The 55,904-nt window shown below is 69.2% G+C and carries 50 protein-coding genes and 11 pseudogenes (1 of these 61 only partly in view); 21 read left to right on the top strand and 40 right to left on the bottom strand.

The window, feature by feature from the left end:
• Window positions 1-617: 617 nt before the first annotated feature.
• The 3 genes from IE136_RS26860 to IE136_RS26850 all read left to right on the top strand — a co-directional run bounded on the left by IE136_RS26860 (window position 618) and on the right by IE136_RS26850 (window position 2,663).
• A complete protein-coding gene (locus IE136_RS26860) occupies window positions 618-839 on the top strand; it encodes a hypothetical protein (RefSeq protein ID WP_158983628.1) in 222 nt (73 codons plus the stop codon).
• Between the two features lie 87 nt (window positions 840-926).
• Complete coding sequence (locus tag IE136_RS26855; RefSeq protein ID WP_189601634.1) at window positions 927-1,439, top strand: hypothetical protein; 513 nt, start codon at window positions 927-929, stop codon at window positions 1,437-1,439.
• A 240-nt stretch (window positions 1,440-1,679) separates the two neighbouring features.
• Entirely contained in the window at window positions 1,680-2,663 is a 984-nt protein-coding gene (locus tag IE136_RS26850; protein ID WP_189601633.1) for a phosphotransferase family protein, read from the top strand.
• Between the two features lie 127 nt (window positions 2,664-2,790).
• Here IE136_RS26850 and IE136_RS36835 read toward each other — a convergent pair.
• A pseudogene (locus IE136_RS36835) lies at window positions 2,791-3,326 on the bottom strand (transposase).
• Here IE136_RS36835 and IE136_RS26840 point away from each other — a divergent pair.
• Both IE136_RS26840 and IE136_RS26835 read left to right on the top strand, forming a co-directional pair.
• Window positions 3,271-3,414 (top strand): hypothetical protein, encoded by a 144-nt coding sequence (locus tag IE136_RS26840; RefSeq protein WP_189601631.1) that lies wholly within the window; start codon window positions 3,271-3,273, stop codon window positions 3,412-3,414. The pseudogene IE136_RS36835 and the gene IE136_RS26840 overlap by 56 nt on opposite strands.
• A 1,656-nt stretch (window positions 3,415-5,070) precedes the next feature.
• Window positions 5,071-5,460: a hypothetical protein gene (locus tag IE136_RS26835; RefSeq protein ID WP_189601650.1), complete on the top strand. Its 390-nt coding sequence runs from the start codon at window positions 5,071-5,073 to the stop codon at window positions 5,458-5,460.
• Window positions 5,461-5,542: 82 nt separating this feature from the next.
• On the opposite strand, the gene hypE is transcribed toward IE136_RS26835, so the two are convergent.
• The 15 genes from hypE to IE136_RS26765 all read right to left on the bottom strand — a co-directional run bounded on the left by hypE (window position 5,543) and on the right by IE136_RS26765 (window position 20,832).
• Window positions 5,543-6,616: a hydrogenase expression/formation protein HypE gene (gene hypE, locus IE136_RS26830; protein WP_308432473.1), complete on the bottom strand. Its 1,074-nt coding sequence runs from the start codon at window positions 6,614-6,616 to the stop codon at window positions 5,543-5,545.
• Entirely contained in the window at window positions 6,609-7,733 is a 1,125-nt protein-coding gene (gene hypD / locus IE136_RS26825) for a hydrogenase formation protein HypD (RefSeq protein WP_189601630.1), read from the bottom strand. Before hypD ends, hypE begins: the two co-directional genes overlap by 8 nt.
• Entirely contained in the window at window positions 7,730-8,050 is a 321-nt protein-coding gene (locus tag IE136_RS26820) for a HypC/HybG/HupF family hydrogenase formation chaperone (protein WP_158983643.1), read from the bottom strand. Before IE136_RS26820 ends, hypD begins: the two co-directional genes overlap by 4 nt.
• Window positions 8,051-8,101: 51 nt before the next feature.
• Window positions 8,102-10,450 carry a carbamoyltransferase HypF gene (gene hypF / locus IE136_RS26815; RefSeq protein WP_189601648.1) on the bottom strand — a complete coding sequence of 783 codons (2,349 nt, stop codon included), beginning with the start codon at window positions 10,448-10,450 and terminating at the stop codon, window positions 8,102-8,104.
• Window positions 10,451-10,503: 53 nt separating this feature from the next.
• Window positions 10,504-11,331 (bottom strand): hydrogenase nickel incorporation protein HypB, encoded by an 828-nt coding sequence (gene hypB, locus IE136_RS26810; protein ID WP_189601629.1) that lies wholly within the window; start codon window positions 11,329-11,331, stop codon window positions 10,504-10,506.
• Between the two features lie 3 nt (window positions 11,332-11,334).
• On the bottom strand, window positions 11,335-11,730 hold the full coding sequence (locus tag IE136_RS26805) for a hydrogenase maturation nickel metallochaperone HypA/HybF (RefSeq protein ID WP_158983649.1): 396 nt from the start codon (window positions 11,728-11,730) through the stop codon (window positions 11,335-11,337).
• 135 nt (window positions 11,731-11,865) lie between these two features.
• Window positions 11,866-11,973 carry a DUF6893 family small protein gene (locus IE136_RS36830; protein ID WP_373309141.1) on the bottom strand — a complete coding sequence of 36 codons (108 nt, stop codon included), beginning with the start codon at window positions 11,971-11,973 and terminating at the stop codon, window positions 11,866-11,868.
• A gap of 10 nt (window positions 11,974-11,983) precedes the next feature.
• Window positions 11,984-12,532: a hydrogenase maturation protease gene (locus IE136_RS26800; protein ID WP_158983651.1), complete on the bottom strand. Its 549-nt coding sequence runs from the start codon at window positions 12,530-12,532 to the stop codon at window positions 11,984-11,986.
• A complete protein-coding gene (locus IE136_RS26795; protein WP_189601628.1) occupies window positions 12,529-13,977 on the bottom strand; it encodes a hypothetical protein in 1,449 nt (482 codons plus the stop codon). Before IE136_RS26795 ends, IE136_RS26800 begins: the two co-directional genes overlap by 4 nt.
• Window positions 13,974-14,681, bottom strand: coding sequence for a DUF6084 family protein (locus tag IE136_RS26790; RefSeq protein ID WP_158983657.1), 708 nt, complete (start codon window positions 14,679-14,681; stop codon window positions 13,974-13,976). The genes IE136_RS26795 and IE136_RS26790 overlap by 4 nt, the downstream gene beginning before the upstream one ends.
• Window positions 14,678-15,346, bottom strand: coding sequence for a DUF5947 family protein (locus tag IE136_RS26785; protein WP_229819178.1), 669 nt, complete (start codon window positions 15,344-15,346; stop codon window positions 14,678-14,680). The genes IE136_RS26790 and IE136_RS26785 overlap by 4 nt, the downstream gene beginning before the upstream one ends.
• Window positions 15,343-15,942, bottom strand: a complete 600-nt coding sequence (locus IE136_RS26780; RefSeq protein ID WP_189601627.1) for a NifU-related iron-sulfur-binding protein — start codon at window positions 15,940-15,942, stop codon at window positions 15,343-15,345. The genes IE136_RS26785 and IE136_RS26780 overlap by 4 nt, the downstream gene beginning before the upstream one ends.
• Window positions 15,939-17,723 carry a nickel-dependent hydrogenase large subunit gene (locus IE136_RS26775; protein ID WP_158983664.1) on the bottom strand — a complete coding sequence of 595 codons (1,785 nt, stop codon included), beginning with the start codon at window positions 17,721-17,723 and terminating at the stop codon, window positions 15,939-15,941. Before IE136_RS26775 ends, IE136_RS26780 begins: the two co-directional genes overlap by 4 nt.
• Window positions 17,724-17,859: 136 nt before the next feature.
• A complete protein-coding gene (locus IE136_RS26770) occupies window positions 17,860-18,948 on the bottom strand; it encodes an NADH-quinone oxidoreductase subunit B family protein (RefSeq protein WP_189601626.1) in 1,089 nt (362 codons plus the stop codon).
• 117 nt (window positions 18,949-19,065) lie between these two features.
• Window positions 19,066-20,832 (bottom strand): hydrogenase maturation protein, encoded by a 1,767-nt coding sequence (locus IE136_RS26765; protein WP_189601625.1) that lies wholly within the window; start codon window positions 20,830-20,832, stop codon window positions 19,066-19,068.
• Window positions 20,833-21,367: 535 nt separating this feature from the next.
• On the opposite strand from IE136_RS26765, the gene IE136_RS26760 reads away from it, so the two are divergent.
• Complete coding sequence (locus IE136_RS26760; protein WP_189601624.1) at window positions 21,368-22,588, top strand: AlbA family DNA-binding domain-containing protein; 1,221 nt, start codon at window positions 21,368-21,370, stop codon at window positions 22,586-22,588.
• Between the two features lie 38 nt (window positions 22,589-22,626).
• Here the strand turns inward: IE136_RS26760 and IE136_RS26755 are convergent, their stop codons facing one another.
• The 5 genes and pseudogenes from IE136_RS26755 to IE136_RS26735 all read right to left on the bottom strand — a co-directional run bounded on the left by IE136_RS26755 (window position 22,627) and on the right by IE136_RS26735 (window position 25,568).
• Complete coding sequence (locus IE136_RS26755; protein ID WP_158983672.1) at window positions 22,627-22,884, bottom strand: hypothetical protein; 258 nt, start codon at window positions 22,882-22,884, stop codon at window positions 22,627-22,629.
• An 87-nt stretch (window positions 22,885-22,971) separates the two neighbouring features.
• Window positions 22,972-23,352 carry a hypothetical protein gene (locus IE136_RS26750; protein WP_158983674.1) on the bottom strand — a complete coding sequence of 127 codons (381 nt, stop codon included), beginning with the start codon at window positions 23,350-23,352 and terminating at the stop codon, window positions 22,972-22,974.
• Complete coding sequence (locus tag IE136_RS26745; RefSeq protein WP_158983676.1) at window positions 23,349-23,936, bottom strand: TetR/AcrR family transcriptional regulator; 588 nt, start codon at window positions 23,934-23,936, stop codon at window positions 23,349-23,351. Before IE136_RS26745 ends, IE136_RS26750 begins: the two co-directional genes overlap by 4 nt.
• Before the next feature lie 320 nt (window positions 23,937-24,256).
• Window positions 24,257-24,408, bottom strand: a pseudogene (locus tag IE136_RS36825) (ClpB D2-like domain containing protein); the annotation flags it as partial.
• 530 nt (window positions 24,409-24,938) lie between these two features.
• Window positions 24,939-25,568 (bottom strand): TetR/AcrR family transcriptional regulator, encoded by a 630-nt coding sequence (locus IE136_RS26735; protein ID WP_189601623.1) that lies wholly within the window; start codon window positions 25,566-25,568, stop codon window positions 24,939-24,941.
• A 92-nt stretch (window positions 25,569-25,660) separates the two neighbouring features.
• On the opposite strand from IE136_RS26735, the gene IE136_RS26730 reads away from it, so the two are divergent.
• Window positions 25,661-25,876, top strand: coding sequence for a hypothetical protein (locus IE136_RS26730; protein WP_158983680.1), 216 nt, complete (start codon window positions 25,661-25,663; stop codon window positions 25,874-25,876).
• Window positions 25,877-26,285: 409 nt separating this feature from the next.
• Here the strand turns inward: IE136_RS26730 and IE136_RS26725 are convergent, their stop codons facing one another.
• Both IE136_RS26725 and IE136_RS26720 read right to left on the bottom strand, forming a co-directional pair.
• Window positions 26,286-26,444 (bottom strand): hypothetical protein, encoded by a 159-nt coding sequence (locus IE136_RS26725; protein WP_189601622.1) that lies wholly within the window; start codon window positions 26,442-26,444, stop codon window positions 26,286-26,288.
• A 418-nt stretch (window positions 26,445-26,862) separates the two neighbouring features.
• The gene (locus IE136_RS26720; protein ID WP_158983682.1) at window positions 26,863-27,405 is read right to left on the bottom strand and encodes a GNAT family N-acetyltransferase; all 543 of its coding nucleotides are present in this window, start codon (window positions 27,403-27,405) and stop codon (window positions 26,863-26,865) included.
• A gap of 82 nt (window positions 27,406-27,487) precedes the next feature.
• On the opposite strand from IE136_RS26720, the pseudogene IE136_RS26715 reads away from it, so the two are divergent.
• A pseudogene (locus tag IE136_RS26715) lies at window positions 27,488-27,655 on the top strand (IS5/IS1182 family transposase); the annotation flags it as partial.
• A 196-nt stretch (window positions 27,656-27,851) separates the two neighbouring features.
• On the opposite strand, the pseudogene IE136_RS36820 reads toward IE136_RS26715, so the two are convergent.
• From IE136_RS36820 to IE136_RS36980, 3 pseudogenes are all read right to left on the bottom strand, one after another.
• Window positions 27,852-28,140 (bottom strand): annotated as a pseudogene (locus IE136_RS36820) (hypothetical protein); the annotation flags it as partial.
• Between the two features lie 22 nt (window positions 28,141-28,162).
• Window positions 28,163-28,391 (bottom strand): annotated as a pseudogene (locus IE136_RS36005) (bacteriocin immunity protein).
• Window positions 28,392-28,415: 24 nt separating this feature from the next.
• Window positions 28,416-28,770, bottom strand: a pseudogene (locus IE136_RS36980) (DUF6343 family protein).
• A gap of 103 nt (window positions 28,771-28,873) precedes the next feature.
• Here IE136_RS36980 and IE136_RS26710 point away from each other — a divergent pair.
• Both IE136_RS26710 and IE136_RS26705 read left to right on the top strand, forming a co-directional pair.
• On the top strand, window positions 28,874-30,028 hold the full coding sequence (locus IE136_RS26710; protein ID WP_158993829.1) for an ADP-ribosylglycohydrolase family protein: 1,155 nt from the start codon (window positions 28,874-28,876) through the stop codon (window positions 30,026-30,028).
• 665 nt (window positions 30,029-30,693) lie between these two features.
• Window positions 30,694-31,605, top strand: a complete 912-nt coding sequence (locus IE136_RS26705; protein ID WP_158983684.1) for a hypothetical protein — start codon at window positions 30,694-30,696, stop codon at window positions 31,603-31,605.
• Window positions 31,606-31,999: 394 nt separating this feature from the next.
• On the opposite strand, the gene IE136_RS26700 is transcribed toward IE136_RS26705, so the two are convergent.
• From IE136_RS26700 to IE136_RS26690, 3 genes and pseudogenes are all read right to left on the bottom strand, one after another.
• Complete coding sequence (locus tag IE136_RS26700; protein ID WP_229819176.1) at window positions 32,000-32,581, bottom strand: restriction endonuclease; 582 nt, start codon at window positions 32,579-32,581, stop codon at window positions 32,000-32,002.
• An 809-nt stretch (window positions 32,582-33,390) separates the two neighbouring features.
• Window positions 33,391-33,934, bottom strand: a pseudogene (gene tpg, locus IE136_RS26695) (telomere-protecting terminal protein Tpg); the annotation flags it as partial.
• A 15-nt stretch (window positions 33,935-33,949) separates the two neighbouring features.
• Window positions 33,950-34,147: pseudogene (locus IE136_RS26690) on the bottom strand (hypothetical protein); the annotation flags it as partial.
• Between the two features lie 118 nt (window positions 34,148-34,265).
• On the opposite strand from IE136_RS26690, the pseudogene IE136_RS26685 reads away from it, so the two are divergent.
• A pseudogene (locus IE136_RS26685) lies at window positions 34,266-34,622 on the top strand (ATP-binding protein); the annotation flags it as partial.
• A 123-nt stretch (window positions 34,623-34,745) separates the two neighbouring features.
• On the opposite strand, the gene IE136_RS26680 reads toward IE136_RS26685, so the two are convergent.
• The gene (locus IE136_RS26680; protein ID WP_189601621.1) at window positions 34,746-35,153 is read right to left on the bottom strand and encodes a RidA family protein; all 408 of its coding nucleotides are present in this window, start codon (window positions 35,151-35,153) and stop codon (window positions 34,746-34,748) included.
• An 881-nt stretch (window positions 35,154-36,034) separates the two neighbouring features.
• Between IE136_RS26680 and IE136_RS26675 the strand changes: the two genes are divergently transcribed.
• The 3 genes from IE136_RS26675 to IE136_RS26665 all read left to right on the top strand — a co-directional run bounded on the left by IE136_RS26675 (window position 36,035) and on the right by IE136_RS26665 (window position 38,403).
• Window positions 36,035-36,355, top strand: a complete 321-nt coding sequence (locus IE136_RS26675; RefSeq protein WP_158983690.1) for a hypothetical protein — start codon at window positions 36,035-36,037, stop codon at window positions 36,353-36,355.
• A 178-nt stretch (window positions 36,356-36,533) separates the two neighbouring features.
• Window positions 36,534-36,683, top strand: a complete 150-nt coding sequence (locus tag IE136_RS26670) for a DUF1272 domain-containing protein (RefSeq protein ID WP_158983692.1) — start codon at window positions 36,534-36,536, stop codon at window positions 36,681-36,683.
• Window positions 36,684-37,062: 379 nt separating this feature from the next.
• Window positions 37,063-38,403 (top strand): erythromycin esterase family protein, encoded by a 1,341-nt coding sequence (locus tag IE136_RS26665; RefSeq protein ID WP_158983694.1) that lies wholly within the window; start codon window positions 37,063-37,065, stop codon window positions 38,401-38,403.
• 249 nt (window positions 38,404-38,652) lie between these two features.
• Here IE136_RS26665 and IE136_RS26660 read toward each other — a convergent pair whose 3' ends face one another.
• Window positions 38,653-38,877, bottom strand: coding sequence for a hypothetical protein (locus IE136_RS26660; protein WP_189601620.1), 225 nt, complete (start codon window positions 38,875-38,877; stop codon window positions 38,653-38,655).
• Window position 38,878: 1 nt separating this feature from the next.
• On the bottom strand, window positions 38,879-39,217 hold the full coding sequence (locus tag IE136_RS36510) for a DUF6233 domain-containing protein (RefSeq protein ID WP_268247964.1): 339 nt from the start codon (window positions 39,215-39,217) through the stop codon (window positions 38,879-38,881).
• Between the two features lie 449 nt (window positions 39,218-39,666).
• Here IE136_RS36510 and IE136_RS26650 point away from each other — a divergent pair, with 449 nt between their 5' ends.
• Together IE136_RS26650 and IE136_RS26645 are read left to right on the top strand one after the other, a co-directional pair.
• Entirely contained in the window at window positions 39,667-40,206 is a 540-nt protein-coding gene (locus tag IE136_RS26650; protein WP_158983696.1) for a DUF3291 domain-containing protein, read from the top strand.
• Between the two features lie 78 nt (window positions 40,207-40,284).
• Window positions 40,285-40,452, top strand: coding sequence for a hypothetical protein (locus tag IE136_RS26645; protein WP_158983698.1), 168 nt, complete (start codon window positions 40,285-40,287; stop codon window positions 40,450-40,452).
• A 317-nt stretch (window positions 40,453-40,769) separates the two neighbouring features.
• On the opposite strand, the gene IE136_RS26640 is transcribed toward IE136_RS26645, so the two are convergent.
• A complete protein-coding gene (locus IE136_RS26640; RefSeq protein ID WP_158983700.1) occupies window positions 40,770-41,033 on the bottom strand; it encodes a hypothetical protein in 264 nt (87 codons plus the stop codon).
• Window positions 41,034-41,221: 188 nt separating this feature from the next.
• On the opposite strand from IE136_RS26640, the gene IE136_RS37030 reads away from it, so the two are divergent.
• Window positions 41,222-41,563 (top strand): nuclear transport factor 2 family protein, encoded by a 342-nt coding sequence (locus IE136_RS37030; protein ID WP_506417210.1) that lies wholly within the window; start codon window positions 41,222-41,224, stop codon window positions 41,561-41,563.
• A gap of 592 nt (window positions 41,564-42,155) precedes the next feature.
• Window positions 42,156-42,278 (top strand): hypothetical protein, encoded by a 123-nt coding sequence (locus tag IE136_RS36505; RefSeq protein WP_268247961.1) that lies wholly within the window; start codon window positions 42,156-42,158, stop codon window positions 42,276-42,278.
• 401 nt (window positions 42,279-42,679) lie between these two features.
• On the opposite strand, the gene IE136_RS26635 is transcribed toward IE136_RS36505, so the two are convergent.
• The 6 genes from IE136_RS26635 to IE136_RS26610 form a co-directional block, all read right to left on the bottom strand.
• Window positions 42,680-43,198 (bottom strand): hypothetical protein, encoded by a 519-nt coding sequence (locus IE136_RS26635; RefSeq protein WP_158983704.1) that lies wholly within the window; start codon window positions 43,196-43,198, stop codon window positions 42,680-42,682.
• A 1,142-nt stretch (window positions 43,199-44,340) separates the two neighbouring features.
• Window positions 44,341-45,549 carry an IS701 family transposase gene (locus IE136_RS26630; protein ID WP_373309147.1) on the bottom strand — a complete coding sequence of 403 codons (1,209 nt, stop codon included), beginning with the start codon at window positions 45,547-45,549 and terminating at the stop codon, window positions 44,341-44,343.
• A 129-nt stretch (window positions 45,550-45,678) separates the two neighbouring features.
• Window positions 45,679-46,179 (bottom strand): MarR family winged helix-turn-helix transcriptional regulator, encoded by a 501-nt coding sequence (locus tag IE136_RS26625; protein ID WP_158983706.1) that lies wholly within the window; start codon window positions 46,177-46,179, stop codon window positions 45,679-45,681.
• 210 nt (window positions 46,180-46,389) lie between these two features.
• Entirely contained in the window at window positions 46,390-47,256 is an 867-nt protein-coding gene (locus IE136_RS26620; protein ID WP_189601618.1) for a GNAT family N-acetyltransferase, read from the bottom strand.
• A 477-nt stretch (window positions 47,257-47,733) separates the two neighbouring features.
• Complete coding sequence (locus IE136_RS26615) at window positions 47,734-48,684, bottom strand: MerR family transcriptional regulator (protein ID WP_189601617.1); 951 nt, start codon at window positions 48,682-48,684, stop codon at window positions 47,734-47,736.
• Window positions 48,685-49,812: 1,128 nt separating this feature from the next.
• Window positions 49,813-51,510, bottom strand: a complete 1,698-nt coding sequence (locus IE136_RS26610) for a VCBS repeat-containing protein (RefSeq protein WP_189601616.1) — start codon at window positions 51,508-51,510, stop codon at window positions 49,813-49,815.
• Between the two features lie 733 nt (window positions 51,511-52,243).
• Between IE136_RS26610 and IE136_RS26605 the strand changes: the two genes are divergently transcribed.
• The 3 genes and pseudogenes from IE136_RS26605 (at window position 52,244) to IE136_RS26595 (ending at window position 55,111) form a co-directional block, all read left to right on the top strand.
• Window positions 52,244-52,948, top strand: coding sequence for a hypothetical protein (locus tag IE136_RS26605; protein ID WP_189601615.1), 705 nt, complete (start codon window positions 52,244-52,246; stop codon window positions 52,946-52,948).
• A 208-nt stretch (window positions 52,949-53,156) separates the two neighbouring features.
• A pseudogene (locus IE136_RS36615) lies at window positions 53,157-53,512 on the top strand (ATP-binding protein); the annotation flags it as partial.
• A 447-nt stretch (window positions 53,513-53,959) separates the two neighbouring features.
• On the top strand, window positions 53,960-55,111 hold the full coding sequence (locus IE136_RS26595) for a hypothetical protein (RefSeq protein ID WP_158983720.1): 1,152 nt from the start codon (window positions 53,960-53,962) through the stop codon (window positions 55,109-55,111).
• 280 nt (window positions 55,112-55,391) lie between these two features.
• Here IE136_RS26595 and IE136_RS26590 read toward each other — a convergent pair.
• Window positions 55,392-55,904 (bottom strand): annotated as a pseudogene (locus tag IE136_RS26590) (response regulator) (it continues 251 nt past the right edge of the window).

The raw sequence follows: 55,904 nt of genomic DNA, 5'->3' as shown, positions 1-55,904 counted from the left end.
CCTCGTGCCCGCCGCTCATCACGCTCCGTGGCAGCGTACTTCGTCTGTGGAGTCCTGCCCGGCGTGAGGCATACGCAAAAGATCAGGACAGCTTCGCCATCGCGGCGAAGAACGCGAACCGCAGGCGCACGTGCCCGGCGGGGTCGTAGATCCCGGCCAGGGACCCGGCGAGCATCTCCAGGACAGGCCGTGGGCTACGAGGTGGTCGGCGAGCGCGGTCAGTTCGGCGGCGTCGCGGCCGAGCTGCAATCTCATGCACGGTGAAAATCACCCGGCAGTGTGAGGGCGTGCGCCTTGATCTCCCCGGGCGGCGGCGAGTGGGGCCTCGAACTTGAGGCGTACCCGCACCCGGGTGCTGATCCTCTCGGCGAAACCCACCGCAGATGGCTTGCCAGGGTCGCCTTCCGCTTGTCCGTCGCGGCGGCTTCCTGCCGGGCGCGCTCAGCTCGAAGGGAGCGCGTGATTCCGCAGCCGCACGGCCCGAAGGGCGCCCCCCTTGGTCCAGTCAGCAAACGGGTGCATCCGAAGGCACCGTTGGGACCGTGGTGCTGCGGTGGGGAACCGATGGACGGTGATGCCGGAATCAGCCCGGCGCACCATGAGAGAGGAGCCGCACGATGGAGCAGTCCGAGCTGGAGAGCAAGGTTCAGCAGTTGGAGAAGGGCCTGGCCGTCCAGGAGGCGTCCATGGCTGGGGCGCAGGCCACGCAGGCGGCGGCGCAGGCGGGGATGACGTCGACGTTCACCGCGACGCAGACGGGGACGTGGGCGGTGATGGCCGCCGGAAGTGTCGCACTGGTGGTGGGGATCTTCCTCGGTATGGCCATCGCCAAGGACTGACGGCCGGTCCCCGCCCTACTGGGAACCGGCGTTTGGCTTTGCACCGCCCCCTGCCCGCACTCTTACCGCCTGGCTGCTGTTCGGGACGTGTGCGGGCAGGCCGGGTCTCTTTTTTGTTGGAGCCGTTCCCTTGCGCCAGCGCTTGCCGGTCCGCCGGTTGATCCCGACGATCTTGCAGGCCTCGCGGCTGCTCTGTCCCGGGCGGCGGTGAGCTGGGCCTGGGAGAAGAGCATCTCTGCGAGTCAGCAGAAGGTCCGCCCGATCGGCGATGGCGCAACGCAGGCGTACGTCGTGGCGTACCGCCGCTACGTCGGCGGCGTCATGATGCCCATGCGCCTGGACATCACCATCACTACGACGGGGCGAATCATCGGTTTCATGGCCAAGAACGCGGCGGACCCCGTGCTGCCTCCGGTCACAGTCGGCGAAGCTGAAGCCAGGAAGCTTTCGGAGAAGGTCACTGGTCTGAAATCTGAATCGACCTTGCTTGTTGCACAGCAGGTCGGCGGCCGCTGGCTGCCGGTATGGCTCGTGGGTAGCGGCAAGAACGATGTCACGATCGATGCTGTGACCGGCCAACACGTCCCGATTGCCCCGTAGGTGAACCCCGCCCCCCTCTGCCGAATTGTGGGGGGCTTCGTCGTGCGGGGGTCAGGGAACGGCTGGCGGCTTCGGGGGGTCGGAGCCGCTTCCCGGCCTGAACCAACCGAGAGGCCCTGACCGAGCAGTCAGCTGGCCAGCGACCTCTCATGCAGGCGCCTCATCCCCGGCGGTTGCAAGACACTGTTGGCGAATTCGGTTTACGGTATGCGTTCGCTGGGGGGCGGATAGTCTGCCGCCATGGGTTCGGGTGAGGGGGCCGAGGGCATCGGCGCGGATCTTGACAGTCGGGGCTGGGGCGCCACGCGCTCCTGGGTGGAGAAGGGGCTGTCCGAGGCGGAGCGCATCGAAAAGGTTGTGCGGCTGCGTGGCGGCTGGACGTCGGAGATGCGCCGCCTGGACCTCTGTGGTCCGGGTGGTCGGCGCTCACTGGTCCTGCGGTCCTTCGTCAAGCCTTTCTTCGTTCGCCATGCGGAGGGCCTGCTGACCCGTGAGGCGACTATCTTGCGCCTGCTCGGTGACACGGACGTGCCCGCGGCCACGCTCGCGGCGGTGGACGCCACGGCGCAGTACTGCGATCACCCCTCCTTGCTGATGTCCCTGTTGCCGGGGACCGTGCGCCTGGGCGATCAGGGTGCTGATGACCGCGCTGACCTGCTGGCCCGGCAGCTGGTGCGTATCCATCAGCTGCCGGTGACCGCGCAACAACGGCCTCGCAGTTATCAGGCCTGGGCCTCTCCCGAGCGAGTGACTCTGCCCGCAGCCACCGAGCGGCCTGAGCTCTCGCAGCGGGGTGTCGACGTCATCCGCCGGGAGCGCCCGGCCTATCAGGGTTGCTTCCTGCACCGGGACTTCCACCCTGGCAACGTCCTCTTCACAGGCACCGACGATGATCTTCAGATCAGTGGTGTCGTCGACTGGGTGGAGACCTCTTGGGGGCCGACCGACTTGGACGTGGCTCATTGCTCGACGGCCCTCGCCCTGCTGCACGGGATTCCCGCCGGCATGCGCTTCGCCGATCGCTACGTCGCTGCGGGAGGAACTTTGGCCGAAGACGGCACCGCCCATCTCTACTGGCGGCTGCTGGACGCGTTGGGTTTTGCTCCGGACGCGGAGAAGGTCGCTGTTCCCTGGCGTGAACTGGGCCGCGTCGATCTGACAGCCAGTGTCCTGTCTCAAAGGCTGGAGGGATACATTGAATCCCTTTTCAGCAGCTATGCCTGAACCGTCGTCGCCGGGGTGAACGCCTACGAGCAGGAGTTCTGCGCGGTGGGCCGGAGAGCTGTCAGGTCAGAAACGCGCGTCCGGGCCCGTGGGGCGTCGGTCCACCAGGCGTTGAGGCGGTGGAAGTTCATCGCGTGGCCGTGAGTTGGTGTTGCAGTCGGGCCTTGGCGACCCCGTGATAGCGGCATCGCCGCAGGCCGAAGGCTCGAACGCCTTGGGAGATCGTGCCTTCGACACCGGCCCGGTGCGCATACTGTTCCTTCCACTCCTGGGTGTCTTCCTGGGCCCGTGCCTGTTGGAGCGGGTGCACTGCTCTCGGGCCTTGCAGGGACGGCAGGCAGCCGTCGGGAACCGTGCCCGGACCACGGCTGTCCCCTCCTGGGAGCGGTCTTCGGTCCAACGGCTGCTGGTCGCGCCGTTGGGACAGGTCACCTGCTGGTTCTCCCAGTCGATAGCGAAGTCAGCGTGGGAGAAGCCACCGCCGTCCTTGGTCTGCCAGCTGGTGGACGCGAGGATGGGGCCCACCAGGCTGACTTTGTGATTCCGGCGGGCGGCGACCACTTCCCGGGCTGTCGCGTAGCCCGCGTCGACCAGGTGGCGCTTGCAGATGATGGGCACTGATGAGATCCACGTCACTGGAAACCACGACTGGCGAGAGACCATCCCCCATGGACGCAAGCTCAGCGAAATGAAGGACAAGCCCCAGGAGGGCTACGTCTTCGACACCGACAAGGCCCTGTACCTCAGCTAGGGAGCTGACCGATGGCAGACACTGGATGGCAGCGCTTCGGGCTCTACGGGGCTGACGGCATGCCGCAGAACGCACACGGCGGACTGGCTCTCGCCGCTCCCTGGAGGAACTGGTTCGGCGGTCCCTCCGGGAGGGGGGTATCAAGTCCCCCGTCACGACGACACGGGGTCTCAACGGCCGCCTGAGATACCTGGCAACGCACGAGGGTGGCGTGGCGTGGCGGCATTGCGTGAGGCGGGCGCGGCCGTTACGGACGGCACCATTCGCCGCTGGTTCAGTCGCGTCCAGCGGCCCGGCGCCGCCAACCCGAGAACTCGTGGACACCGCCTACTGGACTCTGCGTGCCCACAACATGCTGAAATATCTGGGCTGGCTGAAGAGGCACGTGGACAACAAGGGGCGGGGGATCACCCTGGAGATCTACCCCGTCGACCTTCGATTTCAGCATGGAGATGATCGATCCGAACGCACCGGAGTGGGTGTGGTGGGCCGTCCCCTACGTGTTCGGACTCAGCATCGTCTCGGAGGCATTGGCGCTGCCCTCCTTCGGCCTGGTACGAGGGTGGGGCGAGGTGGCGCCCACCTGGCTGCCGGTCATCGGAGGAAGGCGCATTCCGCCCTTCGCAGCCATCGTCCCCGCCGCGCTCGGCGGCCCGGGCGCGACTGCCTTCTGGGCACCCACGCTGCTGTACTGGCTCCACGTCCCCGGCTTCGACGGAGTTGGCTTCTCCAGCGTCGGGTGGGAGGTATTGGCGAAGGTCTGCATCACCCCAGGCATGTTGTGGGGCCCTCTGGTGCTGGCACTGACCTACGCCTACTACGCACGCCGCTGCCGGCCTCACACTGACCGAGACGTTTGCTGTGGTTGTCTCCCCCGACCCTGGGGCGGCCGACCCCTGGCTGGGCCTGCATGCCGCGGAGTCCGCCGGGCGAGGCAGTCGGGGCCATGGACCGACACGCCCATTCCTTCGGCGGTCTGCGCTCGGCGCTCGGGAAGCCAGGCTGAGCGAAGCCCAGCGCACAGGCCGACACAGGCCACAGGACAAATGACCCAACCCCATCACTCGAAACAACACCGGCGACACGACATCCCCCCACCCGAACGACCCTCGAACCAACACGTGCCGTCGCCTCATCATCACAAGGAGCACCCACATGACCCGAGCCCGCACCCGGCGTCTCGTTCGGATCAGTGCCACCGCCGCCCCACGTTCAGGATGAACCAGCCGTTGCCAGGCCCTGACACCAGCGGCAACGCCACCGCCGCCCCACGTTCAGGATGAACCAGCCGTTGCCAGGCCCTGACACCAGCGGCAACGCCACCGCCGACGAGGGATACGCCAACCCGAAGCCGTAGTGGCGAACCCCTCCGTCTACGCGACCGACCACCTCAACTGGCCCTGACCGGCTCCCGTGACAACTACAGCTGAAGAAGTACTGGTCATCGAGCCCTACAGGCACCCCAGCGCCGACGCCGCCCCGCTTTCGGAGAGCAGCGCTTGATGTACGGCCCAGCCAGCGCGCCCAGGACGGATTGCCCCGGCGGCAGGCCGTGCCCATATGGCGAATTTCGGCATAAGTGGGAGAATCAAGCTATTCATGGGATGGCGCGCGTACCCACCCGCCATCACCGTCACAGGACAGGCAGGCCAGGTCATGGCGAAGAAGCCGGAGTCGTCCCAGCCGTCACAGGGCGAGGGGCCAAGCAGGCACCAGGGCAAGCACCAGCACGGCTGGGCACCGGATGTGGACGAGACGCACCAGCAGGACAACCCGAGCGCGCACCGTTCGTTCCATACGGACGAGTACGCCCCCGGGAAGGGCCCGGGCCGGAAGGTCTCCCGAGAGGAGAAGGCGCCGGTGCCGGGTGACACGGTGAAGAGCCTCAGCGACCGGGGGGAGGACCACGCCAAGGCGAAGGACGAGGAAGGCATGCACGACCGGGGCCGCAAGGGTCGATCCCAACGGCCCAGCGGCAGCAAGGACGCCTCGGCCTTCACGGGCGTGGACCCGCAGGACCCGCCCGACAAGCACAAGAGGGGCTGACACAGCCCGGCTCGCGCCGCCGCGCCCCCGCGGCGGCGCGGTCACATGGCGGCGCGGTCACGGCGCCGCCGGTCACATGCGGTCAGCAGATCCGGGGCAGCTGCTCCCCGATCGGCAGGTCGACAACACGCGTGCCCCCGAGGCCCGTGCGGGCCACCACCATGCCGGGGTGGGCCTCCACGGCCTCACCGATCACCGTCGCCGCCGCGCCCAGGGGGTGGGCGCGCATCGCGTCCAGGACCGCGTCCGCGTGCTCGCGGGGGACGAACGCGACCAGCTTGCCCTCGTTTGCCACGTACAGCGGATCCAGGCCCAGGATGGCGCAGGCATTGGCCACGGTCGGCGGGACGGGAACGCTGCGTTCCTGGATGACCACACCGGTGCCGGAAGCGGCCGCGATCTCGTTGAGCGCGGCGGCCAGGCCTCCCCGGGTGGGATCCCGCAGGACGTGCAGGTCCGGGGTGACCGCCAGCATGGCCTCGACGAGTCCGCCGAGAGCCGCGCAGTCGCTCTCGATCTCGACGCCGAACTCCAGACCCTCGCGCACACTCATGATCGCCACGCCGTGGACGCCGATGTCCCCACTGACGATCACCACATCACCGGGGACGACGCGCTGCGGCCTCAGATCGACCCCTGCCGGGATGAGACCGATCCCGGAGGTGTTGATGTAGATGCCGTCCCCGTGGCCGGCTTCCACGACCTTGGTGTCGCCGGTCGCGACCTCCACCCCAGCTGCTCGGGCGGCCGCACCCATGGCCTCGGCCACGCGTCCCACCACGGCGACCTCGGCACCCTCCTCCAGGATGAATCCGCAGGACAGGTATGCGGCCCGGGCGCCGCTCATGGCCAGGTCGTTGACGGTGCCGTTGACGGCGAGGTCACCGATGCTCCCGCCGGGAAAGAACAGCGGCCGCACGACGAAGGAGTCGGTGGAGAATGCCAGTCGGGCTCCGCCGAGGGACACGGCGGCGGAGTCGCCCAGCTGAGCCAGGACCTCTCCGCCGAAGGCAGGCGCGAAGATGTGCTGGACCAGTTCGGCGGAGAGTGCACCACCGCCGCCGTGGCCCATGACCACCCGGGGATGGTCGCGCAGCGGGGCCGGACAGGTCCAGGCGGTGAGGTCCGGCGCACGGAGCTCGGTGATGTCAGGCAACGGGGCTCCCCTCCAGGGGTGCGGTGGTGGTGTCGAGGCGCCGGTAGAGGTAGTACGCGGCACACGCCCCCTCGCTGGAGACCATCGTGGCCCCGAGCGGGCTACGGGGAGTGCAGGTGGTACCGAACGCCTCGCACTCGTTCGGCTTCAGCAGGCCTTGCAGCACCTCGCCACTACGGCACTCGGCCGGCTCCTGGGTGTGGATGCCGGTCACCGAGAAGCGGTATTCGGCGTCGTAGTCCCGGTAGCGGGGGGACAGCCGCCAGCCGCTGTCGGGGATCACTCCGATGCCGCGCCAGGCCCGGTCGGTGACCTCGAACACGTCCTCCAGCATGGCCAGGGCGGAGGGGTTCCCTTCGGGCCGGACCGCACGCGAGTAGGCGTTCTGGACCGTGTGCTCGCCGCGCTCCAGCTGCCGTACGGTCCGGCGTACGCCTTCCAGGATGTCCAGCGGCTCGAATCCGGTGACCACGATGGGGACCCGGTACCGGTCGGCCAGTGCGGGATACTCGCCGATGCCCATGACGCTGCAGACGTGTCCCGCGGCGAGGAAGGCCTGGACCCGGCAATCCGGGGACCGCATGATCGCCTCGATCGCCGGAGGCACCCGCACGTGGGACACCAGCAGGCTGAAGTTCCGGATCCTCAGGCGGCGGGCCTGGTGGACCGTCATGGCGTTGGGCGGCGCGGTGGTTTCGAAGCCGATGCCGAAGAACACCACCTCGCGATCCGGGTTCTCCCTGGCGATCCGCAATGCGTCGAGCGGGGAGTACACCACCCGTACGTCGCCTCCCTCAGCGCGGACCTGGAACAGGTCGCGGCCGGTGCCGGGGACGCGGAGCATGTCCCCGAACGAGCAGAAGATCACCTCGGGGCGGGAGGCGATCTCCATCGCCTTGTCGATGACCTCCAGCGGAGTGACACACACGGGGCAGCCCGGCCCGTGGATCAACTCCACCGGTTCGGGGAGGAGCTGGTCGATGCCGTGCCGGATGATGGTGTGCGTCTGTCCCCCGCACACCTCCATCAGGGCCCATGGTCTGGTCACCGTGGAATGGATGTCGTCGAGCAGGCGCCGGGCCAGGTCGGGGTTCTGGAATTCGTCGATGTACTTCACTTCTGGACCTCCTGCGGTGCTCCACTGCCATCGGGCCACGGGGCTCCGCCCGCCTCCGCGGCCAGTTCCCACGGGTCTGCGAACTCCTCCTGGAGCATCCCGAGAGTCGCGAAGAGGTCGAGCGTCTGCCTCGCCGACTGCTCGTCCAGGCGCTGGAGGGCGAACCCGACGTGCACGATCGCGTACTCGCCGACCTGGAGGTCCGGCAGGTATTCCAGGCACACCTCCTTCACGACGCCGCCGAAGTCGACGGTGGCCATACGCGTGCCGTCACGAAGCTCGATGTCCATCACTTTCCCGGGTACCGCCAGGCACATGGGGGTTCTCCTCGCTGTGGTGGTCCGTGCACCCGCCGTGCGGGTGGGGCGTCAGTCGGCGGTTCTGTGGCCGGCGATCACCAGTTGGCCGAGCGCCAGTCCCCCGTCGTTCGGGGGCACTTGGTTGTGGCGCAGCACCGTGAAACCGTCCTTCCGCAACGCCTCGGCGCAGGCCGAGGAGAGCAGCACATTGGCGAACACCCCGCCGGTCAGGGCGACGGTGTCCAGCCCGTGCCGCTCGCGTACCACGCCGCAGGTGCGGTGGACGAGGGCGGCGAGCGCGCGGTGGAAGCGTGCCGCGACGACTGCCGACGGGACACCGGCGCGTACGTCGTCCACGATCGCCGCCAGGACGGGCGCGGGGTCAGCGGTCCACGCCGCCTCGAGGGCCCGCTCAGGAGGGCGGAGGGCGAACGCGTAGCCGGTACGACCTTCCGCGGCGCCCTCGGTGCTCTCGGTGCTCCCGGCGGTGAGCGCCGCGGCCTCCAGTTCGATGGCGGCCTGCGCCTCGTATCCGACCCGGTGGCACACCCCCGCGAGCGAGGACACGGCGTCGAAGAGCCGGCCCATGCTGGATGTGGGTGCGCAGTTCAGGTTCCGCTTCATCTGGACTTCCAGCACCCGCCGTTCCTCGGGCGGGCAGACCGCCACGCAGGGCAGGTCGTCCGTCCAGGCGATGCCGGCCGCGCGCAGGTGTGCCAGTGCCATGCGGTAGGGCCGGTGCACGGCGGCGTCGCCACCCGGCAGCGGGACATAGGCGAGGTGGGCGAACCGGGTGAAGCCGTCGTAGTCGGCGAGCAGGAACTCCCCGCCCCACACTGCCCCGTCGTCGCCGTATCCGGTGCCGTCGAAGGCGACGCCGATCACCCGGTGGGTACCGTCCAGCCCGTGCTCGGACATCGCCGCCGCGACGTGGGCGTGATGGTGCTGCACCCGCACGAGGGGCCGGCCGGCCGCGTGCCGCTCGGCCCACTGACCGGAGCGGTAGCCGGGGTGCCGGTCGGCGGCCAGCGCCAGGGGAGCCACCCCCGTGATCGACTCCAGCTGCCGCTCGGCGCGCTCGAAGGCGTACTGCGTGGCGAGGTCGTCCATGTCCCCGATGTGGGCGGACAGCCAGGCGCGGCGGTCGTCGGCCAGGCCGAACGCGTTCTTCAGGTCTCCCCCGACCGCGAGGGCGGGCCTGACGGACACCGGCAGGGTGATGGGCAGGGGGGCGTAGCCGCGTGAGCGGCGCAGGATCATGGGTTCTCCGTCGCACACCCGCACCACGGAGTCGTCGCACGGCACCTGGATCGGGCGGTCGTGCGTGAGCCAGGCGTCGGCCAGGTGAGCCAGCCGCTCCAGTGCCTGGGCGTCGTCGGTGACGATGGGTTCGCCGGCCGTGTTCCCGCTGGTCATGACGAGCAGGCGCGGCCCTGCGGGGTCTGCGGGCAGGCCGAGCAGCAGGTGGTGCAGGGGTGTGTACGGAAGCATGACACCCAGGTCCGGGCTGGCGGGCGCGACGGCGTCCGACACTCCCGGGGCCCCGAGCCGCGGTAGTGGCACGGCCCGGCGCCGGCAGAGGACGATGGGCCGCGCTCCGCCGGTCAGCAGGGCGCGCTCCGCGGGGCCGATGTGCACGAGGTGCTCGATGTCGGCGCTGTCGCGGGCCATGAGGGCGAAGGGCTTGTCGCCGCGGGCCTTGCGGCGGCGCAGCAGGGCCACCGATTCGGCGTGGGAGGCGTCGCACGCAAGGTGATAGCCGCCGAGGCCCTTGACGGCGAGGATGGCGCCGTCGGCCAGGAGCCTGCGGGCCTCCGCGACGGGGTCCGCGGCGGGCACCTCACGGGGGGTGCCGTCCTCGCCGGTGCGCAGCAGACGCAGGCGGGGCCCGCAGGCGGGGCAGGCGACGGGCTGCGCGTGAAACCGGCGGTCGGCCGGATCGGCGTACTCGCGGGCGCAGTCGGGACACATCGGGAAGCCGGCCATCGTGGTGTGGGCCCGGTCGTACGGCAGGCCGGTGACGATGGTGAAGCGCGGGCCGCAGTGCGTGCAGGTGATGAACGGGTGGCGGTGGCGCCGGTCGGCCGGATCGGCCAGCTCGGCGAGGCATGCGGCACAGGTGGCCACGTCCGGCGAGACCAGCGTGCGCCCCGGTCCCTCGGACCGGGAGGCGATGATGGTGAACCCCGCACCGCCGGAGGCGGGAACGTCCTGGTGGTCGACGGACTCCACCACGGCCAGCGGGGGCGCTTCCGCGGCGATCCGGTCGCAGAACAGTGCCACGGCTGAGGGTGCCCCCTCGACCTCCGCCACCACGCCTTCCGCGGTGTTGCTCACGTGGCCGGACAGCTCCATGGCCGTGGCCAGGCCGTACAGGAACGGCCGGAAACCCACGCCCTGTACGACACCCCGGACCATGACCCGGCGGCGCTGTGGTGCGGGGACGCCGGCAGTGCCCGGATGCGGAGCGCTCACGCGCGGGGCTGGGCGGAGGGGCCGGCGGATGTCACGTACGCGGACTGCCCGGGATCATCCGCACAGTCGTGGGGGTGGGCGTGGGGGTGCGAACCGTTCGTCTGCGGGGAGCCGTCCGTGTGGTGGTGCCCTCGGTGCCGGCGGCCCATGACCGGTTCGTGTGCCGGCTCTCCGTCCGCCACCGCCATCGCCCGGTCGAGCAGCACGCCCAGCCCTTCGCCCCGGCGGGCGGAGGTCAGGACCACCTCCACTCCGGGGTTGACCTGCTCGACGTGGGCGCGGAACGCCGGCTCGTCGAACCCGACGGCATCGGCGATGTCGGTCTTGGTGACCACCACGAGCTGGGCGAGGCCGAAGGCGGTGGGGTACTTCAGCGGCTTGTCCTCGCCCTCGGTGACCGAGGCGAGTACGACCCGCAAGGCCTCACCGAGGTCGTAGGAGGCGGGGCAGACCAGGTTCCCGACGTTCTCCACGAACACCAGCCGAGTGGAGTCCGGCAGCCATCCCTCCAGATGCCGGCCCAGCATGTCCGCCTCGAGGTGGCACAGTCCGTCGGTGAGGACCTGCTTGACCGGCACGCCGGAGCGGGCCAGGCGCCTGGCGTCGTTCTCCGTGGCGAGATCGGCGGTCAGCGCGGCGACCGGCACTCCCCGCTCACGTGCGAGGAGGAGTTCGCCTTCCAGCAGGGCCGTCTTCCCGCTCCCTGGGCTGGACAGCAGATTGATCACGGTGGTGCCCCGCGCTGCCATTCCGGTGCGCAGCGCGTGGGCGGTGGTCTCGTTCTTGGCGAGGACCGCCTGCTGCAGGTCGACGACTCGGCACATGGTTCAGCGCTCCTCGGAGACAGGTTCTGGGGTGCGGTCACGGGCCGGACCGTCTTCCCACCGCACACTGACGATCTGCAGCTCGCGGCCGGAGAGAAGTTCGGCGGTCGCCTGACCGCATGCCGGGCAGCACAGTTGCGGAGGCGTGCCGACCGCCCAGTCGTCCACGCAGGTAGCGCAGCCGGCGCGGCCGGGCACCGATTCGGCGATCAGTTCGGCGCCCTCCAGGAGGGTCCCCACGCAGGCGAGCTCGAAGCAGAAGGCCAGTGCGTCGGGGACGACCCCGGCCAGCTCGCCCACCTGGAGCCGCACGGAGGTGACAGCCCGGACGCCGCCGGCCTTGGCGGCCGCTTCCTCCACCTGGCCGACAACGGCCATCGCGATGGACATCTCGTGCATCGGTCTCCGTCCTGGCGCAGGCCGGTCAGAGTGCGGCCCGTCCGCTGGGCACCATTACACGGCGGGCTGCGGGGGCGGGCTCCGTGACTCGCCGGTGCCGCACCCCGCGTGCCCCCGTTCGGTGCAGCGGCCGCGTCACATCCTGCGGATGCGCAGGTAGCGCCTGATGTCGGGCAGGACCTGCCTGACCAGGGCGAGCAGGGCGGTAGCGGCCACGGCGCTGCCGATCACGGACTTCTTCATGGTGTGCTCCTCATGTTCCGGCCGGTCGTGCCACGGCACTGCGTCCGGGTGCTTCATGGGTGCTCGGGCCTACGAGGTCCAGGACGCATCGAACGGCCTCGGGTACGGCGGCGGCCACCTCGGGGCTGAGGCCGATGCCCTCCTCGACGGACGCGGGTTCGCATCCCACCACCAGCGTGCGCCGCGGAGGCGTCGCACCGGTGCCGGAACACAGGGTGTCCAGGAGGGCCAGGACCGCGTCGGGCGACATGTGGTGTCCGTCCAGCACGGCCCCCTCGGGCTCGAGGCCGCCCGGCGTTCCCGCTTCGATGAGGTACACGGCCCCCGGGTCGCCGCCGCGTGCCGTGGCGTCGACGAGGATCAGCGTGTCGTATCCGTCGAGCAGTTGGTACGCGAGGTGTACGCCCCGTACTCCGATGTCCACGACCTCGACGTGCTCGGGCAGTTGGCGCCCGGTCAGCGCGCGCACCGTCTCCACGCCGAAGCCGTCGTCGCCGAGGAAGATGTTGCCGACTCCGGCGACCAGGGTCCGGCCGCTGCCGGGCGGAGCGGTGTTCACGCGTCCTCCGGAAGGGCTACCTCGTCGGGCTGGAAGTACAGAAACCGTCCCTGTTCGCGGCGGATGTCCGCGCCGGGATCGCCTTCGACGGTCACGGCGAGGTGCACTCCCCCGTCCACGTCGTGGAGTACGGCCTCGACCAGGGCGCTGCGCCCGTGCAGGAACAGGTCCTGTGCGTCGGTGCGGCGCAGGCCGGGACGCAGCAACACGCGGCTGCCCGCGGCGACCGGGCGGCCGTCGACCAGTACCCGGTCGGTGGCCGGGTCGAGACCGGCGTCGCCCGCAGGATCCCACCAGGGCGTGTCGGGACGGGAGACACCGGGCGCGTCGAAGGGGTCGGGCGGTGCGGGCGAGTCCGTACCGGCGAGTCCGGACGGGCCCGGTCCGGTGATCTCGCGCAGGGCCCGGACCGCTCCGTGGAGTCGTTCCAGTACCTCGGGCGGCATGGAGTCGGCCAGGTCGATCACGGCGGCGGCCTTCGCGTCGGTCCCGCGGGCCTCGCGCTTCTCCTGGTCGGTCAGAGCAGCGGTGCGCAGGGCGAGGATCTCGTCGATCTCGGTGGCGTCGTACAGCACCCCCGGGCTCTCCGGGGCGATGGCGGGGTGGTCCTCCAGGATGATCGGGGAAGAGAGCACCAGGTCGGCGCGGCCGGGTTCGCCGGCCAGCACCGGCCAGGTGTTCCGGTTCCGGCAGGACGCCACCGCTCCCTTGGCCCACTCCGGCGGGTCCGTCATCGAGACGAAGGAGCCGGTGTCGAGGCAGAGCATGAGGTGGGTGGAGACAAGCGAGTGGGGCAGTGCGGCGTCGCGGTCGGCAGCGCCGTCGGCCGGGGCCCACGTGCTGGTGTTCTCCACCACGGCCGTCAGCCGCATCACCCGGTACGGGCCGTCGAGTTCGCTCGCGGACAGCCGTACGACGCCGGCGGCCTCGTCGTACCGACGGACGAGGCGGCCCACCAGCGTGCCGTCCGCGCCGTGAACCGGTTCGGTCTCTTCACCGGCGGGCCGGGCGAAGGGGACGACGATCCCGTCTCCGGTCAGTTCGGCCACGGTCGCCACGATCTCAACGCGTTCTTCGGTGCCTTCGTCCCAGGGGACCAGGACGCGGTCGTGGAGGTGCAGTTCCGCCACCGTTTCGAACGTGCCGTCCGGCCGGGCGCGTTGGACGGTGCGTCGCTGGGCGCGCAGGAACCGCACCTCGGCCGCCAGCGTGGCGCCTGCTCTGGGTTCCATCAGGCATTCGGTGCGCTGGAAGGCGTGTTCCTCGCGGTCGGCGCCCCAGGCGGGCGGTACGAGCACCCCGAACTGCCAGCGCAGCCGGTTCTTGGCCGCCGAGGCCCGGTAGGGATAGAGCACGTAGCCCTCGAACAGGACCGCGTCGGCCACCTGCCGCGCGGTGGCGAACCGGGACTCCGTCTCGGGGCTGAACACGGCCGTCGTGGTCATGTCGCCGTCCTCTCGGTGACGCGCGGCGCTGGGCCATCGGAACGGGGCAGGGTGCGGACCGGTGTCCGGTGAGCCGCCGGGGCGGCCGCCTCCAAGAGTGCGCGCACGGTCGCCTCCCAGGAGGGCAGCGCCCGCTGCGACCGGAACGCGAGCAGGGCGTCCATGGTGTCGTGGGGCAGCCGGATCCAGCCGCAGCCTGGAAAGTGCTGTTCGAGCATCTCCCGCCATACCTCCACGGGCATCCGGTAGGTCGCCTCGCGGTCCCAGGGCACCGGCTGGACGCGGAACCCGCCGGCGCCGGTGAAGGCCGTTCCGGAGAAGAGCATGAGCAGCGGCACCTCGCCGCCGGAGAGGGCCGCGGCGTACCGGGTCGCGGCGACGTCCATGTCGTAGGTGCAGGGCACGACGAGGTCGATTTCCGTCTCCCCGGTGAAGCTGGGAACCATGAGGGAGACCTGCGCGAACTGCACCGGCTGAAGTGTGGTGCCCCAGCGCGAGCGCTCGCCGAAGAGGTCGGCCAGCTTGCCCGCTTCCTGCGCCTCGTAACCGCGGCGGGCCGGTTCAATGCGGATCTGGCAGCGGAGTGCGAGGGCGTGCACCCGGGTCTCGTCGGACGCGGTGACGCGCAGCCGGAAGACGAGGGTGGGGCCGGCAGCGTACGGGTCGGCGCGCACGCCCGTGCAGGCGAAGGAAAGCTCGGTCATGGTCTGCTTCCCTCTGTGACCGCCCGGGCCCGCTGCCCGACGTGCGCGAAGAACGACTGCAGAGCGGCCCGTGCCTCGGCTCCGCCGTCGAACCCCTGCCACAGCAGGCGCATGCGGCCCACCAACTCGTAGCAGATGTCGATCGGTACCAGGTAGCACTCGGTACGGCCCTCGTTGCGGTGCAGCAGCAGCGCCTCCACATCGGGTTCGAGCAGACCGGCCAGTCGGCTGGTCCCCAGTACGGTCTGCCAGGTCACCGGGTCGAGTTCGCTCTCCGTGGCACCGGCCGGGCTGGGGTAGAGCGCGACCAGCCGGTCCAGTGCGGCGTTGCGGAAGAAGAAGGCGACGCCGACCGGGATCTGCAGGAGGTCCCAGGCGGCGGCGTCGAAGGCGTGATCCGGGTCGGCCAGGTAGCGGTCCGGGACCGTGCGGAAGCGGCCGCCGCCGGCGCCGGGCTGGGCGAACAGCAGGGAGCACGAGGTGCAGGCGCAGGCCAGGGAGCGCTTCTCGGTGTCCACCAGGTGGCGGTGGTTGTCGTCGGCGACCGTCACCCCGCACAGCTCGCACCGTTCCGGCTGCGGGGTACGCGGCCCCGCGAACCGGCGCAGGCCCTGGGGCCGGGTGCCCGGTGCCGGGCGCTGCGGCCGGGCCCGCGGCGCGCTCACGGCGCCGCCGCCGGCGCCGGCCGGCCCGCGGTGCCGGTGGGCGGACGGGCGCCGATCTGCAGCAGGGCCGGCTCCTGGGGGGAGGGAGCCTCTTCCAGTTCCACGTGGCTCACTTCCGGGGCGAAACAGGCCAGGGCGTCCTCCACGACCTGCCGGGCCGACGGACCGGTGCCGGGGCAACCGCAGCCCGAGCCGCCGCCCGGTCCGGCGGTGGAGCGCAGCCGTAGGGTCCCGGTGGCGTCGTCGAATCCGAGGAGTTCCACGCCGTGCTCCCGGACGCTCTCCAGGGCGCGGGAGATCCGCGCCAAGGTGTCTTCGGGGTGCAGGTCGTGCAGGACGAGCAGGCTGGAGACCAGTTCGTCGCCGAGCAGCCCGCTCAGCGGGCCACCCTGCGCCGTGCGCGCCGCGGGGGCTTGCAGCAGTGTGACGATCCGGGCGAGGCCCGCGCCGTAGAAGTCCATCAGGACCCGGATCAGTTCCTCGGCCACCGCAGCCGCCGCGGGGTCCCCCGCGGCGGTCAGCCGGTCGAGGATCTCTTCGACGCGCCGCCCGGCCTCCTCCGCGTTCGGGGACCGCGGAGCCTCGGTCGCGCTCATCCGGCCAGGCCGCTCAGGCCGGTCGGCATGTGCATCTTCTGCACGGTCTTGCCGCCGCCCACGTACATGTGGACGCCGCAAGGCAGGCAGGGGTCAAAGCTGCGGACGGCGCGCATGATGTCGATCCCCTTGAAGTTCTCCGGCGGGTTCTCCTCAAAGATCGGCGTGTTCTGCACGGCGTCCTCGTACGGTCCGGGGGTTCCGTAGGTGTCGCGCGTGCTGGCGTTCCACGGGGTCGGCGGGTACGGGTGGTAGTTGGCGATCTTGCCGTCGCGGATCACCATGTGGTGCGAGAGGACACCGCGTACCGCCTCGGTGAAGCCGACGCCCAGGCCCTCGTCCGGTACCTCGAACTTCTCCCAGGTCTGCGTGCGTCCGGCGCGCACCTCCGCCAGACCCTGCTCCGCGCAGTGCAGCGCGATGGCCGCGGCGTAGGCCTGGAAGTACGTGCGGGCACGGTTGCGTTCCAGCGCGTTGCTCCACTTCGGGATCTTCCACTCGAAGCGGGTCTCGGGCTTGGTCATGGTGCGGGGCAGGGTGATGACGACGCTGTGCCCCGTGGCCTTGACGTAGCCGACGTCGACGAGGCCGGACAGGGCGGTCGACCACAGGCGGGCGATGGGGCCGCCTCCGGTGTCGAGAGCAAGGTAGTCCTTGCCGTCGAACCAGCGCGGCGACATCACCCAGCTGTAGTTGCCGTTGAAGTCCCGCTTCTGGGGGGCCGGGATCGTGTGCTGGTTCCAGGGGTGGCGCGGGTCGACGGGGTTGCCGAGCGGGTCGTGCGTGACGAACTGCTCCTTTCCTGCCCAGTCCTCGTAGTACGAGCTGCCCAGGAGGATGCGGATGCCGAGGTTGATCTCGGTGAGGTCGTTGGTGACCAGTTTGCCGTCGACGACGATGCCCGGGGTGACGAACATCTTCCGTCCCCAGTCGGTCATGTTGGCGTACGTGAAGTCGCAGTACTCGGGGTCGTTGAGGGCGCCCCAGCAGCCGAGCATCACGCGCCGCCGGCCGACCTCCTCGTACCCGGGCAGGGCTTCGTAGAAGAAGTCGAAGAGGTCGTCGTGGAGCGGGACGACGCGCTTCATGAACTCGACGTAGCGCATGAGGCGGCTCAAGTAGTCCGTGAAGAGCTGGACGGAGGCGATGGTGCCGACGCCGCCCGGGTAGAGCGTGGAGGGGTGCACGTGGCGGCCCTCCATCAGGCAGAACATCTCCCGCGTGTAGCGGCTGACTTGCAGCGCTTCACGGTAGAACTCGCCCTCGATGGGGTTGAGCGAGCGCATGATGTCGGCGATGGTCTTGTAGCCGTGGTCGCCGGCGTGCGGGGCCTCGGTGCGCTCGGCCAGCTCAAGTACGCCAGGGTTGGTCTCGCGGACCATCTTCTCGCAGTAGTCGACCCCGACCAGGTTCTCCTGGAAGATGTTGTGGTCGAACATGTACTCGGCGGACTCGCCGAGATTGATGATCCACTCGGCGAGGTGCGGCGGCTTGACGCCGTAGGCCATGTTCTGCGCGTACACCGAGCAGGTGGCGTGGTTGTCACCGCAGATCCCGCAGATGCGGCTGGTGATGAAGTGCGCGTCGCGGGGGTCCTTGCCGCGCATGAACACGCTGTAGCCGCGGAAGACCGACGAGGTGCTGTAGCACTCCGCCACCCGCTTCTGCTTGAAGTCGATCTTCGTGTGGATGCCGAGACTGCCCACGATCCGGGTGATCGGATCCCAGGCCATCTCCACCAGGCCACTGCCGTCGTCGCCGGCCTTCGTCTTCGGTGCCATCGTTTGCGCAGCGCCCTTCTTCAAGACTTCGTTACGGAGGGGGTCGGATCAGGATGGAATGATCAGCCGGGGGCTGCCGGGTCCGCAGCCGAGGTGGCGGCCCAGGTGCCGTGCGCGTCGCACGTCGGAGGGCCGGTCACCAGGGGGGCCGGTAGCCGGTCGTCAGCTCGTCTCCCGTGTGACGCCACTTCGGCTCCTTGTCCACGGTCCTGGCCGTGACGGAGCGGAGTTTGCGGATGAGGGCTCCGTACGCACCGCTGGCCGCGCTGGAGACCTTGCCGCCGGGCGGCTCGTCCATGAACGGCATGAACTTGTCGGGGAATCCCGGCATGGTGCAGGCGATGCAGATGCCGCCGACGTTCGGGCAGCCGCCGATGCCGTTCATCCACCCGCGCTTGGGCACGTTGCACTTGACAACGGGCCCCCAACAACCCAGTTTTACCAGGCACTTGGGCGAGTCGTACGTGGTGGCGAACTGGCCCTGCTCGTAGTAACCGGCCCGGTCGCACCCTTCGTGCACCGTGGCCCCGAACAGCCACGTCGGACGCAGCTTGTCGTCCAGCGGAATCATCGGGGCGGATCCCGCGGCCTGGTAGAGCAGGTAGGTGAGGGTCTCGGAGAAGTTGTCGGGCTGGATCGGGCAGCCCGGTACGCAAACGATCGGGATGCCGGCCTTCGACTTCCAGTCCCAGCCCAGGTAGTCGGGTACTCCCATGGCACCGGTCGGGTTGCCGGCCATCGCGTGGATGCCGCCGTACGTGGCACACGTTCCGATGGCGACGACCGCCAACGCCTTGGGCGCCAGGCGGTCGATCCACTCGCTGGTCGTGAGCGGCTGGCCGGTCTCCGGGTTGTCGCCGAACCCGCACCAGTACCCCTCCTGCTTGATCGACTCATTGGGAACGGATCCCTCGATGACCAGCACGAACGGGTCGATCTCACCGCGCTCGCCTTTGAAGAACCACTCGATGAACGTGTCGGCCCCTCCCACCGGTCCGCACTCGAAGTCGATCAGAGGCCAGTGGACCGCGATCTTCGGCAGCCCGGGCAGCACGCCGAGGACGATCTCCTCGATGCTCGGCTGCATCGCGGCCGTCAGGGCCACCGAGTCGCCATCGCAACTCAGCCCCGCGTTGATCCAGAGGATGTGAATCGGTGACTCCTCCCCGTCGGGCGTGGCGGGGGCGGTCTCGGACGGGGCCGTGGTCGGCGTTGCTGCATCCATGGGGCCAAGCCTCCTAGGGGAGGAATGCGACGAAGCGGTTCATAATCCCCTTCGCATTTCTTGATAGCAGGGAGCCGGTCACCCCGCGACAGCGCCGGGGGCGGATCCGGCACCGCCTCAGTGTGAGGACACCTGGGGCGCCGTTCTCCTCCCCGGGAGGGTCACGCCGATGTGGGGCGGTGTCCGGGCCGGGGGGTGCTTGCGTACGAAGGCCCTGCGCAGCCCGTGGTACGGGGCGTCCGGGTCTGAGAAGGTGCGGAGCATGTGGGCCAGTTCCGCCTCCCGGTAGGAGGCCAGCGGCTTGGCCGCCTCGTGCCGCTCCCGTTCGGCCTTCTTGGCTGCGATCCGTGCCTGCGTCGCGGAAGAGGACGCGAGCTGCGCGGCCAGGCGGCCGGTCTCGGCGGCGAAGTCCTCTGGCCCGCATTCGACCGTACGGTCCACCAGGCCGAGCCTCTGGCTGGCTGCGGCGCTCAGCGGGAGGGCCTCCCGCATGAGCCTGTCGGCCACCGCGGGGCCCACCCGGCCGGGCAGTGTGTAAGTCCAGTACTCGGAGCCGTACAAGCCCATCAGGCGGTAGTGCGGGTTCAGCACCGCGCCCGTCCTGCACCACACCTCGTCCGCAGCCAGGGCCAGCATCACCCCGCCTGCGGCCGCGTTGCCGCCCACGGCGGACACCACCAGCCGGTCGGTGGTCGTCAGAACGGCCTCCACCAGGTCGTCCATGGCGTTGATGTTGGCCCACGACTCCGCGCCGGGGTCGTCGGCCGCCTCGATCACGTTCAGGTGGATCCCGTTGGAGAAGAAGTCCCGGCCACCCCCGAGTACCAGCACGGACGTGGGCCGAGAGGAGGCCGTCCGGTAGGCGCGCAGGAGACGGCGGCAATGCGAGGTGCTCATGGCGCCGCTCGGGAAGGAGAAGGAGAGAAAGCCGACGGGGCCGTCCTCCCGGTAACGGATGTCGGCCCAGGTCCGGAGGGAGGCGTCGGCGGCGGGCGGCGGTGCGGGGTGTTCGTGCAGCCCGGGCAGGCTGTCGCCCAGGGCCAGAACGGCGGGGAGCTTGAACATGGCCGGTCCGCCGGGCGCACGCCGAGCCCTCAGCTCAGGGATCCACACGGCGCCATCGGCAGTCGCCCGGCAGATTGCCCCTGCCCTGGTGGCCAGCAGCTCCCCCGGGCGGCCGCGAAGTCCGTCCTCCGGGTGGCCGCCGTGCAGATACCACTCCCTGCCCAGCAGTTCGTCCAGCACGCCGGGGAACGAATCGGCCGCGCGCAGTTTACGCACCACGGTCTCGGTCGCATCCGACTCCCAGCGGATGCGGCGCAGCCCCTGGTCGAAGTAGGCCCGACTGCGGGCGACGCCCTCTGCGCCTCCGCCGGTCTGGGGCTGAGGCTGAGGCTGAGGCTGAGGCTGAGGCTGAGGAGAGAACGTACCCGAGGCGAAGCGTTCGACGGCCAGGAGGATCGCGCTCAGCGCGGCGTCGGACACCTCGTTGCGGTACAAGTCGCTCTTGCCCACGGGCGGCACCGGGCAGGCGACCGACGCCCAGATGTCACCCGCGTCCATTTCGGCGTTGGCCTGCAGGACGGTCACGCCCCACCGGCTCACCTCCTCGTGGATCGCCCAATCGAGGGAGGACGGTCCGCGGTCACCGACGGGGCCCGGGTGAACGATGAGGCATGTGTACGCCTCCCATACCTTTTGCGGGATGGCACTCTTCAACATGGGCGCCACAACGAGGTCGGGCTGGTGGCGGGAGACGGCGTCCCACAAGGGCACGTCCTGGAGGGCCAGCTCCACGGTCACGCTGTGCCCGTGGTCGCGCAGTTCCGCGTGGGCCCGTTGCGTCAGGCTGTTGAACGCGCTCGCGACGAGCAGGATGTGCATCGGCTGGCTCCCGGTGACCGGCGACGTGGGCCAGGACGAGACCGGACCTGCTGGCGATGCTCGAGCACGCACGACGCGGCGGCGGCCAAGCCGGACCGGGGAGTCACCCGGAAGTGGACACCCTGGCCGCCAGTCGCAGTCTTCGCGCGGATCCTCCGCGGCGGTTGCAGGTCCGGAGGCGGGGATTCTGCCGGCCTGTCCGTGTCCACGCCGGGCGCCGGCCGGCCGGCCCCACCGGTGGATGTCTGTGCCCGTCCCGAGGTCGGTGGTGAATTCGAGGGAGACACGACTGTCGCTCACGGCCGCCGGCGGCACCCCGTCCGCCTCCTGCGGACGAGGGAGGATCTTGCACGGGGGACATCGAGCGGATGGCGCGCGGGCGAGCAGCCCCTGGGCGCTTGCGTCCCTCGTCGGTCATCCACCGGTTGCCTGCCGGCAGGGCCCGCAGCCGCGCGGCGAGCGGCAGGGCTCGCGGTCGGCGGAGCAAGTCGGTCCCTGGGGATAGTTCTCATGCATGGTGATGCGATCACGGCGCTTGGAAGATCTGTTTGGGGCGCGGCTGGATGAATTGAGCTACCAGGACGTGAAAGGCCTGGTAGGGAGCCCTGAGGCCGCCAAAGCGGAGGATCTCGACTACAAGCGGGCTCACTATGGATCCGATGACAAGGGCAAGGAGGAGTTGGCCAAGTGCGTTGCCGCACTGGCCAACCACCGAGGCGGGGTCCTCGTCATCGGCATGGCAGAGGCCAAGGGCGTGCCAAGCCGGGTCTTCGATGTTGACCTTGACGACTATCACCTGCGGCGGATTCGTCAGGTCATCGCAAACAACACGGCCCCGCCTGTCCCGTACGAGCCGATCCGCGCCCCGGATCCGGATGATGCGACACACGGGATCTTGCTCCTTGCCGTTCCTCGCAGCCCGCAGGCTCCCCACGCCGTGACAGCCACTCCGACGAAGGACTCGAAGGACGTCCTTCGTCACCCCAGGCGTGAGGGAAGCCAGACCGAATGGCTCACGGAAACGATGGTGGCAACCGGCTATCGAGCTCGCTACACCGAGGCAGCGGCTCGTGATGAGCGACTGACCATTGTGGAGAGCGACATCGTCTTGTCAGTCGTGGAGCGCACCACTCCCCACCTCGTCGTGGCCCTGGTGCCCGAGGTGCCAGGCGAAATGGTGATCAACGCCGGCACCTTCGAGCGGTACCGTTTCGAGCTTCTGAACACGGAGCTGCACCTCGGGCAGGGCCACCGAATGTTCGGCCATGTCGCCGTTGGGGCGCGCCGGCTCCTTGTCCAAGAGGCTGGCGGAGACCAGGCGGCACGGGCTGAACTGCACCGTGATGGCAGCGCCGCCATCGTGCTTCCGCTGCACAGGCACCAGTCGAAAATCGGTGGTGACGAAGTCGATCTGCAGTTCGTCGAACCGGGGGAGGTCGTCTACAAGCTGCTGTGTGCACTGCCGTTCCTCGCCATCCATGCCCGAGACCGGACCGCAGCTAGCGGCACAGCTGTGATCAAGGTTGTGCTGGTGAATGACATCGGATCCCATCCGGATGCCACGAATCACACCCTGCCGGAGTTCCGCGATCCGCCACCCATGACCGTTGATCGTCTGCACCCTCGGACGGGGCAACGCCTCCCGATGAGTTCACAGCCGTGCGAGTACGCCTACTCCGAAGCCACCGTGCTTCTCGATGACGCGGCAGATCACGGCCGGGGCCTGCTACAGGCTGACGCTGTACTGGCCCAATGAACTCCTTCACGCCTACGGCATCCCGGAGACGGGCCTGATCACGATGGAAGGAGGTCCTGCTCGCTGAGGCAGGCGATCGCAACTGCCGCCGCCCACCGCACGAGGCGGTCCTCGGCGTCCAGGTAGGAGGCGAACTCCTCGGACAGTGCAGGCGTTCCGGCGATGCCCGCGGCGACGAGGGCGGTGGCCGTTGCGACGGGATCGGGCTCGCGTCCGGCAAGGGCGAGCAGTAGGGGAAGCGTCGTGTCAGCGACTTCGGGAAACCAGGCAAGGAGGTAGGCGGCCCGGGTCCGCATCCGAGGGTTGTCATCGTCGAGACACACAACTGCGAGTTCGAGGCCGCGCGGACAGCGGCGGTCGCGGGAGGCTCTCCGAGGGTGCGGCTACGCGGCGCCCGCCGCTGCCAGCACCGCGACAGGCAGGAGCAGAATCCACTGCGGCAGGCGGAGTAGTGGCCTGGGCCAGCCGACGGACAGGGTGACGATCAGGAAGGCTGCCGCGTACGCGATGAAGTGCGCGGCCACGAACCATGCCACCAGGCCGGTCTCCGGCGTACTGTCCGTCAGGGAGAGGTAGAGCAGAGCCAGTCCGGAGAGCACCAGGTCGATGCTCACCATGTGCCACACGGCGTGCAGGACACGCTTGGGTTCGTCCGCGAGCCCGCAGGACAGCAGCGGGCGCACGACATCGCGGTGCCCGCCGACGATGTGCACTGCGGCCACGCCGAGTGCGGTGATTCCTGCCGCGAGTAGCCAGCCGTTCACCGGACCTCGATTCCTTTGGCCACGACAGTGGCCAGCAGTGCGGCCAGCTGCTGGTCAGGGTGCTCCCCGACCAGTCCTACGTGGAAGAACACAGCTCCTGCCATCGTGTCCAGGACCAGGTCCACAGGCGTTTCGGCCGTGATCTCCCCGCGCAGCACGGCGCGTTCGAAGACGACCAGCAGCCGTTCCTTCGACGGGGCCAGGAAGTCGCCGCGGATGCGCTCCTTCAGTTCCGGATCGGCGGCGAAGTCAGCGAGCAGCCCCGGGAGTGCCGCCGCGGCGGCAGGCGCGTGGAACTCGTTGACCAGGCCCTGCAGCACTACGGTCAGATCCCCGGTCAGGGTTCCGGTGTCCGGGGCCGGAGCATCATCGGTGGTCGTGAAGACGGCCTCGAAGACCAACTCCGGCTTGCCCGGCCACCGCCGGTAGATCGTGTCCTTGCCGACACCGGCCCGCGCGGCCACCGCCCCGATCGATGTTGCGGCGTAGCCGACCTCGACCACCAGCTCTGCCGTCGCGTGGATGATCGCCTCGTGCGATCGGGGATTCCTGGGGCGCCCCCTGGAGGGCGGAGAGGAGCTCATGACAGTTACCTTACGGGTCGACCCGTAAGGTAAACAAGAGACCGGCCTGCCTTTCAAAACCGAGCCGGCGACGCCTCTTCAGGCCGCCGGATAGCCGAGAAGCGGGCCGAAGAACTCCTGGCGGCCACCGACCAGGACGTGGGCGAGCACGCGGGAACACCCCCCCCAGGGCACCTCCCGCCAGGCGACCCAACCCCGCTGTGGAATCGGCCGAGCGGGTTTGGCGAGTGCTTCCTCTTGGAGTCATGCCGCCTGCTCTTCCGGTGCCGGCCCGGCGTCGGGAGGTCTCCAGGTGAGGGTGAGGCGATCGCCGGTGACACATCGACGGTGACCTTGGAGCCGTCGGGACATCGCCAGCCAGCAAGGCCCGGCCGATGCGGGTCTCGACTTCGTGCTGGATGAAGCGGCGCAGGGGCCGGGCTCCGTACACGGGGTCGAAGCCTTCGGCGGCGATGTGGCGGCGGGCCGCTTCGATGGCGGCACGGGTGGCGGGACGGCCCCCTCTGGGGGTGGAGCGTGACGCAAGCGGCCACGATCCCCGGTCGCCGATCAGCGTCAAGAGGGCTGCACTGCAAAAGGGGTGGGGGCTGACGGCCCTCGCTCGATGAGCCTCTGCGGATTCCCGGTTCGCAGGCACTGCTCTGCCGCAGGATGGTCATGCAGGGCACGACCGGAGGGCACAGCGCGGCTGAAGTCATCGCCATGGGTGCCGAGTTGGAGAGGAAGCAGATGGCTACAGGAGTGGCGATGACGAAGACGCACGCTCCGCCTCCGAGGTCTCGCAGCTGGCGCGCGACGCTGCCCAAGGCGACGGGTGGGTGGTCAGCTTCGGCTTCCGGCAGCCGGTGATGACCTGCCCGGCTGCGCGGACGGCTGGGGGCCTGTGCGTGAACGCGGGGACTGTCGGCGGTGGCGGTGTAGGTATGAGCGGGAGTCGTTTCGAGGTCTACCAGGGAGTCAGTGAGCGTGTCTCCGCATGATCAATCGCGATGACCTTTGATGTCACTCGCCATGGGTGATGGGCTCGGCGAGGCGGTGGCCAGTCAGGAGGTTGTCCAGGTGATAGTCCAGCACCCTGAGGGCTTCCTCTGGAGAGCGCTGCCTCAGAGCGACGTCGACTCCCAGGCTCGTGGCCAGGTTCCAGCAGATGTCGGCGTCGATCCGGCCGTCACCCCATGCCGGCGCGCCCCGTTCCTGCCGGGCCGCAGCGATGAGCCCTGCGGTGAAGTCCAGGAGCTCGCCGCTGCCTGGCGCCAGCACGCCGGCCATAGCCGGGTCCGAGATCGCCCTTCCCACCACCGCGACTGACAGCTGGAGCAGGCGCAGGCTTTCCGGGTCGCGGGCGAGCATCGCGCGCAGGCATTCACGGAGCATCGTCTCCGCACTCGCCGGATCGCTTGCCTTGATGGATGCCTCAATCCGGGCGTTCAGTGCCCGCACGGCGCGGTCGATCGCGTCACGGACCAGGTCCTCCCGGGTGGCGTAGTAGTGCTGCACCTGCCCCATGGACACCCCGGCCTCCACCGCGACCTTGCGAAGTGTCACGCCTTCCAGTCCGTAGCGGAGCGTCAGTGTCCAGACGGCTTCGGCCAGCCGGTGTCGGCGCTCCTCGTGGTCAACGATCTTCGGCATGCATCCTCCCTGACGATCCCATGCGTTCGCATTGCATCGCCGACAACAGTCTATTACAATGCAAGCGCATTGTTAAAAGACTGGAGGGCATCATGAAGTTCGTCGTACTGCTGATCGTCGGCATGGCTTTAGTGGTCTTCAGCGGCCAAGGCGCGATCCGGCTGCTCGTCAACCACGACAACCGTGGGGTGCTCAGCGGATTGCCGTTCCCGGGCGCCCTATGCGTCTACCTCGCCGCCCTCGCCATCGGGGTTCTCCTCGCCGGCTGGGCACAGGGCCGCGCCAAGGCACTCGGACACCTCAAGTAGCACCCGCCACAACGCTCAGCGGGCGGCCTCACCCCACGTCAGAAGGTGTGGCGCCGCCGTCGAGACACGCCATACCTGCGCCATTCAGGCATCCGGTCGACGCCGACATCCTGCGCCTGGGACGGGACCGCCCGTAGCCGGAAGCCTGGGCAAGCTGTCCACGCGGGTGGCTTGCCCAGCCCCCGTTCAGGCGTGCCCGGCCGCCGGCTCCCACAGTGGGCAAGCAAGCCCGCTCCCGTCACAGTGAAGGCACCGCCCCACCCCAAGGGGTGCGGGGCGGCTTCCGATAGCGCCCGCCGTGTGCTGGAAGAGCGGGGTGAGGCCGACAGCGTGCGACAAGCCCGACGGCATCGCCATCTCCGGCATGTTCATTGCCGGGATCATCGCCGTCTCCCTGATCTACCGGGTCTCACGCACCACCGAACTGCGCGCGGAGCGCATCGCCTTCGACCCGGTCGCCCGCCAGTCCATCACCGACATCCTCGCCCACGACCAGTCGATCAACATCATCGCCAACCGCCGCCAGGCCGGAGACGTCGTCGAGTACGCCGACAAGGAGCGCGAACAACGCGGCACCCACCCGGTTCCCGCCCGCCGACGTACTATTCCTGGAAATCTACGTAGTCGACCCCTCCGACTTCAGCGACACCCTCACCGTCCACCGCGTCGAAGTCGACGGCTACCGGATCCTGCGCGCGGACGCCCCGGCCGCGCCGAACGCCATCGCCGCGATCCTCCTCGCCCTACGCGACACCACCGGCGTCCAGCCCCACTGCTACTTCGCCTGGGCCGAAGGCAGCCCCCTGTCCACATGATCCGGTACTTCCTCATCGGCCGCGGCGACACCGCTCCAGTCACCCGCGAAATCATCCGCAAACACGAACCCGACGCCAGCCGCCGTCCCGGCATCCACGTTGGTGGTTAACCATCAGCCCGGCAGCGGCGCCCCGTTCCGGGGAAGGTCCGGCTGGGACTTCTCCGGGCGATCACGAAGTCGTGGGCGGCAGGTCCTTCATGAGGACGATGCTGTCGTAATTGGTGACGTCCCACCGCCAAGTGCCGATCGGCGCGTACCCTCGCCGGCGATACCAGTCGACGAGGTCTGTTGCCTGCGAGGAGGTATCGATGACGACCTGTGTCGATCCGAGGGCAGCAATGCGTGACTCTGCCAGAGCCAGCAGCCGTTGTCCGAGACCGGTGCCTCTTTGCGATGGCTCGACAGCCAGTTGCCAGAACGAGCCCCCGCCCGCTGGCGCTGGGTATCCGGCCGGAGTGGTGTGTGGAGCTGACACGGTGACGGTGCCGACCAGTACGTTTCCGTTCATCGCGACCCAGCACTCGCCTCTGCTCAGGCGGTGCTGTGTGTCCTGCGGAGATTGGTAGGAGGCGAAGAAGACCCGCCCGGCAGCAGCGTGGTCTGCGTAGGCGCGGTGGAGCAGGCGAGTGAGCTGCTCCACCGAATCGCCGTTGCGGAAACGCCTGACCTGCACGGTCACAGACGGACTTACTTCCGTCGAGTTGATGTTCATCCTGGCAGTCAAGCGCACTTCTGGGATCTGTCGAGCTCAGTCAGGTGACTCGCCTTTGATCAGGACGTTGTTCTGGGCATGGACCGTCTATGAACGGCACCGGCTGTGGTCGGCCGACGGGACATGGGAGCGTCTGCTCCAGCAGGTCCAGGCCGCGGCCGACGCCGCAGGCGAGATCGACTGGGACGTCTCGGTCGACTCCCCCATCGTGCGGGCACACCAGCATGCGGCGGGTGCCCGCAGGTCTGGTCATACTCCGAAGGCGAGCACGCAGACGTCCCCGTCCGCAGTTACTCGTCCTTCACCGACTGACTCCGCGCGACTGCCGAAGCAGAGGTACCGGCCTGGAAGCGTCACGTCGAGACGGTGCGCGAGGAGATCAACGCCGACGGCAGCATGACGGTGCACTGGTAGCCAGTCCCCGGGTCAGCTGCTCGTCACTTCCCCTACCCGGAGTGGCGGCGAAGGCGACGGAGTCGCCGCAGTGGACTCGTCTGGAGGCAGTGGTGGAGCCGGCCGTCCATGCGGTTGAACAGGTGTCACAGAGCTTTGAGTATGCCGGTCGCCTGCCTCGCGTCGTCGCCGGTAGTGGGCATTGGCACCCTTCGAGTGGGCGCGGGTGGCGAAGGCCCCTAGGTAGCCGGCGTGGTCGAGCCGGTCGTTCTTCATGAAGCGTCGTCCGACGTAGTTACGTGTCGAGGCCCGGGTGATCGGTGCTGCTCCCTCGTATGCCTCTGAGTCCACACCCGTACCGGCGTCACAAGGCAATCGGCCCATACGCCAAAGCCTGGTCGACCACTTCCTCGGCCGACAACTCCCGCTCCGGAGGCCAGAACCAGGCCACTGACGTAACCGGACGGGCAGGACAGAGCTCGGTCGAGCCTGTCCAGCCAGTCGTCCACCTCGTCTTCGGAGGCGCCGTCCGCCTCCATGATCCGCTGCACGAGCGCAACCGCTTCCGCCCGACTGAACTCCACCGCACTCATCAGGCCCACTCCATCGGCGCCGCCTTAGCGAGCAGCGTGATCGGCTGGACAAGTCCTTGCTAGGTGGTGGATGTGGTCGGCCGCGTCGCGGTCCATATCGCCGCTGACGGTCGGGCACGGCCGTTGCCCGCGAGTGTCCCGGCCACCGGCCGTCGAGTCCAATGCGAGGCCACCGCCCGTGGATCGCAGATTGCGCAGAACCATCGCCATGCTGGGCGGCCACCAAGAACAGCACCCCGCAGGCCGTCGCCCAGCCCCGGCGGCCGGCCACCGCGAACAGGGCCGTGCCGAGACCGGCCCAGATCAGACCCCATAGACTCAGCCAGAACCGCATCCGCAGGGGACTGCGTGCGGTCAGCGGCTCAATCCCGGTTCGCATGACGGTCGCATCTCCTCGCGAGGCCACCTCGGCCCACCCGCACCGCCGCCGTTCACCGGGACGGATCGACAGGGGCTGGACGGACATCGATATGGGGGCGCATATGAACGGCCGGGACGCGGACACGCAGGGAGCCGGCTGGCAGGACATCGCGGTACGCCGTTCCCGAATCCGCGGCTGCCTGCTGGGCGGTGCGATCGGCGACGCGCTCGGCAACCCGATCGAGTTTCTCTCCCTGGCCGCGATCCGGCGCACCTACGGCGACCTCGGCGTCACCGGCATGGTGCCGGACGAGGAAGGCGTGACCGGCCGTGTCACCGACGACACGCAGATGACGCTGTTCACGGCCGAGGGCCTGATGAGGGCGCACGCGCGGGCCTTCGCCAAGGGCATCGGTGGAGCGGAGGTCGGCTGCGTCCAGCAGGCGTACCGGCGCTGGCTCGACACCCAGAACTACCCGTCCCCGCCCGCGCGCGCCAGCGGCGACTCGGTCCGTACCGGCTGGCTGCGCACTCTGCCCTGGCTGTACGCCCGCCGCGCGCCCGGCAACGCCTGCCTGACCGGGGTCGCGGCCGGGCACGTACCCGACCCCTGCGCCCCGCCGGGGGAGCCCGGGCCGGTAAACCCGCAGTCCAAGGGGTGCGGCACGGTGATGCGGTCCGCGCCGTTCGGGCTGACCGGGGGGAGCCCGTCCAGGGCGTTCGCGCTGGCGGCCGCCGCGTCCCGGATCACGCACGGCCACCCGACCGCCGCCCTCTCCTCCGGCGCGTTCGCGGCGATCGTGGCGTACCTGCTCCGGGGCGAGTCCAGGACGGGCGCGGTGCTGCGGGCGCTGGAGCTGCTGCGCCGGCATACCGGGCACGAGGAGACCACGGCCGCGCTGCGGGCCGCCGTGGACCTGGCGGACGAGCCCTGCGCGCCGAGCGCCGAACGGGTGGAGACCCTGGGCGCCGGCTGGGTCGCCGAGGAGGCGTTGGCCATCGCCGTCCACTGCTTTCTCGCCCCGACCGCCTCGGTGGCGGACGCCCTGCTGCTCTCGGTCAACCACTCCGGGGACAGCGACTCCACCGGCTCGATCTGCGGGAACCTGCTGGGCGCCGCGGTGGGCGACGTCCGACTGCCGCCGCAGTGGCTGCTGCTGACGGAGGGCCGGACGGCGATCTCCCAACTGGCCGAGGACTTCAGCCTGCAGCTCGAGCACGGGGAGCTCGCGCCCGGGGTTCCGGTGCACTCCTTCGACCCCTCCCGCGAGCACTGAACCCGGCCGACGGGAGCGGCGGGTGGGTGTGCCGCAGCGGTACGAGACGGCCGTCGCGTCGTCGTTGTCGGCGGCGAGTTGCTGGCGGGCGGCGCCTGGGTGAGAGCGGGCTCGCTGGGGAGCGCGGACGGTCGTCGGCGGGAGCGATCCCGGCGGGCTTGGCCGTCGGCGTAGGCGGCGCGGGTATGGGGGACGGCGACGCAACCGGTGGTGAGGGCAGCGCCCAGGGAGCCGGAGCACCGGCCCCGGCCGTCCGGCTCTCCAGGTCGAGCATGGCCGGCGCCAGCGCGATCCGCTCCGCGTACGGGACGTCCTAGGCAATCGGCTGGACGACGGCGCGGGCTGCACGGTCGGCGGCTGAACGGCCTGGCTGACTGTCTCGTGGATTCCCAGTCCCCGGTCAACCTACCTCGCCCGGTCTGTTAGACCTGCTGGGTATCCGCTGCGAAAGTGCCCGCCCGAGCAGGTCAACACGGCACTGTGGTGGAGTGATCCATCATCTCGGCATCCTCGGACCGCTCCCCTACAGGGAGAAACGGCTTCGTCACTGATCTGCCGCATCGCAAGCCGCTACGGACTGGAGGCGAAGGCACTGCGGTGGCCCTGGCGGCCGATCCGAACCACGGGGCGTCCGACGACGGTTCCAGGGGCTTCTCAGGCTGAGGGTGGAGTCCGAGAGCGGGCTGCGGGCCTTGGTGGACAAGTTCGCCAGCGGCCACTTCGTTCCCTACAAAGCTCGCGACTATGCCCGCCTGCTGCACGACTCGTTCCGGCCACGGCTGCGCTCACTGCGCCGTGACCCGGCCGTGTCCCCGAGGGTCCGGCGGGGCGCGATGGCCGCGCTGGTGGAGGGCGGGGGCGTCGACGCGCTCGACGACCGCGACCGGGCGGCCATCGAACGGCTGATACGGGTGAAGATCTCGGACGAGAGCCCCATGCTCCCGTCGTCGACCCTCAGCGGTTGGTGGATGGCCGTGCCCGGCGCGTCGTACGAGGGGGTCTTCGAGGCTCTCGGCCTGCACGACCGGCGGCCCGTCACGGTCGCCGCCGGCGTCCAAGCGTCCGAGGGACGGGAGATCGACGTACCCGGCCCTGACGGCGCCGACCTCACCGTGGGGCGGGCCTTCGTCACCCCCGAACTGAACGGCTGGCGACTGATCTTCGGTCCCTTCGACCTCCTCGTCGGCGACCTCTGGGACGGCATGATCAAGACGGTCGAACGCCTCAGCGTCCACTGCGGCCACGCCCAGTTCTTCTTCCTGGACGACGCCGGCGGCTCCGACGTGTGGATCGTCGCCGAGAACGGCCGGGTGATCCGTCAGTACGCAGCCGAAGGCGAGCCCGAATGGGAGGGCGACCCGCTGCCTTGGGAGACCCTCGAGGCGGACGGCCCGTACTTCGACCCCGACGAGAGCCCGTCCCATGCGGGCACTATGGAAGCCCGGACGGCCTGCGCGTACCTCTCCGTCGACCCCGACGCGGTCGGACCGGACACCGAGGTCCGCGGCCACGGCTGGCTGGCCGTCACGGCGCCGGGAGTCGGCCACGGCGCGTTCCCCGGCAGGCTCTCCATCTGAGGCCCCCGCGGCACCCTGCGGGATGCCCGCAAGGAGCAAGCCAGTTCCGCATCAGGCAACCCGCCAGGCAGCGAACCCGGGCAGGGGACCCTCTCGCGGGCCTGGGCCAGCATCGGCTCGACCGGATGCGTCAGCATCCCTCAGGTCTATGACGTCGACCGCCGGCCCGCCAGGCGGGGTCGATCACTCGGGTCTGCCCACGACCGGCTCCTAGCTGGGCGCCGACTGGCTCGTGAGCAGTAGCCCAGTGGGCCGGGAGGCACACGGGGCGGGCACGTCGGTGCCCTCGGCGGATCGGGGGCACGGGCGAGCTGACGAGGCAGCCAGGTACACGCTGGACCACCGGGTCGCCGATGTTGTAGGCGGAGAACGTGGCGCGCTGCCTAGCCGGTGATCAGCTCGAAGGCGTGGGCCGGCGTGGGGGTGGTACCGCCCGTAGCAGCTCCCACAATGGCCGGGAGCCCGACGCCCACATTGCCAGGGCCTCCCGGTCCACAAGATGCAACCGCTGCTGTTTGGCGAATGCCACCGCAGGCCCGGTCACCCGCCCGTTCGTGACGATCACCGCGATATCCGCCCCGTGCACCTGCCGGGCCGTTCCGTTGAGTACTTGCAGATCGGGCGTGCCGACCGCCGAGCCCCGGGCTCCGTTGCGGCGGTGCTTGCACTGGATCACCCATCGCCGGCCGTAGGGGTCAGTCGCCTTCACGTCCGCGCCCAGGTCGCCGCGCCCGCCGACGCGCTGGGCATCCTGGCAGCCGTCGCGCCGCATCAGGTCGCGTACCGCGTCCTCGAACTGTGAGTGATGCAGCGCGTCCAGCTGTGGCAGTCCGTAGCGCAGGCCTTGGGCCCGCACCGCCTCCCGCTGGGCGCGCTGCTGCCGGTGGTAAAGCCAGCCGGCACCCGCCAGTAGGGCCAGCACCAGACCGACGATGAGGACCCACCCGTGGGCAAGGAGCCAGTTCACCACCGTCATCGCGAGGCTGACACCGGCCGCGGTCGCGAGGGCGAGCAGCTGCGTGTCCCTCCGCCGCTGCCTCCTGCTCGGTCGCCGGGTACGCCGCCTGGTCGCGGCCTTCGGCGGGTCATCGTTCCCACGGGATCGGGTAGGACACCGTGGGCTGCGGCTCAGGCGCCCGTGCCGGGACGGTGTCGAAGGTGATCGGATAGCTCACTGTCGGCTGCGGTCGGACAGTCGTCGGCTTCGTGGTGGTGGAGATGTTCCCGTTGCCTAACGCGACCACGGCTAACGCGATCACCGCGAAGATCATCGTTTCTCGTCGCGCCCCCGGCGCCCATCGCGTGTGCCCTCGGACCTCCGTGCCGTCCCGCCGCGTGTACGGCCGTACCCAGACCATCCATACCTCCCCCTCAAAGGCGGACTTCCCTGCGCAACCGACCATGGTGACAGGGGCCCCTGACAACCGGTCAGCACACCACCACTCGGGGTGATCATGGAAGTGGGAATCAGGCCAGGTCACAGAACGGGACGTCGCCCGCCTACGCAGATGCCGACACCCTCATAGAGGCGAAGCCGCCGATCCGAGTGCGCTGCGCCGGGCGGCCGAGGAAGCCGGTCCCAACACCCTGGGCCTCTGGACCGCCAAGTAGCGGCTCCGGAGGAGCGTCAGACCGAGCGCCTGGCCTTCACCGCGGGATGACCGGGGCGCAGCGGCGTCGTTGGGCAGGGCATCGGGTGTATGAACATCCCCCGCGGATACGCGAGCGCGTCCGGACCAATCGGTCCGGGCTCGAGGCTGTTCGGGGACGGCTGCTACAGGTCAATTCCAGGTGTTCGATGTCCGTGAACCGGACTTCCTCCAGGGAGCCGGCGCGGCGGCCGCCGTCTTGAAAGTACGCCTCCTTGAGTCCTTCGGTGGCGATTTCCTGGAGCTGCTGATCGGTGGCGCCGGCCTCTTGGGCGTCGAAGAGGCGGGCGGCGCACTGCGGGGCAGGGCGACGGTGAGGTGACGGATGCGGTCCTGGCCGGTCGAGCCGATCGGCGCGGTGCAGCCCATGCGGGCGCGGGTGTCGATGACGATGCCGCCGGTGGTGGCGGCCTGCTGCCGGGCCTTCGCGCGGATCTGCGGCTGCCACCGCGTCTTCACTCGCGCTCTATCCGGGCCGCGAGGTCCGGGCGGGGCTTCTTGATCTGGTCCTTCCCGTACCGTTCGACGGTGCGCTGGGAGATCCGCATCATCTGGACGACCGTCTTTGTGCCCTTGAGCTGGTTGACCAGGTAGCGCATCTGCGCGCCGGCGCTCTGGGGTGCCGGGCGGGTGAACGTCTTTTGCACCGCGGCTTCGAGACCGTCCCCGAACAGGCTCATCGTCGACTTCTCCTACTATCCGTTGTCGGCGTCGGTGACGGTGCCGTCCTTGATGTATCGGGCGAGGTTGAGCTCCGGGGCGTTGAACCGCTCGCGGACCTCTTCGCCCCACAGGACGCTCTGGGTGCCTTCGTGCTTGACCAGGCCGGGGTTGATGCCGAGCTTGAACCCGCCGGGCAGCGGCTTGCCCTCGCGGTAGGGCAGGAAGTCCAGCCGCGTAAACAACCCTGCGGGTCAATACAACTTGGCCGCTGCCGTCGGTGACCCCCTATGACCAATTGCTCCGACGCCGCCGAATCAGCGGCGGTGACCACCGTGAGGGAGAAGCACAGTGACCCTGCCCCGCCAGCGAGGCTTGACCGAGCAGGCCGCCGACGCCGCCTGCCGAATGCTGCGACTTCCCTCGATCCGCAACGAGTTCTCCGACATCGCCGACCGGGCGATGAAGGACCAGACGACCTACCGCGGCTTCCTTGCCGAACTACTGATGACCGAGTGCGACGACCGGTCCCGCCGCCGCTCGGAACGACGGATCAAGGCGGCCGGCTTCCCGCGAGAGAAATCCTTGCGGGCCTTCGACTTCGACGCCAACCCCAACATCGACGCGGCGACCATCCACACACTCGCCAGCTGTGAATGGATCAAGAAGAGCCAGCGGCTCTGCCTGATCGGCGACTCCGGCACCGGCACGCCAGCACCCGAGCCCGAGGATCCTGCAAAGGCCGGCTGACCGCAGCCTACGATCCTCGATGGCCAGCCGTCCTGGCGGACGGCTGGCCATCCCGCGTTTGCGGTGTCCTTGGAAGATGTCTCAATCGAGCACGGCGGCGACGGCCTCGATCTCGACGAGTTGGTCCTTGTAGCCGAGCACGGTGACGCCCATCAAGGTGCTGGGGACGTCATGGTCAGCGAACGAGTCCCGGACAACCTGCCAGGCAGCCACCAGGTCCTCCCGCCGGGCCGATGCGACGAGAACCCGGGTACTGATGACGTCCTGCAGTGACGCACCTGCGGCAGAGAGAGCGGCCTGCATGTTATCCATGGCTTTCGCTGCCTGGCCCGCGTAGTCCCCGATCGCTGCTGTGGAGCCGTCATCGTTCAGCGGACACGCCCCAGCGAGGAAGATCAGGCGTGACTCGGCGGGCGCCGTGGCCGCGTAGGCGTACTCGGCGGCGTCGGACAGGGAGGCGGAGCGGATCAAAGTGATGGCACGAGCCACGGTTGTCGAGTCCTTTCCCATCGGATGTTGAGCGGGGACATCCTGCCAACGGCCAGTTGGCTTCCGCCTTCCCCTTTTTCTCGCCGCCCCACGGCAACGCCGTCATTTCTGCTCGGCATTCCCGCACGGATGATCACCAACTGACTCCGGAACCCATCAAGAAACGCTGTTCCTAGAGATCAACGTAGCCACCCGTCGCCGCCGTCGGCGTGCCGCTCGCCACCGCCACCCCGGCCGCTCCTGGAAACGTCTGTTCCGTCTACGTGCGGCCCTCCGACGGCCACGGTCGAGCTGCGCTGGTATCCGCAGGACCTCTCGGCGGACGACCCGAGCGCCACGCCCACGGCCGACTGACCGACGCCGCCACCGGGGCCCGGCTCCCCGTACACGAGGGGGAGCCGAGCCGTCTTGGTGCCGGCCGGCATCGGAGAGGCAGCGCCGACGGCGGACTCGTGCAGACCGCCACCATCAGCGCCGGTTCCGACTGTGCGCCACCTGCCTGGTCTCGCCGAAGTGCACCAGGAGTAGGCGGCAGTAGCGCGTTGGCTTCCCCACCGGCCTCCGTGGCCGTCGGGGCGATGCGCCTCCATCGGCCGCGGAGTCACCGGACGTGAAGACCCCCGCCCCGTGGGATGCGGCGTCAGCCGGACGGGGACAAGACGCGCCATCGGACACGGCCACTTGGCAATCGGCCAAGATCGCCTGTCACAGGACTCCAGCCCTTAAGGCGGTCGCCGGGGCGGCTTTTACGGGCGGGATGGCTCCGGCGAGTGAGGCGGGATCGTTTCCTCGACGGCCATTCGGGTGACGGTCGTCCCACAGGCGTATCCGGGCGAGACACACTGGCCGCCCGCAAAGACGTCATCTGAGGGAGCACTTGCATGAAGAACCTCCGAAAGGCGCTGGCTGTCGCCGCCGCCGCGGCGGCCCTGTGCACCGCGATCGCGACGCCCGCTCAGGCAGGACGAGGAAGTTTCGCCTACTACGTGGACGGATGGTGGGGGGGATTCCAGGTCACCGATCCCGAGGACGGTCGCTGCTACAACACGCAGGCCGAAGCACACGGGCCGGCCAACCACACCGACCGCCTCGCCGTTCTGTACCGGGGTACGGGCTGCCACGAGGGTGCGATCGTGGCCTTCTACGAATCGGGCCAGAGCGGCCCCGATCACTTCGGTTCGGTGAAGTTCCTGGTCAGGTGAGACGGTGCGAAGTGTGTCAGGGTGCCCGGCCGGTACGAGTCCCGGCCGAGCGCCCTTTCCGCGTGGTCGGGCACTGGCCCGATTGTTGATCCTTCGCCGCCACGATGGTGGAGGCTCCCGGTGTGGGTGCGGACCACGGGGTGTTCGCAGACGTCGTACGGGGGGAGGCTGGCCGACCATGACTCTGGGGATGCGAGACCTGTGTGGGCGTTGCGAGACAGCGGCCCTGACGCCTGACGGGTCCGCGCGGATCTGTTCGGACGAGTGCAGCTTCTGTGGTCCCTGTGCTCCATGTGAGCTTCCCGGTGGAACGACCTGCCGGAATTGACCCGCCGCCTCCGCGGGCATTTCGCCGGCCGCTCGGCGCCGCCCGCCCCGCCGACTGGACCACAACCTGTTGGCCGCACACATTTGTTTGGAGCCGGAGGTACACCGCCCGTGGCGGCGAACAACAACCCCTCCGTCAGGGGACGGCGCCTGGGAGCGGAACTCCGACAGACGCCCGACGAGGTCCAAAGTTGCGTGGCCCGTGGAATCAGGCGTGGCCGGGTCTCCACATTCCTGGGGCCGGGGGGGGGTAGCCCCCGGCCCGGCTTCAGGAGTGCCCCTGGACGAAGTGGGTGGGGCGCCCCAGGGCGGTCCGCACCAGAGCATACGAAGATCACTTCATCGGCTGAGGAAGCCGCCGCGCACAAGGAGTGATCAGCATGTACGGGTACAGGAAGACGACCGGCCGGCGAGGGTTGCTCGCACTGGCGGGAATGCTCGCCGCCACGACGCTGCCCGCCCCGGTGGCTTCCGCCTCGACAAGCCGGGAAGCAGCCGTCGTACAGTCCCTGGAACGGGAAGCGCACCCGCTTCGCTCCACGGACCCCGGCGGCCGGACAGCAGACCTCCGGGCGCTGAGCGGCATGGTCGGGGACGCGAAGGTGGTGGGGCTTGGCGAGGCCACGCACGGGTCGCACGAGTTCTTCGCCATGAAGGAACGCGTCTTCCGGCACCTCGTCGAGGAGCGCGGCTTCACCACCTTCGGCCTGGAGATGAGCTGGTCGGCAGGGCTCAGGATCGACGAGTACCTCCAAGGAGGTCCCGGCGACCCGCGGAGGATCGCCGAGGAGACGCTGGCCGGATCCCCCTGGGAGCGCGAGGAGTTCGTCAGCCTGATCGGCTGGATGCGCGAGCACAACCGTCGCCACCCCGACCGCCGGGTCCATTTCATGGGGGACGATCTCGGGGGGCCGAAGCTCGGCGACCACATCTTCGAGCGTGTGCTGTCGTCCGTCCGCGAGACGCGGCCGGAGGCGCTGCCACGGCTCACCGAGCTGTACGGCGGGCTGCGCCCCTTCGACGACATCTTCGACTACCTGCGTAAGCCGGTCGGGGAACGCGAGGAGAACGCCGCACGTGCCAAGGAGGCACTCGACCTGGTCGCCGAGCAACACGCAGCCGACGACGGCGACGACTACGCGTGGACGGTGCAGCACGCCCGGAACATCGCGCAGACCTTCGCCTTCGCCACCATCGACCTCGCCGACCCGGCCTCGATCACCGCCGCCGAGCGCCTGCGCGACCAGGCCATGGCCGACAACGTGCTGTGGTGGCAGCGCCACACCGGCCACAAGATGCTGCTGTCGGCCCACAACGGCCACATCGGATACCTGTCCACCCATCCGGACATGTACCCACGCACTCAGGGCGCCGTGCTGCGCGACCGCCTGGGCCGCGACTACGCCGCGATCGGCTTCAGCTTCGCCGGCGGTTCCTTCCTCACCAAGAACTCTTCCCTCGGCGGGGACTGGAAGCCGGTCACCGTCCCGGCAGCGCGCCCCGGCATGAACGAGCACACCCTGGACCGGGTCAGGTACCGGGACTTCTACCTCGACCTGCGGACCGCACCCGTCGCGGCCCGCACCTGGCTCGACCGCGCCCGGCCGGTCTACGACGCCGGCTCGACCTTCACCCCCGACCCCCTGCCCACCCTCGCCCTGAGCCGCGCTTACGACATCCTCATCCACCTCCACCGGGTCCGGGCGGCGGACAGACTCTGAACGGCACAAAGCCCCGAAACGATCAGCGGGTGTTTCAGGTCGCTCTGAAACGGTCCCTCGTTGAGCACTACCAGGAGTGCAACCATGATCGCGCCTGACTGCGGGCTCCTGAAGAACATGCGTGCGTCCACCTGGCGACCTGTCGGCATCGTTCGTCTTGGAGCCGCGGAGCTGGGCGCCGCGAACGGCCGTTGACGTACTCGGCGCGCCAGCGGGGCTCGGACATGGGACATGGCCGCGCACTCCGCCTCATACAAGGCCATCTCCGCCGTACGTGCGGACCCCCAGCTCCAGACCGCCACGGAGCTCGACCACGCCCTCGACGGTCCACACGTCCTGCTCCACCTGACAGGCTGGGAGCCCCGGCACGCCGACCCGGCCGCCCGGCGCCGCTGCATGGCCGCCCCCGTCGTCCTCGACGCCTGCGGCGCCCTCGACGGCCAGAGAGGGGGCCCAGGCCGGGTGGACGTTCACATCAGTCGAGGATGCCAAGGTCGGTCTCGGGTCGGCAGATGTCGCATGCCCGTATCCCGCCGGCCGTGAGGGCGTGGCGGGCTTCGTCGCGGCTGAGGGGCTTGGTGTGAGTGCCGACCGTGCCGCAGTCGCCGGCATGGATGCTGTCCACCACCGGACGGCCGCCCACCCGTAGATGCGACAGGGCCCGGCCCGGCCCGGTCGACCCGTACCGGGCGTAGGGCTCCCTCGCGCCTCTCGACCTTCGCCGCGCTCGCCGCCATGGACGAACCGGTCGTGTGCCGGATCCTCGGCGGCAAGGCGGGCCGGACCCCGCGCGACCGAGCCCGGGGCGGCGCATCCGCCAGCGGTAGCCGGCTCCTGGGTCATGCAGACGTCTGAAGTGGTGCTGCGAAGGCGTGCTCTTCGGCGAACTGCTGTCGGGTTTGAAGGCAGTGGTCCGCACGCGTTCGGCGGCACTGGGGGCTATCGGACAGGGAGTGCGGACGGGCATGGCGGGCGAACCGATCGGCCGAATTGGATCGCTGGTACCGCGCAGCCTGCCCCGCCCCCAGTCCTCGCAATGACCCGTACAAGAGGCCACTTGGACAGGGAAAACGCAACTTCGACATGGCCCGCAGAGGCAGCTACCTTCACCTGGTCTTCAGCGATCGCCCACGGTCGCACAGGAGTTCCTTCAGGCTGAGCCACCCGCGACGGGATGAGTTGGTCACGCCCCACGAATCCTCGCCCCCATGCGTAGGCCACCGAACCGGGTCCACACCAGGCCCCCCAACCAGGGAGAGACACATGCCCCATCTTGCGCTGTACACATTCGGCGTCCTGAAGTCACCTCTCGCCGATCCCACACCTCTCACGCGCGAACTCCACGACAGCGGCGAGGCCATCTACCGCAAGATCAGCCAGCACCCCGGGTACCTCGCTCGTGCTGAAGCGGCAGACGGCGACCGGGGCACACACTTCGACTTGGACTGGGGCGCCTGGGGAGAGTTCGCCGTACCGACCTGGTACGGCAAGGGCCGTACGGTGGAAACCACCGCCTTGGACGCGACCCTCTCACTCTGGACCGACCTGCGCTCCGCCTTTGACGCCATCTACACCGGTCTGCACCGCGAGGCGCTGAACAGGCGTCACGACTGGTTCGAGAGGACAGGACACCCGAGTTACGTGTTCTGGTGGGTCTCCGACGGCGTGATACCCACCTGGCACGACGGGGTTTCCAGGCTGGAACACCTCCACGACCACGGCTCCGCGCCGCACGCCTTCACCTTCCACCACTCGTTCACCCCGGAGGGAACTCCGACCAGGATAAAAGGCATCGCGCCGTAGATCGACCAGGTTCGCTGACAAGGAAGCCTGAACGACTGGGTTCGCTGTCAAACGCCTCGATTGAATGAGGGCGAACAGATGCGTCTGCGCCACGGCGGATCCGCCAGTACCTGGGGCGTCGCCCTCTACCCCGCGAGCACCGATGAGTACCAAGACGCCACCCTGCCCACCAGCGGCTTCGCCGGCGCCCCCGAAGACGCCCTGGACTGCGCCTGCGGCCTCTACTTCACCGACCCCAGCCTCTGAACCCCGCACCGCAGGTTCCACAGTCAACCCCCGAAGGATTTACCAGGCCGACCACTAGCCATCGCGCGGGTCAGGCTCCGCCCCCTACGAATGTCTCCAACCAGCAGACGAGTTGCCCAAGACCGCCATCGACCCTCGCATCTATGGGGAAACGTTCACCATGCGATGTGAACGTCGATTCCGCTCCTGCTTCACGGGCAGCCTCACAGCAGGCCGCCCCCGCCGGACCACACGGTCAGACTGGGGCGGCAAGCCAGACGGGCGGCGCCCAGCAGGGCGAGGCCGAACTGTCGCCCTTGGCGATCGCCCAACGACTCTTACAGGACGTCGAGCAGGAGGAAGTTGTCGTTCTCGCCGGATTCGGCCTCGTTCTCGGCGAAGACGGGGCCGTTGGCACAGATCTGCTGGTTTGCGCGTGCGGGCGCCGAGCCGTTGCCGAGGATCCCCAGCCCCAGATCGGCGATGTTGATGAGGCCGTTCTGTACCGTCCCCTGGTGGATCTCCTGGTGGCACAGGGCCGGGCCGGCGCCGTTGCCGCCTCCGTACCCGTTGTCGGCGGACGCCACGCCCGCTCCGAGCATGCTGACACTCCCGACAACGGCGGTTACAACAGCGGCCTTACGAAGGTTGCGCACGACATCTCCACTTTCTTCAGACTCAGCTGAGTCGCTCTTGAGTGATACTGCCGAGACCAGACGATATAGTCTGGATTGCCCCGTTCGTTAGGCGGCACGCCGATGCCAGGCCGCCGAAGACGGCAAGGGAGCGGATGATGGTTGCGCAACGGCTGCGTCAGGCGATCAATGACCATGACCTGGACGCATTCGTCGATTGCTTCCACCCGGACTACCGCAGTGAGCAGCCCGCACATCCGGGTCGTGCCTTCCAGGGAAGGAACAAGTCAGGAAGAACGGGTCGACCTTCTTCCGCCAAGTCCCCGATCTCAGGGCGGAGCTGTTGTCCGCAGCCACCGCGGACGCCACCGAGTGGTCGGAGTGCCACTGGCACGGGACTCGCGAGGACAGCACGTACTTCGAGATGCGCGGCGTCATCGTCATGGGCCTTCAAGGCGACTGTATTCCTGGGCCCGGCTGTACATGGAAGAGGTTGAAGCCAGCGGCGAGGACATCGAGTCCGCCCTTCAGCGCCTCGCCGAACCTAAGCGCAGCGGTCCTGAGCAGCTCTTGTGATCCCCGGCTCTGAGGCATTGCCGACATGGACGAGCATGTCCAGCCCGCTAGGGTTGAAGAACAAGGCTGCGAGCGCCTCACACGATGAGGTTGGCGACCACATGCAGGCGATGGAGCGGGTGAGGTCCTCCGCGAGGAAGACGGTGAACCGTCGCTGCGATCCGACACCTTCGCGGACCAGTGGCTCGGGCCTCCGGTCAGTCGCACTCGACTCCGTACGGGACATCAGCGCCCGCAGCATCGGCACCCACGTGTGGTGCACAGCCTCGGTTCGGTGGCTCCTCCACGGCTTCGGGGCGCTCTACCGCTCAGCCGCATGCGCGGTGATCAGCGCGGCGTGGGAAACACGCATACTCCTCTCCCCCCGCGGGCGCTGAGCCTAGGCTCACGTTCCTTCGTCATGGGAAGCCGGGGCCGGCGCGCCCTGACGACGCTGCCCGTCTTCCCTCTCTCTGGGCAGAGGCACTGGACCCGGAAGCCGGCGAGCCCGGACCGGTAGAGACGGAACTTCTGTTGCATCTGCTGCGGGAGGACGCAGACGCGCGCACCTTGCGGGAGATGCAGCTCAAGCACTGGATGTCGGACTGGCATCCCACCTGGCGCTACCAGGGTCGCCACAAGCACACCGGGGAGTGAGGAGAGCCCTGCCGCTGGGTGCGGCAGGGCTCTCACGAGGCCCAGCTCCGTCCCAGTTGCATGGTGAGGCCGCTTACAGTGCACCCAGCGGGCGGCGGTCGACGCCGGTGGCTGCGGCTGGACGGGCACGACATTGCGTGTGGCGCGGCTGACCAGGTCTCTGCGGTACGACGACATGTTCAGACGAAACGGCTGGCTGTCGACCTTGGAAGTGGAATTTTCCGGCTCTTTCGTGCTTCCTCGTCGATCTCTGGGGGGGAGCCACTGCTGCGGCTGCTGGTGCACGAGCGGCAGAGCGTGCGCAGGTCGAGGGGTCGCTCGGTGCGAGAGCCCGTCCGAGCACCGGCCGGAGTGAGCATTGGGCGCCCTCCGCGTTCACACCGCGCATAGTCACGAGGACATCATCCGCATGCAGTGGCCTGTTGGTACGACTGTCTGCTGAAGTGCGCGGTGACATCGACCTTGAGGTCCGGTTGCGATGACCGCTTCTCCAACCTCTCGGTCACCGTCCACTCCTGGGGAGGGTCACTCGAGTCGGTGAAATCGAGCCGCGCCGGCCGTTGAAGTGTGATGACCTCGTTGTTCTGCGTGGTCGTGCTGAGCGGCTGGACGTACCACATGACACAGGGGGGCACCGTGTCCACGTTGATGTACGCGCCATCCGCGAAGCTCACTGTTACGTCGGTGATCGGCTTGCGTGTGTGGTTGCCGATGCTGAGCGACTCGACGCCAGCCGTCCTCCAGGACAGGAAGTCGATAAGACTCGCGTGCTCCCGCTCCGCCGCTTTTTGGGCAGTCTCGTCGGCTTTCTGCGCCTGGTAGTAGCTCAGCACGGCAATGATCACGGCCACAGCCGACACAACGAACGCGAGCCACTCCCTGACCTTTTGCCCCTTCGATGGGGCTGCGTCACCCGCCATGAGTCCACGATCGGCCCGCCGACACGCATCGTCTCTGTGGGCGCAGCCGACGGAGTGAACGCCCGTCGCTCAGGACGTGACGCCATACCGTCCGAGCTGCGCGCCGCTACACGACCCCCTGCTGCGCCGCGATGGCCACCCCACCACCTCCAAGTGCCCCACCCCACGACAAGCGCCGGCCCTCGCCGTTCGGCCTCGTCGAAGGGGTACGGACGTGAGCACGAGCAGCGGTTCCGCGCCGGCGTCCTGGAGGGGACCGCGTGTGCGTGCTCTGCAGGCAGGCCGAGGCCACCCAGGCCGACCACTGGCCGCTGTCCAAGCGCGAGCTCCAGACCCGCGGCCTCGACGAGCACGACCCCCGGCGCGGCAGCAGACAGTCTGATGCGTCCATCCCGAACGGCTCACAGATGGTGAGCCCCTGCAGCCGCGGCAGCTGGTTCAGGGCTGCCGCCGAGGTGAGCGTGCCCAGGTTCCCCGACCGCGAGAAGCGGGTCAGATCCGGGAAGGCGGCGACGAGGAGGGTGCAGTGGAGCCGGGTGATCCCGCGGACGGTGAGGTGTTTGACGCCCGCGCGTACGATGCCGCGGGTGTGTTCGGCGGCCAGTTCGTCGGCTGTGTACGTCAGTGCATACGGGGCAGTCCAGTCCTCGCGGTCGCCGCTGTCTCAGTGCCGCTGCCTGGCCAGTCGTTCGCCCTACCCCCATGCCGGGGCATGGGGGTACGAGGGTTCGGTCACCAGCGAGGGCAGGGAGCCGATCACCGTGAGGCTCTTCAAAGGACCCACCCGTGATTGCAGTGGGAGAGCTTGCCGCACCAGCTGTGGTGCGCGAGGCGGAGCGGCTGCACATCGCTCCGGAGGTCGGCAGGTGGCGGCGTTTTCCCGCTCCTGCGGGGAGCAGCCGGACGGCCAGGGAGGGTGTGCGATCACAGCAGGGGTCTGCATAGCAGGAGGTCACGACCCCAAGGGGCTCCTGGAGGTGATGCCCGGTCGTCCGATCTGGTCCAGTGCGGTGTCGTTCGGTCTGGTCACTTCTCTGAACTAGTACTCCAGTGCGGTTTCGTGATCTATCCAGTGGGGTTCGTCAGTCGATCGTCGTCGGTAGTGGCTGCGGCGGGCTGTTGCCTGGTGGTGTCTGCGCCAGTCAGACCAGTGCAGAAGCCTGGCAGCTGTCAGGGGCGGCGGGCCGAAGACAGCGGTAAGCAGGTGGCGGATCTCGGGGACGGTCAAGGGAATCCGGTTCGCTGCTGCGAGCTGGGTGGTACAGATGGGTGGGCCGGTCCGGTGCCGCGCTGGCGGCTACGGCGGCCAGGAAAGCCAGAGCGAGCAGGGCGAGCGTGATGTGCCGATGCCACGAGGTCCAATTGCGGACTTGGTAGTGATCGAGTCCGACCTGGCCCTTGGCGGCCTGGAAGCACTCTTCGACACTCCACCGGACACCGGCGACGCGGACCAGCTCCGCCAGGGGCACCGCTGTGGGTGACCAGCACAGGTAGAAGGCGAGTTCACCGGTGGTGCGGTTGCGGCGGATCAGCAGATGACGTTGGCTGTCGCTGCCCATGTGGATCCAGGCCCAGTCGTAGTAGCGCGGGCCCTTCGCGCCGATTCCGGCGCTCTGCCGGTGCCAGGCAGTGGCGGGCAGGCGGCCGGCGACGGTGTCCGCGCGGACGGGGGTGCGGCCCTGGTTGGTCCACACCCGCGTTGAGCAGGCGACGGCCATCACGTAGCCGGTCCGGCGCGCCTCCAGCGCGGCACGAAGCTGCGGGTCCTGCCCGTACGCTTCGTCGCCGGTCACCCACCGTGCCTCCACCCTGGCGCCCAGCGCGGCGGCGATCATCTCCCAGGCCAGACGCGGCTTGGTCGCGAACCGCACCTCGTCGGGTACTCCGGCAGCCTCGCGGCGCTCGGGATCGGCGCACCAGGACTGCTCCGGCAGGTAGAGCCGGCGGTCTACCAGCGCCCGTCCCCGGCTGGTGGCGTAGGCGAGAAACACTCCCACCTGGGAGCTCTCGACGCGCCCGGCAGTGCCGGTGTACTGCCGCTGCACGCCCGCGGAGGCACGACCCTTCTTCACGAAGCTGGTCTCGTCCACGATCAGGACACCGCCGTCGGTGCCGAGGTGCTCAACGGCGTAGGCACAAATGTCGTCGCGGACGGCGTCGGCCTCCCAGCGGGCGTAGCGCAGCATTCGCTGCATCGGCCCCGGCCGGGCCAGGCCGGCCTGTTCGGCCAGCTGCCAGCAGTTCTTCCGCTCCACTTGCGACAGCAGCCCGAGCAGGTAGGCGCGGGCAGTGGTCCTTGGCTCAACTCGGCTGAACCGTCCCGCGATCCGGTCCATGGCCTGGTCGAACATCGCCCGCCAGCGGGCGGGGTTCACGCTATGGCCGGCGGCCACCGCACGATCGTCGTTTGTCCACACACCACCGATGATCATGCCGTGGCCGCGCTCATTCCCAGCCGGGGCCGTCACAAGATCGCGTCATCAGGACGGACTGCCTGGAGCCTCGTCGCCCTCGACATTGGCCACCATCTTGCGCAGTACCTTGAGCGCGGCCACGTACTCCTCATCGCTGATGCCCTGGTGGACTACGGCGCGTACCTCGGTCGCCAGCTCACGGAGCCGCGCTCTGGCGGCCTCCCCGGCATCCGTGAGGTGCAGGCGCTGCCCGTCATCGATGCTGAGCCACTCACGGTGGAGCAACTGGTCCACGACCCTGGAGATCTCATGCGGCCCGTCGGCAAGGTGCGTTAGAGAAGTTACGACCTCCTCGCGGCTCGGCGCCGCGGGACCGCCGTTCACGCGGTTGAGCACCCAGTACTGCGGCTGCGTGACGTCGATCTTGGCCATCGCATCACGCAGATGCCGGGTGACGGTCGCATGGGCCAGGCCGCTCCAGTAGCCGACCGGCTGAGTGGCCAGCATGTCATCGGTGGCGGCCGGGTTCGCCGGCGCCTGGTCAGTGGCGTTTGCGATCAGTGACATGATCGCGACGCTACATTTCCCCGGCGCGCCGAACAATCGGAATGCGGCATTCACTGCCACTCGTCCTGGGCGCACATCGGAACCGCCGGCCACCGTCATCTTCGGATGCGCCGCAGCCCCGCGCGCCACCATGCCCGACCCGACGCAGCCACCGCCGACGACGGCTCGCCCACTCAGCCAGCGGGTAGATCACGAAACCGCACTGGAGTACTAGGCGTCCCGGCGTCGGTCCCGGATCTCAGGGAGTGGCTGGAAGCCGGCTGCCTTGTAGGTGGCGACGGCGCCGGCATTCGAACTCGGGGTGCAGACGATCGCGCTCGACGACTCCAGCTCCTGGAGTGAGGCCGCCGCGGCGACGGTGATCGCCTTGCCGTAGCCGTGACCGCGATGGTTCCGGTGCACGCCCATCGGCTCGAGCAGCCCGGGCTTGCCCGGACCGGCCGACCACACCGTCACCGCCGCCACCGCGTTGCCCTGGTCGTCGTACGCGACCAGACACCGCGCATCGGCGTACGGCGTTCCGGCGGCCATCGCGTGCCAGCGCTCGTCCGTGAACGTCGACCTGTCGAACGATGCCCGCTGTACGCCGGTCCGCACATGCGCCTGCTCCGGGCCGATCACCTTGATTCGCACGCCTGGGTCCTTCACCGGCTCTGTGAGGTCGCGACGCAGCGGCGTCCACGGCTCGTCGGTGTTCCAGCCGTCCTCGAACAGCAGATCTTGGACCAGTGCGCCCATGGGCGCCTCGACGTACACCTTCCCCTTCATCAGTACGCCGCGCTCCGGCTCGGTCAGGTCCTCAACCAACTGATGCGCCAGCTCCTCGTCCCGCTGGGCGTCCGGTGCGATCGTCAGCCGCAACAGCTCGGGACCGTCCAGCAGCCCGATGGCGAGGATCTGTCCGTCCCGGCTCCAGGCCCGGACCGCCGCGGCCGTCGCCTCTGCACCGAACCGCCAGAACCAGCCCAGGTCTCCCGGATGCAGTTGCATCGGCGCCCCGTCGTCCTGCCACCCCCGCAGCACGCCCACAAGCTTGCTCAACCCGTCGACTTCCGGCTTGCCCAACACAATCGCCATACCCCTGATCACACACCGCCGCGCCGGCAGTCCGCACCCGATTTGACGGCCGGCTCGATGACCGCCCCCTGTTGATCGAGCAGCTGGGAGGACGGCTTCTCGGGATCACCGGCTGCGGAAATGCCACTTCCAGTTCAGCCGACAGCTCTTCTCTGAAGCAAGGCTTGGTCCCCGCGCCGCGCGGGAGGCTGCTCCACTGATGAACGAATGATGACCGAGTGCGCTTTCCCGCCGCCCCCGTCAGCTCCCGCCCCCGACTTCCTTCGCTTTGCCGTGCGCCCGGCCCGCGACAACCGCGCCGATGGCGACGGCGACGAGGTAGACGGTGATGCTGGCCGCGAATCCGCCTGCCAGCCAGCGGAGTAGGCCGGCGTTGTTGTGGTCGACAAGCTGGCGGATCGCTCCCTGCCCCCAGGACGAGGAGCGCCACACCGAGAATCTGTAAGACGTCGTACTTCACGTGATGCCCTACGGAGCTCAAGAGGTCGCTGCCGTGGCGGAAGCACCGCCGAGAACAGTGGTGAACCACGTGTAAACGGGAGCGAGTGCTGGCGATGCGGGCCATCCATTGGTCGTCGCCAGGAGCTGCCAATAGCGCTTGGCGTGTGGGTCAACGGTCATCTGCAGGCGGGCGACGAGCCAGCGGCGCAGATCGCCGTCGCCAGCGCGCTCGAATGCGTGGCCGTAGAGGCCGCCCAGTGATTCGGCAAGGGGTGCGGCTTTGGCGGAGGCTGGGAGGATGCCAGCGGATACGGCTTCGTCGATGCGTTCACGCATCGCTTGATTGAGACCGTCGTGCAGGCCCATGACGTCCTGTGGGGAAGGCGCTTTCGCCTGTTCCTCAGCCATGCGCCGTACCGCGGTACGGAAGTCTGGGCTCTTGCAGAGTTCGGCGAGGTCCACCCAGGCCCTGACCTGTTCAGGCGTGGGATCGTCGGGGAGCTCGGGCAGTGCGGATCGCATCAGGGTCACGAACTCCGGGTTGGCGTCAAAGCCTCTGAAAACGTCGTCGATGAAGTCGGTTACGAGGCGGCGCTGTTCGGACTGCGACAGCGTGGCGAGTCGATGCATGAGATCCATCTCCATGGGGGTGGGGCCGTGTCCGGCGACTGCTCGTAGTACTGCCCGGCGCAGGCGCAGGGTCTGGATCTGTACGTCCAGGGCGTCGGCGTGTGCTTCGGCGACTTCCGGTATGGATGCCTCCCTGTCCAGCACCTTGCGCACGGTCGCCAGGTCGAGCCCGAGATCGCGCAGCGTGCGGGTCAGCTCCAGGCGTGCGAGTGCGTCGAGGCCGTAAAGCCGGTAGCCCGCCGGGCTGCGGTCGGTCGGCGGGACGATGCCCTGGTCGGAGTAGTACCGGATGGTCTTTACCGTCAGACCGGTCCGGCGGGATAGTTCTCCGATGGAAAAGAGCGTGTCGCTGTCCATGCCCCCAGCTTGGTGTCTCCCCCCACGGGAGACTCAACCAGGCATTCCGAGGTGAACGGCACGCTGGGCTGGGGATGCTTGGGCATCAAGTTGCTTGAGCTTGTTCTCGGCGCCGGCAAGGCTGACGTTGAGGCCCTCGACCTCACCGAGCCAGCCTTCGCGCTCGGCTCATTGGCTCAACGGCGGCGGGTGCGTCCGGTCAGCGGGGGTGACTCGACGGGGTGCACCTCCGCCGCGCCGGTTCTGCTGCTTCGCATGTGGCCGTGCCCGCACTCGGGCGGGATCGTTTCTCACGATGGAGCGGACCGCACCGCTTCCTCCTCTGCGGGTCTCTCACCGCCGACTTGAGGGGCCCGCGCTCGGCCTCGCCAGCGCGCCCACCGTGCTGGCGAGGCCGCTGCTCTCTGTCCTGTCCAAAGCGGTGGCCACCGCTGCCCGATGACGATGCGGTCAAGCAGGATGGGCAGCATGGACGCGAACGGAAGCCGTCCCCCTTGAAGAGCTCGTGCAGTGGAACGGTGAGTTCTCCGGACTCGTCAGGACTGCCCGGCGCCGCGAGCCGACGTCGGCTGTCGCCTTCCGCCGTGGCCACGCCGTGGCTGCCGCGGAAAGGTGGCTCGCCAGTTCCCGGTCAGCTCGTCCACTGGGCACAAACCGTGCACTTCGAGGACCGCGTGCACGTCGAGGGGCTGCACGAGACCTCGTGCTCGCTTACATCCGCGCTCTGAACGCGATTGACGGGGCCATGCGGGTGGCGATTCCCTCGCTTGAGCGACTGGCAGATGTCCTCGGCCTGGCCCTTTCGCGCCAGCTGGCAGCCGACGGGAGCATAGTCTTCGACCTCTGGCGGCTGCGCTGGTAGGGGCTGAGCCTGCCGGAGCCTCTTGTCGTCATGAATCAGGACCTACGGTCCGCAGGGCAGTCGCTGCGACCGCTTCTGGCCGAGGTGCGGCCGGTGTGGTTCAGCGTGGCCAACTGATCGCTTCAGAATGAGGTTCGATCGACGCGGAGAAGATCGACCGGCGGATCGCGAAGGGCGGCGGCCGGACTGCGATATGACGGTGGCATGACGATGCCCCGGCCCCCGGGAGACGGGGAGCGGGGCATCGGCTGATGCGGGGGCCGGGATCAGAACGCGCTGAGGCCGTTCCAGCCCCAGCCGAGCTTCACCCGGGGCTTGAAGCCGCCCTTGCCGTCGCCGTCGTACCGCCACAGGACACCGGCGGTGTCGCGAGCGAGCACGTCGGGAATCCCGTCGCCGGCGAGGTCGCCGACACCGGTCAGGGTGAGGTTCTTCCAGCCCCATCCGATCTTGTGGCGGCTGTCCCGCTCGTAGCGGTAGAGGTCGCCGTTCGGGGCCTGGCCGAGGTAGTTCTGGTAGCCGCTCGACGTCAACGCGCCGACGCCCGTCAGGCGGTAGCCGCCGTAGCCGTATCCGGCCTTCTCACGGGCCTGGAGGCCCCCGCGACCGTCACCCGCGTACTTCCAGAGGTTGCCCGCGGGGTCGGTGGCGAGGACGTCAGGGAAGCCGTCGCCGGTCAGATCACCCACGCCGGTGAGCTTGAGGTCCTTCCAGCCCGTGCCGATCCTCACCTTCGTCGCGAAGTCGCCGCCCGCGGTCCCGTCGAGCCGCCAGAGGCCGCCGGTGGCGTCCTGGGCGAGCACGTCGGGGCGGCCGTCGGCGTTGAGGTCACCGGCGGCGGTCAGACGGTAGCCCTTCCATCCCCAGCCGATCTTCACGCGGGGCTTGAGGGCGCCGGTGCCGTTGCCGTCGTGGCGCCAGAGGACGCCCGCGCCGTCCAGGGCGAGGACGTCGGGTCGGCCGTCGCCGGTGTAGTCGTGGCGGAAGGTGCCGTGGGGGTTCCAGCCGCGCGGAGGGGCCCAGGAGACGTCATAGGCCCCGGTGCCGGGGGCCGAGAGGAGCCTGGGGGTGGCGCCGGGCACGGTGGCGCTCACGACGTAGAGCTTCGAATCGGCCCCGCGGTCGGTGTACGCGAGCTGGGATCCGTCCGGGGACCAGTCGAGGGTGTCGACGTTCACGGACTTGGACAGGGTGTGCTCGCCGCCGCCGTCCAGGACGCGGATGGCGACGCTGCCGTCCGCGGAGCCCCCGAACGCTATCCGCTCGTCGTTGGGCGAGAACGTCGGGGCATCCCCGTCGGCGACGATCTTCGGTTCGCCGCCCACCCGCGGGTCCCAGAGGTAGATGTGGGTGTTGCTGTCGAAGACGACGCGCCCGTCCCAGGCCACGTCGAACCGGGTGCCCGGGCTGCGCATCTGGCCGAAGACGAAGCCGAGGTCGGAGCCGTCGAGGCCGAACCGCTTCATGAACGGAGTGTGGGGGTCCAGCTGGTTCCAGAGGCCCACATAGAGCGTCCTGCCGTCAGGGGCCCACGCGACCTCGGCGGGTGTGCCCTCGGGCGAGGCGTAGCCCTGGACGACGGGGCGCGCGTTGCGGCCGTCGGCGTCGGCGATCCAGATGGCCGGGGAGCCGTTGTTGTTGATGAAGGCGATGCGCGTGCCGTCGGGTGAGAAGACGACGCTGGTGATGCCGACCGCGGTCAGGCCCCGGCCGGTGGGCGCAAGTACGCGCCGGTCAGTGCCGTCGGCGTTGACCGTGACGACGCTGCTTCGGCGGACACCGTCGACGTCCTTGTACTCGGTGAAGACCAACCGGGACTTCGGCACGTCCGCGGCGGCCTGGGCCGGGGCCGCCGTGACCGCCGTGAGCGCGGCGGAGGAGGCGAGTACGGCCAGGGCTGCGCTGAGTGCACGGCGACGGCCGCGCGGGCCGGCGGTTCGGGCGGTACGGGCAGTGTGGTTCAAAAGGTCCCCAGGTGTGGTGTCGTCGGACGGGTTCGTGCATGTCCTCGTCCAGGAGGTGAGACAACCCTGCGAACCGAATGGTTGGACGCCCTCCCGGCCCGGAATCGTGGCTTCGCGCCCCACCCGCACATCAAGCTCCACAACCGGAGGTCCAAGAGGGCCTTGCCCCACCTGTTCCCCGACCCGCTGCCCTCCCCCCTCCCCTGTACGCCTCTGGACATCCGGGTGCCGGCGTCGACGGGCTCCCCTTCCTTCACCCGGCCCGTCCGCTCAACCGGCACGGAGCGATTCGGTGACCGAGGTCCCTCATACGTCTCACCCTGAAGGTGCGCTTCGACGACGACAGCACCCACACGTTCGACGTGCTGTTCCCCGAGCAGTACGAGGCCGGCGCACGTGTGGACGTGCCAGTGGACGACGACTGGCTGCGGCTGTCGGGACCGGCCATCTTCCGCGTCCTCGGCGGCAAGGCGGGCCGGACCCTGCACGACCGTGCGCGGCATCGACTCGAGGTCCGTGGCCGTCGCCGTCCAACCACATGCCGGAATGGGCAGACGGCGGGTGCGCTGGACAGTGGAGCCGTTGCCGTCCTCTCCGTATTTCGCGGGACGGCTGCCCGGGCAACTCGGGCCCGTCAACGCGGTGGTGTTCGCCCGCGCCGGCCCTCCGCCCAGCCTCCGCCACCTCCGACGACGCAGGTGTGTCAACCGGCCCGAGTGGAGAAGACCGTTGTATGAGGCGTCTCTTCATACCGGCCGTGGCGGCCATGGTCTTGGTCGGCGGCTGCGCCGACGAGCCGAGCGGCTGCGATGGGCGGCTGGAGCTTTCGGAGGCGGAGGGCAGGAAGCGGCCAGTGGCGATCGAACCGAGCCAGAGGCATCCGGGCATCAGTGACTCCGAATTGGAGAAGGCCATCCCATCGCCGGAGTTCGAGGCGGAGCCCGTCGAGAAGGTGCTCAACCACTTGCGGCAGGAGACCTTGCGTATGGCGGGCGGTATCGGCAGGAGCGGCCCGGGCAAGTGCGAGGGCGAGGTCATACGTCCACGGGGCGAGAGCGTCCGCTGCTCTGTGTCCTTCGAGGGGGTGACCGTGCCGTGGCTGGTGACCAGCAAGGGCATGACGTCAGGCAGCGCCGGGGCCTTCAGCCAGGACTTCGTCTACACGGCGCAGCCGCTGAAGACCGTTCACACCGCCCAGTCGGTCTACGACCTGTTCGCCTGGGAGACCGGGAAGAACGGGACGACGGAAGGTCCTTTGGCACCGGTGGATCCCCGATGCGACCGGCTTCCGAAAGTGTTCTCCGCAGAGCCCGGCGAGGACACCGGCTACTTCTGCCAGGACATCTCGGTCAGCTGCACCGACGGCATCCAGCACATCCAGTGGTCCGACCGGGCCATTCACGTCGACGAGCACGGCCGGCTGTCGTTCCTCGCCTGAAGCGTGTTGCAGACGGGTTATGTCCGGGCAGATCAGAGCCGGTTCGTGGTCGGTCTGGTCATGAGGCCCAGGAGGCCGGGTCGTTGCCGACTCTGCCGAACCGGGCCGCAGCCACCCGCATCGAGGTCGGCCGCCGCCCCCTGTCCGTCGGTGACGAGCTGACCGGCAGCCGTCCCTTCACCACTCCCCCCACGACAAAGGAATCCTCTTGAGCGAGCTGACCGGCAACCACGTCCGCACCACGGCCGGCAAGCTCGGCCTGCCCACCTCGCGGAGACCATTGACGAGTACACCCGCCAAGCCGACGAGACCAAGACGGGCTATCTCGACTTCCTCGACCTGGTGCTGTCCGAGAAACTGGCCGTCCCCGGCGACCAGCGCTTCCGCCAGGGGCTGCGGCTCTCGAAACTGCCGCACCACAAGACGCTCGACGAGTACGACTTCTCGTTCCAGCCCGAACTCGACCTTCGCAAGGTCGAAGACCTCGCCCCCCTGTCCTTCGTTGGGGCGAAGCCGAACGCCGCCCTCCTCGGACCGCCCGGGGTCGGAAACATCGACCTCGCTGACCAGGTCAAGGGTGACCAGGGTTACGTCCAGGGGTACGCGGCTGCTCCAGGCGGAGGAGAACCGGTCGCCGGTCCACGGATGGACGGGGCCGGCGGGCTGGAGGAGGCCGGCGATCTGACGGGCGGCGTCCGGGCGCAGCGGCACGGTGCGGCCGATCGCGCGCAGGTGGCCGTGGTCGTCATATCGGCCGAGGTAGGGGGATCTGCGGGCGCCGCAATGTGCTGGTGATGCCGCCGACGATCGTCCACGGTGGCGACAGCCCGCGCTCGCGGAACAGACCCTCCACGGCAGCGCGGCGGCGCTCGTACGGCTCGGTGAGCAGTTCGCGACCGTCGATCTGGAGGACGTCTAAGGCGATGATGTGGGCGGGCAGCACGCCGGCGTGCTGCCCGCCTGTACGGCCGCCGATACTGGTTGAGCCCTGATCACCCACTGGACGGTTCCATGACCAACAGCAGCTCTTCATCGACCATTGTCCCCGACACCGTGTGGCTCGGGCATGGGCGTCACCTCGGGCCCGAGGCCGAGCGGGACGTCCGGCGCAACCTGATCGCCCTCAAGGCGGCCGGGGTGATCGACGCCTTCCTGGACCTCGACCCGATCGAGGCGGCCCGCTCGACCGATCTGTTCCCCCGGGACGAGTCCGCCGACGCCGGCCCCGCTGCCCGCCGGCTCTTCGAAGCCCGCTGGCGCGCGGCCGACGGTGTCACCGTGCGCGCTCAACTGACCACGTACGGGTCAGAGTCCCGCCGCGTCGAGAGCGAAGGCGTCACCTGGGTGCTCGCCGCCGAGGCGGAGCGGGCCTGGGAAGCGAGCTGGCCCTCACCCGCCACCGTGTTCTGGCCCGACAGCGACCAGGTCGACTGGGATCACGAGAGGGTACCGGGCGTGCGTCTGCGGACGACGAACCACCTGCCGAAGGACGACGGCGAGTTGCGGCGCCTGCTGCGGGACTGCACCCGGCAGAGCTGGTTCATCCATGTCGTGGTGCACGAGGCGATGACACCGGACGCGCGGGGGCGGCGGCCGATCACGGCGTTCCTGCCACCGAGCCTGCGGCACCGGGTGGTCGAGCACCGGGCCACGCCGGAACAGGCGCTGATCGCCGACTTCGCGATGAAGCGTGAGCTGGGCGTGGGGCTACCGCGCGGCGGGGCCGTCGTCCTGCCCCCGACGCCGCGGGTCCCGGGGTACGACACGGAGCGCTTCACCGTACGCGATGTCTTCCTGGACGGCACAGAACCGACCGAACTCCTCCAGGCGATCACGGATTTCGCCTCACTGCCGCGACCGCTGCCGGCCGACGCCGAACAGGTCCTGACACGACTGCGCCAAGGCTGGCACCTGCTCACCCCGGACGAAGAGCTTGTCCACGCACGGGCCATGGTCACCAAGTACGCCAAGGCGCTCGAGGCCATGACGGCATCCTGTGACCTGTACCGTGAGGCGGCCGAGTCGGCGCTCGCCGCGCTCGCCGAGGCGACCAGCGGCAACAACGCGTCCCGGACGCCCACGCCAGCTACGGCCGGGCAGGACACCTCACCGCTGAAAACCCTCACGAAGACGTTCGCCCTCTTCCGCAGCCCGAACCGATAGAGGGCTGGATGGGAGATCCAGTGCCGTCCGCACAGTCGGTGCAATTGACGGGAGAGCGAACGGCACCGCGAAGCCCAGTCATGCCCCCCGGGCTGCCCGTGGGGGCGGTTCGCGCATGCTCGCCCGGATGTCCTGCGCGAGCTCACGAGCGACCCGCATTTCCTCCTCGGTCGGCGGATCCTCGCCAAGGTCCCACTCGCCGCAGGCCTCGAGAGGGCCCGCCCTCGCCTACCGGCCGCTCCTCTCGTACACGGGCGGTCCGGGGCGCGACGTCGTCCCGTCACTCACTCGTGTGGCGGCGGGCTTCGGCGAGCAGGTGTCGGCGGTGGAACCGGCGGACAGGGCATCCGCCACGGCGGGCCCCGTCCGTCAGGTTCCGGGTCCCGCTCTGCCACGCCCAGGCGGCGATCTCCACCCGGTTCCGGGCGTCCGGCTTGAGCTGGGCTCTGGACAGATGCGTCTTGACGGTCGACAGGGAGACGAACAGTTCGGCGGCGATCTCGGCATTGGTGCGAGTGACCGCGACGAGCCGGACGACATCGAGTTCGCGGTCGGTCAGCGCGGGTGACGGCTGGACAGGTGTGCTGCGCTCCGGCGTGGTCAAGTGCTTCAACAGCCGTACCGTGACCGAGGGCGAGACCAGAGAGCCGCCGTTGGCGGCGGCACGGACCGCCTCCGCGAGAAGGGTCTAACCGGAGTCCTTCAGCAGGAACCCGCACGCTCCGCCACGCAGCGCCCCGTAGACGTACTTCGTCCAGGTCGAAGGTGGTGACCACGACGACCCGGAGCGGGT

Source organism: Streptomyces lateritius (assembly GCF_014649715.1).
GTDB classification, from domain to species: Bacteria; Actinomycetota; Actinomycetes; order Streptomycetales; family Streptomycetaceae; genus Streptomyces; species Streptomyces lateritius.
The sequence above is the reverse complement of the archived record's forward strand: the minus strand, read 5'-3'. Positions and strand labels throughout refer to the sequence as shown.

Excerpts from the sequence above, each read along its gene's own strand:
- IE136_RS26775 (WP_158983664.1), bottom strand. The coding sequence starts at position 17,723 with ATGGCACCGAAGACGAAGGCCGGCGACGACGGCAGTGGCCTGGTGGAG.
- IE136_RS26795 (WP_189601628.1), bottom strand. The coding sequence starts at position 13,977 with ATGACCACGACGGCCGTGTTCAGCCCCGAGACGGAGTCCCGGTTCGCC.
- IE136_RS37030 (WP_506417210.1), top strand. The coding sequence starts at position 41,222 with ATGATGGTTGCGCAACGGCTGCGTCAGGCGATCAATGACCATGACCTG.
- IE136_RS26770 (WP_189601626.1), bottom strand. The coding sequence starts at position 18,948 with ATGGATGCAGCAACGCCGACCACGGCCCCGTCCGAGACCGCCCCCGCC.
- hypF (WP_189601648.1), bottom strand. The coding sequence starts at position 10,450 with ATGGTCCGGGGTGTCGTACAGGGCGTGGGTTTCCGGCCGTTCCTGTAC.
- IE136_RS26665 (WP_158983694.1), top strand. The coding sequence starts at position 37,063 with ATGTACGGGTACAGGAAGACGACCGGCCGGCGAGGGTTGCTCGCACTG.
- IE136_RS26595 (WP_158983720.1), top strand. The coding sequence starts at position 53,960 with ATGACCAACAGCAGCTCTTCATCGACCATTGTCCCCGACACCGTGTGG.
- IE136_RS26745 (WP_158983676.1), bottom strand. The coding sequence starts at position 23,936 with ATGAGCTCCTCTCCGCCCTCCAGGGGGCGCCCCAGGAATCCCCGATCG.
- IE136_RS36510 (WP_268247964.1), bottom strand. The coding sequence starts at position 39,217 with ATGCGCCGCCCCGGGCTCGGTCGCGCGGGGTCCGGCCCGCCTTGCCGC.
- IE136_RS26700 (WP_229819176.1), bottom strand. The coding sequence starts at position 32,581 with ATGACGGTGGTGAACTGGCTCCTTGCCCACGGGTGGGTCCTCATCGTC.
- IE136_RS26790 (WP_158983657.1), bottom strand. The coding sequence starts at position 14,681 with ATGACCGAGCTTTCCTTCGCCTGCACGGGCGTGCGCGCCGACCCGTAC.
- IE136_RS26730 (WP_158983680.1), top strand. The coding sequence starts at position 25,661 with ATGAAGTTCGTCGTACTGCTGATCGTCGGCATGGCTTTAGTGGTCTTC.
- IE136_RS26615 (WP_189601617.1), bottom strand. The coding sequence starts at position 48,684 with ATGGACAGCGACACGCTCTTTTCCATCGGAGAACTATCCCGCCGGACC.
- IE136_RS26755 (WP_158983672.1), bottom strand. The coding sequence starts at position 22,884 with ATGCGGACCCGGGCCGCCTACCTCCTTGCCTGGTTTCCCGAAGTCGCT.
- IE136_RS36830 (WP_373309141.1), bottom strand. The coding sequence starts at position 11,973 with ATGAAGAAGTCCGTGATCGGCAGCGCCGTGGCCGCTACCGCCCTGCTC.
- IE136_RS26630 (WP_373309147.1), bottom strand. The coding sequence starts at position 45,549 with ATGTTCGACCAGGCCATGGACCGGATCGCGGGACGGTTCAGCCGAGTT.
- IE136_RS26720 (WP_158983682.1), bottom strand. The coding sequence starts at position 27,405 with ATGAACATCAACTCGACGGAAGTAAGTCCGTCTGTGACCGTGCAGGTC.
- IE136_RS26605 (WP_189601615.1), top strand. The coding sequence starts at position 52,244 with ATGAGGCGTCTCTTCATACCGGCCGTGGCGGCCATGGTCTTGGTCGGC.
- IE136_RS26710 (WP_158993829.1), top strand. The coding sequence starts at position 28,874 with ATGAACGGCCGGGACGCGGACACGCAGGGAGCCGGCTGGCAGGACATC.
- IE136_RS26635 (WP_158983704.1), bottom strand. The coding sequence starts at position 43,198 with ATGGCGGGTGACGCAGCCCCATCGAAGGGGCAAAAGGTCAGGGAGTGG.
- IE136_RS26650 (WP_158983696.1), top strand. The coding sequence starts at position 39,667 with ATGCCCCATCTTGCGCTGTACACATTCGGCGTCCTGAAGTCACCTCTC.
- IE136_RS26780 (WP_189601627.1), bottom strand. The coding sequence starts at position 15,942 with ATGAGCGCGACCGAGGCTCCGCGGTCCCCGAACGCGGAGGAGGCCGGG.
- IE136_RS26850 (WP_189601633.1), top strand. The coding sequence starts at position 1,680 with ATGGGTTCGGGTGAGGGGGCCGAGGGCATCGGCGCGGATCTTGACAGT.
- IE136_RS26820 (WP_158983643.1), bottom strand. The coding sequence starts at position 8,050 with ATGTGCCTGGCGGTACCCGGGAAAGTGATGGACATCGAGCTTCGTGAC.
- IE136_RS26735 (WP_189601623.1), bottom strand. The coding sequence starts at position 25,568 with ATGCCGAAGATCGTTGACCACGAGGAGCGCCGACACCGGCTGGCCGAA.
- IE136_RS26835 (WP_189601650.1), top strand. The coding sequence starts at position 5,071 with ATGGCGAAGAAGCCGGAGTCGTCCCAGCCGTCACAGGGCGAGGGGCCA.
- IE136_RS26675 (WP_158983690.1), top strand. The coding sequence starts at position 36,035 with ATGAAGAACCTCCGAAAGGCGCTGGCTGTCGCCGCCGCCGCGGCGGCC.
- IE136_RS26860 (WP_158983628.1), top strand. The coding sequence starts at position 618 with ATGGAGCAGTCCGAGCTGGAGAGCAAGGTTCAGCAGTTGGAGAAGGGC.
- IE136_RS26620 (WP_189601618.1), bottom strand. The coding sequence starts at position 47,256 with ATGGCGATTGTGTTGGGCAAGCCGGAAGTCGACGGGTTGAGCAAGCTT.
- hypB (WP_189601629.1), bottom strand. The coding sequence starts at position 11,331 with ATGTGCCGAGTCGTCGACCTGCAGCAGGCGGTCCTCGCCAAGAACGAG.
- IE136_RS26670 (WP_158983692.1), top strand. The coding sequence starts at position 36,534 with ATGACTCTGGGGATGCGAGACCTGTGTGGGCGTTGCGAGACAGCGGCC.
- IE136_RS26805 (WP_158983649.1), bottom strand. The coding sequence starts at position 11,730 with ATGCACGAGATGTCCATCGCGATGGCCGTTGTCGGCCAGGTGGAGGAA.
- IE136_RS26765 (WP_189601625.1), bottom strand. The coding sequence starts at position 20,832 with ATGCACATCCTGCTCGTCGCGAGCGCGTTCAACAGCCTGACGCAACGG.
- IE136_RS26645 (WP_158983698.1), top strand. The coding sequence starts at position 40,285 with ATGCGTCTGCGCCACGGCGGATCCGCCAGTACCTGGGGCGTCGCCCTC.
- IE136_RS26625 (WP_158983706.1), bottom strand. The coding sequence starts at position 46,179 with ATGTCACTGATCGCAAACGCCACTGACCAGGCGCCGGCGAACCCGGCC.
- IE136_RS26640 (WP_158983700.1), bottom strand. The coding sequence starts at position 41,033 with ATGCTCGGAGCGGGCGTGGCGTCCGCCGACAACGGGTACGGAGGCGGC.
- IE136_RS26840 (WP_189601631.1), top strand. The coding sequence starts at position 3,271 with ATGATGGGCACTGATGAGATCCACGTCACTGGAAACCACGACTGGCGA.